This window comes from Halopseudomonas sp. Lyrl_26 (assembly GCF_051948695.1).
Lineage (GTDB): Bacteria > Pseudomonadota > Gammaproteobacteria > Pseudomonadales > Pseudomonadaceae > Halopseudomonas > Halopseudomonas formosensis.
In genome coordinates this window covers 1-57,671 of sequence record NZ_JAYJLH010000005.1, presented here as the reverse complement: position 1 = coordinate 57,671, position 57,671 = coordinate 1, and the positions used below count along the sequence as shown (strand labels likewise).

The following is a 57,671-nucleotide window of genomic DNA, read 5'->3' as shown; positions in this document are numbered from 1 at the left end:
AAATAGTTGCGATAGAGCGAGAAGCGGGTCATCTCGTCGTCGTAGCGCAGGCTGTTGTATCCGGCAGTGCAGGTGCCGGGCCTGGCCATCTGTTCATGCAGCAGGTGCATGAACCGGGCTTCCGGCAAACCGCGCTGGACCCGCGCCGGATCAATGCCGGTCACCAGGCAGGCCATGGGATGGGGCAGAACATCTTCAGCAAGACGGCAATCGATACACAGCGGCTCGTCTATCTCTTCCAGCTGCTCGTTGGTTCGCACCCCTGCTACCTGCAGCGGTCGATCCCGGCGCGGGTCGATGCCCGTTGCCTCGAAGTCATACCAGAAAATACTGTTACCCATGGTGTTTCCCCGTTCCGGTGGCAGAAGCGGGATTGCCGAGCTGCCGTGAAGCAAGGCAGGGTACCTCAGCGAAGCCGTTCAGGCATCCGGTTGGTGGGTAAATGTGAAATAGCGCTGCAGTGCAATGGACAGACCGGCGAACACCTGCGGGTCGCTGATCAGGGCGAACCCGGCATCATAATGCCCCGGCGTGAGATCCGGTCGGCACCAGCGGCTGTTGGCGCGAAACGGCAGCACGAACTCACCCTCGCCGCCCAGCGCCGGCAGATGCAGCTGCATGTCGTAGTCTTCGTCCAGCATCACCGGATAGGGGCTGATCAGCATGAACCCCTTGCAGGAGACGTTGGCCATGATTCCCATGAACTGGCCATCGAAACTGTTGAACACGCTCAGATAGGCATGCAATTGATGCCGCGGTATACCGCGCTCCAGCCGCTTGACGGCGTCCTGCGCCGTTCCCTGGAAGGTCATCCCGGACATAGCCCTTGCTCCGCAGAAATATGAACACACAGAATTGGCAGGGGCGTGGCGTCGGGCGTGACTGCGTGCTGGCGGCTCGTTCCCTGAACATCTGCATCAGGATAGCCCACCGCCCGTGCCAGTCCAATAAACGGTGGTCGGAAGATGGACGGCAGCTCGCCGGTTATTGATCTGGGTCAGCGCCGGTACCGAGGCAATTGACCTAGGCTGTCCTAATATCACTAGTGGACCAACAAGGGGCAGCGGGCATGAACATCCAGCACATCATGGTGGTTATCGATCCAACCAGTGAAAACGAGCAACCCTGCATGCGTCGGGCCGAGCAGCTGGCCGGCCACTATCGGCAGGCGCGCTTCACGTTGTTTGTCTGCGACTATATTCCAGAACTCGAGGGGGGGCTGCTGTTCAGCAACGACCTGCTGACCGAAGCGCGCAACAAGCTGCTCGGACACCGAGAGGAATATCTGGACCGGCTTGCCGCCCCCCTGCGCGCCCGCGGCCATATCGTCAATACCACTGCGGTGTGGGGCAAAAGGTTCGAGCGACATATCCTGCGCGCCGTGCATGAACAGCAGCCGGATATAGTGCTCAAGACCGGACAGCGTCACAGCCTGCTCAAGCGTCTGGTACTGAGCAACAGTGACTGGTTCCTGATCCGCTACTGTCCCGTACCGCTGTGGCTGGTCAAGCAGCCGGACGCCCCGCTGCAACACATTTGCGCCAGCGTCGACCCACTGCATGAGGCGGACAAGCCGGCGGCGCTGGATCACAAGATCCTCGACACCGCCCGCAAGCTCGCCGCTGAAGTCGGCGCCCGGCTGAGCGCGGCGCACTGCTACAACCCGCTGCCACACACCCTGGCCTTCGATACCGGCCTGGTAGCCGACTACGACGGCTATGCCGAGGATGTACGCCGCCAGCACGCCGATGCCTTCAACGCCTTTGCCAGTGCCAGCGCCCTGTCCGAGGAGCAGCAGCACCTGCTGACAGGCTACCCGGAGCAGGCGATTCCGCAATTTGCCGCCGATAAGGGAGTGAACCTGCTTGTCATGGGCGCCATATCCCGCTCACGTATCGAAAGTGCGCTGATCGGACACACCGCCGAGCGACTGCTGGAGGACGTGCCCTGCGACATGCTGATCATCAAGCCGGACGGCTTCGAGGATCCCTCACGCCCGGCCTGAGGCCGGGATCACCTGCGCCGGGGAACCTGCCGACACAGTCGGGTGATGGCCTGCCAGTCACCAGACTCGATCAGGTCCCGGGGCGCCATCCAGCTGCCACCGACGGCAACCACATTGTCCAGGGCCAGATAGTCCGGCAGGCGCTCCGGGCCTATGCCGCCGGTGGGACAGAAGCGAACATCATGGAAGGGGCCCGCCAGGGCCTTCAGCAGTTTTACGCCGCCACAGATCTCCGCCGGGAACAGCTTGAAGCAGCGATAGCCCAGACGGTAACCGCGCATGATCTCCGAAGCGGTGGCGACCCCCGGCAACAGCGGTACCGGACTGTCCAGCCCCAGCGCCAGCAGCTCATCCGTGGTCCCGGGGGTGACGATGAACCTCGCCCCGGCATCCAGCACCGACTGGAACTGCCTGGCATCCAGTACGGTGCCGGCCCCCACGCACAGCTGAGGGCGTTCGCTGGCCAGCAGACGAATGGCGCCCAGCCCGAGGGGGGTACGCAGGGTGACCTCCAGATTGGTGATGCCAGCGGCGGCCAGGGCGTCGGCCATGGGCAGGATGTCGCTTTCCCTGGTAATGCTCAGCACCGGCAGTATCGGCTGGCCGGCAAGGATGTCGTCCAGGACCCTGCTGTTTTCCAACAGTCTCATCAGTTTTCCAGAGCCCCGTCGGGGCTGTAGTAGATATCCATGGGCGGTTTGAGAAAGGCCTTGATCGGCATCCGCAGGGGGTCCTGCTCCTGCCAGGCGCTGACCAGGGTCCGCCGCTTTTCCTCTCCGGCGAGCACCAGCAACCGGGTTCCGGCGCTGTCGATGGCCCGTGCGGTCATGCTCAGCCGCGGTAGACGCCCACCCTCCGGCGGCACCGCCACACAGAGACGTTCCTGCGCCGGGTCAAGATACCCTGCCAGCTCGGGCAGGAAGGGGAACAGCGACGCGGTATGGCCGTCCTTGCCCATACCCAGCACCAGTACATCCAGCGGCAGCAGCGCGCGCAACATGCGGTCCATGGTGTCGGCATCCGCCTGCAGGCCTTCACCACGGTACATGGGGATCCAGCGAGCCTGCTGCAGGGCTCCCGGCATGCAGCGCAGCAACAGGCCGGCGTTGCTCTGTTCATCCTCGGCCGGTACCCAGCGTTCATCCACCAGCATGATGGTTACCTTCGACCAGTCCAGACCCGACTGTTCCAGCTGGCGCAGAAACAACTCGGGGCCCCGGCCGCCGGATAATGCCAGACTGGCCTCGCCCCGCTCCTCGATGGCCTGCTGCAACTCCCCGGCGATGCGCTCGGCCACCATCACTGCCTGAGTCCGCGCGCTATCCGCCTGGTACCAACCCAGCCCATGGTCCTGCAACAGCTGTTCGATCACAGCTCACCTCCGTCAGCCAGAATCAGACTGTCAGTAAAGCAGCTCGCCCCCTGCTCTGCCGGGCTGACCTGGCGCCTGGCGAAGCCGAACAGCTCGCGCCCCCAGCCGCGACGCACGCCATCCCCCACCGGGACCGGCGAGCGGGCATCCCACTCGGCGCTGTCCATCTGCACATCCAGCACGCCGGCACCGGCATCCAGCGCCAGTACGTCGCCGTCGCGCAACCGCGCCAGGGGGCCGCCGGCTTCGGCTTCCGGCGTCAGGTGGATGACCGCCGGCACCTTGCCCGAAGCCCCGGACATGCGCCCGTCGGTAACCAGCGCCACCCGCAATCCGCGATCCTGCAGCACACCGAGATAGGGCGTCAGCTTGTGCAGCTCAGGCATGCCATTGGCCGCCGGTCCCTGAAAACGCACCACGGCGATCATATCCTGGCGGAACTCGTTGTTCTCGAAGGCGGCAACAAAGGCCTGCTGGCTGTCGAAGATCCGGCACGGCGCCGTCACCTGCCAGTGTTCCGGCTGCACCGCCGAGAGCTTGATCACCCCACACCCCAGGTTGCCCCGGATCACCCGCAGCCCGCCATCGGCCCGGAACGGATCGCGCCAGCCGCGCAGCACAGTCCGGTCCAGACTCGCCGCCGGGCCATCGCGCCAGTGCAGCTGCCCCTGCTGCAACGCGGGTTCTCGTGCATAGCGCTCCAGTCCCGGACCGGCTACGGTCTCGACCTCGCTGTGCAGCAGACCGGCCTCCAGCAGCTGGGCGAACAGCCAGGCGCTGCCGCCGGCGGCCTGAAAATGATTCACGTCCGCCTGGCCATTGGGATAGATACGCGCCAGGGTAGGCACCACTTCCGACAGCAGGCCCATGTCATCCCAGTTCAGCTGCAGACCGGCACATTGCCCGATGGCGATCAGATGCAGGGTCAGGTTGGTGGAGCCGCCGGTGGCCAGCAGCATGACCAGCGCATTGACCAGCGCACGCTCATCGACGATACGGGCCAGGCTGCCCTGCCCGGTGCGCGCCAGCCGCGCAGCCTGTTCGGTTACCGCCACCGTCAGCGCCTCGCGCAGGGGAGTGCCGGGATTGACGAAGGAAGCCCCCGGCAACTGCAGCCCCATGGCCTCCAGCAGCAGCTGGTTGGTGTTGGCAGTGCCGTAGAAGGTACAGGTGCCCGGCGCGTGGTAGGCCTGGCTTTCGGCCTCCAGCAGCTCTTCCCGGCTGGCCAGTCCCTCGGCATAACGCTGGCGGACCTGCGCCTTGCGGTCATTGGGCAACCCGGAGGGCATGGGGCCGGCGGGGACAAACAGCACCGGCAGATGGCCGAAGCGCAGCGCGCCCATCAGCAGCCCCGGCACAATCTTGTCGCAGATCCCCAGGCACAGCGCAGCGTCATACATGTTGTGCGACAGGGCCACGGCGGTGGCCATCGCGATGACATCCCGACTGACCAGCGACAGCTCCATCCCCGGCTCGCCCTGGGTGATCCCGTCACACATCGCCGGCACCCCGCCGGCCACCTGGCCGGTCGCCCCCATACGTCGCAATATGCCGCGGATCTGCTCGGGGTAGCTTTCATAGGGCTGATGGGCCGAGAGCATGTCGTTATAGGCAGTGACGATGCCGATGTTGACCTCATCCGGCAGGCGCAGGCGCTGCTTGTCCTCCGCCGGACAGGCGGCCATGCCGTGGGCGAAATTGCTGCAGGACAGCGCCCGGCGCCCCCGCGGCAGCGCGGCAGCCTCGTCCATCTGCTGCAGATAGGCCGCACGGGACCTGCTGCTGCGCTGGCGCAGCCGCTCGGTTACCTCTATCACCCGGGGGTGCATAAGCCTCCTCCTGAAAACCAGATACTGACCCGGCGGTCTCCCGCCTGTCATCAACAACGGATATCATCTATTGTAAGCCATTGATATATCACTGAAGGGAAAACCAAGATGACCCTGCGTCGTACCAAGATCGTCGCCACCCTCGGCCCCGCCAGCAGCTCAGCGGAACGCATCGAGGCCCTGATCCGGGCAGGCATGAACGTAGCCCGGCTCAATTTCTCCCACGGCACCCATGACGAGCATCGGGAGCGAGCGCGCCTGGTAAGGGAGATTGCCGCCAATCTGGGTGTGCACGTGGCACTGCTGGGCGACCTGCAGGGACCCAAGATCCGCATCGCCCGCTTCAAGGAAGGCAAGATCCATCTCGAGGTCGGCGACCGCTTCCGCCTCTCCACCACCCACCCGCTGGATGAAGGCACCCAGGAAGTGGTCGGCATCGACTACCCTGCCCTGGTGACCGACTGCCGCCCGGGGGACGAGCTGCTGCTCGATGACGGCCGCATCGTGCTGGTGATCGACGCCATCGCCCGGGGCGAGGCCATCTGCACCGTTACCGCCGGCGGCTACCTGTCCAACCACAAGGGCATCAACCGCCGTGGCGGCGGTCTCTCCGCCTCAGCGCTGACCGACAAGGATCGTGCCGACATAGTGCTGGCCGCCGAGCTGGAGATGGAATACGTGGCGGTGTCCTTCCCCCGGGATGCCCGGGATATGGACCTGGCGCGCAAGCTGCTGCGCGACGCCGAGTCCCAGGCCTGGCTGGTGGCCAAGATCGAACGCGCCGAGGCCGTGGCCGATGAAGCGGCTCTCGATGGCCTGATCGATGCCAGCGATGCCGTCATGGTCGCCCGCGGCGATCTGGGTGTGGAGATTGGTGATGCGGAGCTGGTCGGCATCCAGAAAACCATCATTGCCCACGCCCGGCGCAAGAACAAGACGGTGATCACCGCCACCCAGATGATGGAGTCGATGATCAACAGTCCGCTGCCGACCCGTGCCGAGGTCTCCGACGTCGCCAACGCGGCGCTGGATAATACCGACGCAGTGATGCTGTCCGGTGAAACTGCCGCCGGGGACTTCCCGGTGGAAGCGGTGGCCGCCATGCACCGGGTATGTCTGGGCGCGGAAAAGCACCCGACCAGCCAGCGCTCCGGTCACCGTCTGCACATGTCCTTCGAGCGCTGCGACGAGACCATAGCGCTGTCGGCGATGTACGCGGCGAACCACTTCCCCGGGGTAACGGCGGTGATCTCCCTGACCGAAAGCGGTTACACCCCGCTGATCATGTCCCGCATCCGCTCGCACCTGCCGATCTTCGCCCTGTCGCCCAACCGGCAGACACTCGGCCGGGTGTCACTGATGCGCGGCGTGCACAGCATCGAGTTCAACCCCGCCCACCTGCCCTCGAGCGACGTCAACCAGCGTGCCGTAGAAGCGCTTCTGCAGCGGGGCCACGTCAAGCCGGGAGACTGGGTGATCATCACCAAGGGCGACGTGTACAACTCCCGTGGGGGCACCAACTCGATGAAGCTGCTGCAGGTGAGTGAACAGATAGTCTGATAACTCGAGATTGCTGGATGCGTGCTTGCGTGTTATGTGCACTCACATACCGAATTGCAGCAACAGAAAACCCGGCACAAGGCCGGGTTTTCTGTTGCTGGCTACAGCGGTTTACTGCACTTCCACCGCCAGACTTTCGGCAATCTTCTTCTGCCAGATCTGCGGACCGGTGATGTGTACCGACTCACCACTGCTGTCCACCGCAACGGTGACCGGCATGTCCTGAACCTCGAACTCGTAGATCGCTTCCATACCCAGATCCGCAAAGGCAACCACCTCGGCCTTCTTCACCGCCTGGGCGACGAGGTAGGCAGCGCCGCCCACGGCCATCAGGTAGACCGCCTTGTGATCACGGATGGCATCGATGGCAATCGGGCCACGCTCGGACTTGCCGATCATGCCCAGCAGACCGGTCTGCTCCAGGATCTGGCGGGTGAACTTGTCCATGCGGGTCGCGGTGGTCGGACCGGCCGGACCTACCGCCTCGTCACGCACCGGATCAACCGGACCCACGTAGTAGATGACCCGGCCCTTCAGATCCACCGGCAGCTGCTCGCCCTTGTTCAGCATGTCGACCATGCGCTTGTGCGCCGCGTCACGGCCGGTCAGCATCTTGCCCGACAGCAGCACGGTCTCGCCGGTCTTCCAGGTCTGCACTTCCTCGGGGGTCAGGGTGTCCAGGTTGACACGGCGAACGCCACTGCCCACTTCCCAGGTGATATCCGGGTAGGCATCCATGGGCGGCGGAGTCAGCGCGGCCGGGCCACTGCCATCCAGCACGAAGTGGGCGTGGCGGGTAGCGGCGCAGTTGGGGATCATGCACACCGGCAGACTGGCAGCATGGGTCGGGTAATCCTTGATCTTGATGTCCAGCACCGTGGTCAGACCACCCAGGCCCTGGGCGCCGATACCCAGTGCGTTGACCTTGTCCATGATCTCCAGACGCAGTTCCTCGACCCGATTCTGCGGGCCGCGCTGGCGCAGCTCGTGGATATCGATCGGATCCATCAGGGATTCCTTGGCCAGCACAGCCGCCTTCTCGGCGGTACCGCCGATACCTATCCCCAGCATGCCCGGCGGGCACCAGCCGGCACCCATGGTCGGAACGGTCTGTACCACCCAGTCGACAATGGAGTCGGAGGGGTTGAGCATGACCATCTTCGACTTGTTCTCCGAACCGCCGCCCTTGGCCGCAACGTGGAACTCGATGGTGTTGCCCGGTACCACCTGGTAGTGGATCACCGCCGGGGTATTGTCCTTGGTGTTGGTACGCTTGCCCGCCGGATCGGCCAGGATGGAGGCACGCAGCACGTTTTCCGGAAGCTGGTAGGCACGGCGCACCCCTTCGTTGATCATGTCGTCCAGGCTCATGGTGGCGCCATCCCAGCGCACATCCATACCCACCTTGGCGAAGACGGTGACGATACCGGTGTCCTGACAGATGGGGCGGTGGCCGGTAGCGCACATGCGCGAGTTGATCAGAATCTGGGCCATGGCATCCCGTGCCGCCGGGGATTCTTCCCGCAAATAGGCCTGGTGCACCGCCTGAATGAAATCAACCGGATGGTAGTAGGAGATATATTGCAGCGCATCGGCGACGCTCTGGATCACATCATCTTGCTTGATAACCGCCATTCTCGGACAGGCTCCTCTATAGACTGACTGACCGCAGGACTACCGGTACCACAGGCGGGGGCGGCCAGATTCACGGAATGCTCGGGTCGAGGCACGGGTGCCGACCCATGAAAGCAGGCGACAGAGTATACCTGAGCGGACGGGCCAGCGAGAGCAATACGACCAATTGAGTGGCACTATCGTGCTATAAGGGACTGGGCAAGCGGCAACATAAAGATTAGAGTGATATCAACGAGCCATCATACAAGGACAACAAGGTGAATGATTCGGAGCGCAAACAGCAGGACCGCTTCCAGGCCCTTCGCCTGCAACGCTTCTATCTAGCCCAATCGACCTACATGATCGCCTACGTGGTGATCGCCGTGACCTGGGCCACCGGGCATTACCTGGGCAGCAATGCCATGGCGCTGAGTCACTATGCGCTGGGCTTCATCACCCAGTTCACCTTCTTTCTGATATTCAAGACCGGCCTCAACCTGCGCTTTCGCGACCCCAGCCTGACCAGCCCGCAGATCATAGTGGCACTGCTGCTGCAGACCTATCTGCTGGCCCTGGTCGGCGAGATCCGCGGCACCATCATGGTCGCCTACTGCCTGATCCTGCTGTTCGGCGTGTTCCAGATGAGCCGCACCGCCTACCTGATCCACGCTGCGCTGGCGCTGGTCTGCTATGCCAGCCTGATCGTCATCAACCAGTATCTGGGCATCTACCCCCAGAGCCTTACCGTGGCCCTGCTGGAATGGTTCATCCTGGCCTGCTTCCTGCTCTGGCTGATCATCCTCGGCAGCTATATCCGCGCCCTGCGCGAGCGGCTGCAGCAGCGCCACAGCACGCTCCAGCAGCACCAGCAGACGCTGCGCAGCATGATGGATCAGCTGCAGAACCTGGCCACCACCGATGCCCTCACCGACCTGCCCAACCGCCGTTACTTCATCGAGGAAGCCCAGCGGCGCAACACCCTGCTCAGCCGCGGCCAGACCCTGGGGCTGGCTCTGATCGACCTGGATCACTTCAAGCGCATCAACGATCTCTACGGCCATGCCGCCGGAGATCAGGTGCTGCAGGAGTTCGCCCGCATAGCCCGCTCCAATCTGCGGGGCAACGACATAGTCGCCCGCTTCGGTGGGGAGGAATTCGTGCTGTTGCTGGACAATTGCGACCTGGCGACCCTGCATCACTGCGTCGAGCGCATACGCCAGGGGCTGGCTACCCATCCCTTCAGCGCCCTGCCCGAGGGCGTGCGCTGCACCATGTCCGCCGGCATCTGCCTGATCCATCCCGAGGACGATCTGGAGTGGCGCATCAGCCAGGCGGACGAGGCGCTTTATCAGGCCAAGGCCGAAGGACGCAACCGTACCTGCGCCCATGAGCAAGCCTACGCCTGAGGATCAGCGTATCCCCAGCCAGACCATGGCGCTGCGGCTGATGCCGCCCCACAGGCGGATCTTGAGCCTGTGGGCCCAGCTCAGCTCTCGCCAGTCCTGCAGCGTCCATTCCCGGGACTCGGCGAAATCGGTTGCAAAGCTCTCCTCGACGGTGCGGGTCATGCCACTGTCGATGATGTTCTGATTGGCTTCCAGGTTCCAGTGCAGGGTCCAGCGGTCGAAGTTGGCAGAGCCCAGACTGACCCAGTCATCCACCAGCACCGTTTTGAGATGCAGAAAGCGCGGCTGATACTCGAAGATTCGCACGCCCGCCATCAGCAGTCGTCGATAATAGCGTTGGCCGGCATAGCGTACCGGGGGATGGTCGGTGATCTCCCCGCACAGCAGCAGCCGGACATCCACCCCACGCCGGGCGGCCCGCATCAGTGATCGGCGTATGCGCCAGCCGGGCACGAAATAGGGTGTGGCCAGCCAGACCTTGTGCTCGGCCCGGGCGATGCTGCTCAGCAGTGCCTGCACCAGTTCCCGGTGGGTGCGGCCATCGGTCAGGGAGACCCGCGCGAGCCCCTCGGAGCCTTCGGGACGGGGCGGTATGCGCACCCTGTGCAGCTGCGCCGGAGGTCGTCCCCGTCGCCGGTGGGTGGCATCCCACTGGTGCTGGAACACCGTAACCCAGTCAGCCACCACAGGCCCCTCCACGCGGAGCATCTGCTCATGCCAGAGACAGTGGCCGGCCTCATCCGGAATGCAGAAATCATCGGTGAAGCCGGTACCACCGATGAACGCGACCTGATCGTCAACGAGGATGAGCTTGCGGTGATCGCGGTGCAGATTGGCCCGCCCGCCCCAGAGGTTGAGCGGGTTGTAGAAACGCAGCTCGACCCCGCTCTCGCGCAAGCGCTGGCGGTCCTCCTCACCCAGGTCCCGGCTGCCCGCCCCATCGAACAGACAGCGTACCCGCACGCCCCTGGCCGCCGCTGCGGCGAGGATCGCGAAGACCCGGTTGAAGCTCTGCCCCGACTCCACCAGATAGAGTTCGATATCGATGGTCTGCTGCGCCTGCTCCATGGCCTGGATCAACTGCGGAAAGAAACAGTGGCCATCCACCATGAGTTCGAAGCGGTTGTTTTCCCGCCAGGGGTAATAGGGGGCTGCCGCCATGCATACCTCGGGAAGCCGGTCATCATCTTGGGTGTACAGCGGACCGGTCGCCGAACGGTTCACTGCGTCTTGAGCATAGCAGGCGCTGCGCCGGGCCTTCGGGGCCGGTGCCCGCCTGCGGGCGACAAGCGCCGCTCTTCAGAAGACCGGCCCCGGGGGTCTCGGTTCCTTCTACGCAGGCGTTATCAGGCCGCGAGACTCGGCCGTGGCGAAGGTGATCACCTCCGGCATGAACTGCAGGAAGTCCTGCTCAAAGCTCCGGTAATCGCCCTCAAGCTCCTCCACCGCCCCCACCAGCGGGTTGCCGGGACGCAGACGCCGGGCCATATTGTTCAGCGCCAGGTGCAGGTTATCCAGCCGGGCATAGCTGCCCAGCCAGTCCTCTGTCGCCATGCGCACCAGAACCTGCCGAGCCCGGTCGGGCATCAGCGTCTGCTGGTCCAGCACCGCCTGATACATTCGTGCGGTGAAACTGGCCAGGGACTGATCGGAGAAGCGCTCCCAGTGCAGCACCAGCAGGTGGTCGTAGAACATGTCGACCATGATGCCGGCGTAGCGCCGGCGCTGGTCGCTGACCCGGGCCTTGCTGCGCAGCACCAACGGATGGCGATCGGTGAAGGCGTCGATGCGACGGTGCAGCCAGATGCCCTGACGCACCGGCTCGGGCAAGGTCATGGACGCCACCGGCCCCTTGATGAAATCACCGAGCAGCCCGCCCAGCGCCAGCTGGGGATGATCCGGCCCCAGCCGCAGGTGCGCGAGATAGTTCATCAGCGCTGGTTGATCTGCTGCTGCAGACCGGCAAGCTGGTCACGCACCGTGGAAATGGTGCGATTGGTCTGCAGGCGGAAACTGTCGATGGACTGCAGCGCCTCCTCCATGGCCATCAGCCGGTTATCCAGCTCGCTGCGCAGCACCAGCAGCTCCTGCTCCATGCCCGGAGCGGACGCGGCCTGGCGCAACGCCTGCAGCTCCCCCTGCTGGCGGGCAAGCTGGGTTTGAGCTTCAGCCAGCTGCTGCTCGAGGCGGGCCAAACCCTGGACCGGCTCGCTGAGCGCAGTCAACTCGGCGCGCAGCTTCTGTTGATCCCGGGCGGCGCTCTCGAGCTGGCCGGAGGCGTCGTTCAGCGTCTGTTGCTGCTGGGCAAGCTGCTGCTCCAGCTGCCCCAGCTGCTCGGCAAGGTCGGCAAGCTGACGTGCCTGGCTTTCACCGGACTGCTGCAGGGGCGCCAGCCGGCTGCGCAGCCCCTCGAGTCCCTGCCCATGCTGCTGAAGGGTCTGCTGCTGCTCCTGCTGGCGGGTGGCCAGCTGCTCCATCCGCTGCTCCAGCTGGTTGATCTGCCGCAGACGCTCCTGCTCGGTCTGACTCAGGGTGGATTCGGTGGCGATGACCTTGCCGCTGATATCCTGCAGCCGGCCTGCCGCGTCCTCGCTGATCCGGGCAAAACTTTCCTGGGTGGCTACCAGCTGTCGCTGCAGCCGGCTCTGCTGCTCATGGCTCCAGTAACCGAGTCCGATAAAGGCCAGCAGCAGGCTGATGCACACCGCCCACAGCAACCCGTTACCGGAGCGCCGCGGCGCCGGCTCCCGCACTGCCCTGACCAATGGCGGCTCTACCGCCTCGGCCGGACGCCCCGTACCCGGAGCAGCGACCCGATCGTCATCCGTGGCACGGATGTCCGGCAGCTTGCCATCGAAATCATCACGCATGAGTACCATCTACCTCCGTTTTCGCAGCCCGTATTCTGCGCGCTGAACCTGACCCTGGCCAGCCCCGGCCTCAACCGTCAATCGGGCCCAGCCAGCGCGGCGCCTGTTCAAGCAGTTGCCGGGTCAGCAGCTCCAGCAGCTGCCCGCCGTTGCGCCAGTAGTGCCAATGCAAAGGCACATCCACATGGCAACCGGGGATCAGCTCGCGCAACTGCCCCGCCGCCAGGGCGTCCCGCGCCTGCAATGCCGGCACCATGCCCCAGCCCATACCCGCGCCTATCATTCTCACGAAACCCTCGGACGAGGGGCACAGGTGGTGGGGAAAATCGACCGCGAGCCCGGCAAGGGCCAGGAAGCGATGCTGCAGCTGATCATCGGGACCGAATACCACCGCCGGGGCCCTCGCCAAGGCCCGGGCGGACACGCCCTCGGCAAAGTGCCGACGAATGAAACCATCACTGGCGACCGCCAGGTAGCGCATGGCCCCGAGTGGCACCGAGCGGGCACCGGCCACCGGACGCTCGGCGGCGCAGACACAACCGATCACCTCCCCGGCGCGCATGCGGCGCAGCCCCACATCCTGATCCTCCACCAGAAGCTCCAGCAGCAGTGCCTGCTGGCGGCACAGATCGGCCACCGCCGGCGCCCACCAGGTGGCCAGACTGTCAGCATTGAGCGCAAGGCGCAGTCGGGGCAGCGGCGCTTCCCCTTCCTGCATGGGCACCTCGCGCTGCAGCTCACGCTCGAGCATCCTCACCTGCTGCACATGGTTGAGCAACCGCTTCCCGGTATCGGTCGGCGTAGGCGGGGTTGCCCGCAGCAGTACCGGAGCGCCGACCCGCGCCTCGAGCAATTTGACACGCTGGGATACCGCCGATTGGGACAGGCCAAGCGCTCGGGCCGCTCGCTCGAACCCGCCCTGCTCCACCACGGCCGCCAGGGCCTGCAGCAATTTGTAGTCCAGCATCAGATTACCTTATACCCCATTAGCAATATCGACTTTCCTTATACCGGTGCCAGGGCCAGACTACCAGCCCACCCCTTCGGAGTTCTCGCCTTGTCGTACTACACCAGTTTTTTCAATGGACTGCTGGTCGCTGCCGGATTGATCATGGCCATAGGCGCGCAAAACGCCTTCGTGCTGGGCCAGAGTCTGAAACGCGAACACCATCTGAGCGTGGCCCTGATCTGCATGCTGTGTGATGCCATTCTGATCACCGCCGGGGTCTTCGGGCTGGCCACGCTGATCGAGCAGCATCCGCTGGTCATGGAAATTGCCCGCTGGGGTGGCATCCTGTTTCTGCTCGGCTACGCCCTGCTGGCGATCCGCCGGGCCCTCGGCGAGCAGACGCTCCAGAGCGAGGCTGCGGTCCAGCCCCGACGCACCCGGCAAGCCGTCATTCTGGCGACCCTTGCCATCACCCTGCTCAATCCCCATGTCTATCTGGATACCGTGATACTGATCGGCTCGGTGGGCGCCCAGCAGTCCTGGCCGATCTGGTTCGCCGCCGGCGCCGCCAGTGCCTCGATGCTGTGGTTCTTCAGTCTGGCGATCGGCGGCGCCCGGCTCGCACCACTGCTGAGCCGACCTGTCACCTGGCGGGTAATAGATCTGCTGGTCGCCGCCATGATGCTGAGAGTGGCCTGGACGCTGGCCGCCCCTGTCTGGAGCTGATGCGCACTCGCCAGAATAGAGCGCCCGGCTTGGTCAGTTGCGGTACGGAATGCTATGATCTTCCAGCTAATAAACAGGGGCTGGCCAGCACCACGGCCGCACCAGCAGGCGCACGATCCGGCCTGTCTCGATCGCCCCATAACCCTGAAATGGAGAGAGACCATGCCTTTCGAACTTCCCCCGCTTCCCTACGCTCAGGACGCCCTGCAGCCGCACATCTCCGCTGAGACCCTGGAGTACCACTACGGCAAGCACCACAACACCTACGTGGTCAACCTGAACAACCTGATCGCAGGCACCGAGTACGAAGGCAAGAGCCTGGAAGAGATCATCAAGACCTCCAGCGGCGGCCTGTTCAACAACGCTGCCCAGGTGTGGAACCACACCTTCTACTGGAACTGCCTGAGCCCCAACGGCGGCGGCGAGCCCACCGGCGAGCTGGCCGAAGCCATCAACAAGGCCTTCGGTTCCTTCGAAGCCTTCAAGGAAGAGTTCAGCAAGGTTTCCATCGGCACCTTCGGTTCCGGCTGGGGCTGGCTGGTGAAAAAGGCTGACGGCTCCCTGGCCCTGGCCAGCACCATCGGTGCCGGCAACCCGATCACCTCCGGTGACACCCCGCTGCTGACCTGCGACGTCTGGGAACACGCCTACTACATCGACTACCGCAACGCCCGTCCGAAATACGTCGAGGCGTTCTGGAATCTGGTCAACTGGGACTTCGTGGCGAAGAACTTCGCTGCCTGATCCCCGCGTTGCAAGACAGACACCCCGCCTCGGCGGGGTGTCTGCATATTGGGGGTAGAACTTTTCACCGGCAGGCAGTTGCGCACGATCCGACGCGAATGCATGATGGCAAGAAAAAGAGCAAAGGATAGGCCGCATTGAAAGTCGAAACACGGCACAGCCTTTCAGTCAAACTGCTCCGACTGGTGCTGTTGTGGGCACTGTTGGCGGGAATGCTGTTGAGCCTGGCGCAGATCTTCGTCGACCTGCGGGCAGTCCGCGCCAATCTGGTGCGGGACGCCAACCAGATTCTTGCCATGTTCCACGATCCGGCCAGCCAGGCCATATTCAGTCTCGACCGCGAAACCGCCAGCCAGGTCATCGAGGGTCTCTTCGCCCATCCAGCGGTTCAGCAGGCCACCATCGGCCATCCCGACGAAGCACCACTGGCCAGCCGCACCCGTCCGCGTCAACCCGTTTTCTACCAGTATCTGACCGACCCGCTGTTCGGTGTGCAGCAGAGTTTCAGCATCCCGCTCCATGGCCGTGCGCCCTATGACAACTACTACGGCGAGCTGCAGCTCTCCCTGGACACCACCCATTACGGCGAACGCTTCCTGCGCAACGCCCTGATCATTCTGGTTACCGGTCTGCTGCGGGCCCTGGTCATGGCCGCGGTGGTCTATCTGCTGTACCACATACTGTTGACCCGCCCACTGGGGCGGATCATCGAACACATCGGCTTCATAAACCCGGACCGGCCCGGCAAGATGATGGTGCCCATGCTCCCCGGTCAGGAGAAGAACGAGCTGGGACTGCTGACCCGCAAGATCAACCAGCTGCTGGACTCCATCGAGCGCAACCGCAGCGGCCGGCGGGAAGCCGAGGCCAGCCTGCTGCATCTGTCACGTCACGATCAGCTGACCGGCCTGCCGAACCGCAGCCTGATGCTCGAACAACTGTCCCGTGTGCTCAGTGACGCCCACCGGCGCCAGTGCAACGCCGCCGTGCTGTGCTGCGGCCTGGATGACTTCAAGACCATCAACGAGAAATTCAGCTATCAGGCGGGCGACCAGCTGCTGATTGCCGTCGCCGAGCGTCTCCAGGCACACAGCGGTCGGCTGTCCAGCGTGGCGCGCCTGGGCGGCGACCAGTTTGCCCTGATCGTGGCCGATGTCGAACCCTGGGAAGTTGCCGAGCTGGCCCAGCAGATTCTCAACGAGCTGAGCCTGCCGCTGATGCTGGATGGTCACAGCATCACCCTGCAGGCCACTATCGGTATCACCCTGTTCCCCGACGATGGCATGGACCCGGGCAAGCTGCTGCAGAAGGCCGAGCAGACCATGATGCTGGCCAAAGCCCGTTCACGTAACCGCTTCCAGTTCTACATCGCCAGCGTGGATACCGAGATGCGCATGCGCCGCGAACTGGCCGCCGGTCTGCGCGAAGCCCTGGCAAACAATCAGTTCCACCTGGTGTACCAGCCGCAGATCAATCTGCGCGACAAGCGGGTGACCGGCGTCGAGGCGCTGCTGCGCTGGCACCACCCCGAGCGCGGCATGGTGCCGCCGGACCTGTTCATTCCCCTGGCCGAGCAGAGCGGCGCCATCATCGCGATAGGTGAATGGGTTCTGGACCAGGCTTGCCGGCAGCTGCGCGAATGGCAGCACAAGGGGCGGCCCGATCTGCGCATGTCGGTCAACCTGTCCACGGTCCAGCTGCACCACCCGGACCTCTGCGACATGGTTACCCGTACCCTGGACCGCTACGCCCTGGCACGCCACTCCCTGGTTCTGGAGGTGACCGAGACCGGACTGATGGAGGACATCGACGCGGCGGCCCGGCATCTGCACCAGCTCAAGGCCACCGGCGTACGCATCGCTCTGGACGACTTCGGCACCGGCTACTCATCGCTCAGTTATCTGCGCCGGCTGCCGCTGGACAAGATCAAGATCGACAAGAGCTTCACCGGCGACCTGCCGGCGGATGAGGATGACCGCAACATAGTACGCGTGATCATCCAGCTGGGCCGCAACCTGAAGATGGAGGTCATCGCCGAGGGGGTGGAGTCCGCCGAGCAGGAAGCCTACCTGCAGGACGAAGGTTGCGACGAGGTGCAGGGCTATTTCTACAGCCGCCCCCTCGCCGCGCCGGCGCTATGGGTATGGATGCGCAACTACCAGCAGGCACTGGCCTCAGAGACGCAGTAGACCCAGCCACAACCAGCCGGCCGCCATCCCTGCCAGCAGCATGCCCAGCAGGCTCCCTGCCGATTGACGGCGCAGCTTGCGGCTGAGCTGCTCCTCGTGGTGATCCGACAATACGAAGGGCAGCCCCCGATACGGGGGTTTGCCCAGGCTGTGAACCACCGGCTGCAGCGCGGCCTGGTTGCTGCGGCGCTGCGCCTCGCTGGCCGCGGCCGCCTGTACCTGCTGCCACTCCTGCTGGTCCAGCTGACCATCCCGATTGCGGTCGAAGCGTGCCAGCAGATTCGGATAATCCGCCTTCCAGTCGCTGATGATCTGCCGGGCCACCCGCTGGGTGTCGAAGGTCTCGCGCCCGCCACCGCGACTCTCGAACCAGCCCAGCGCGTACAGCGGATCCCCCTCACGCAGCCATTCCTCGGTGTAGCGGTAGCGCTGGCCGATCAGAGCACCCAGCAGCCGGGTCTGACTGGTCGGCGACAGCGGCCAGCGGCGGTTGCCCTCCCAGCGCCGGCGCAACCGCGGATGCACCTCGGCGCCCCGGGGCACTATCCAGCATTCCCCGGTAGCGTCGCGCAGCAGAAACGGCCGGTCCGACTGCCCTTTTTCCACCGTGCGCCACTCCCGGTGCTTGCCACTGCGCCGGTACTCCTCCACCGTGAAGCGGTACCAGAGACAGGGCTCGCCAGCCAGCGGGGAAATCAGCGGTTCATGGCCGCCGGCCTCTACCCACCCCTGCAGTTCCACCAGGCCCTGGGCCGCGGAACGGACCAGCGAGGTGGGCGTATCCTCGACCCAGCGGGCGCGGCGCAGCCGGCTGAAGGTGCGGTACAGCAGCCATAGCGTCAGCAGCGAGCTGAACGCCAGGGCGAAGTAGAAGAACGGGACCGACAGGACCGGCCCGCCGGGCAGCTGGATCATGAAAACAGCTGGCGCAGGTTCACGTCCGCTTTCTCGGCTTCGGAGAAGCGCAGCAGCTCGGCCTCACGGAAGTTGAACAGGCGCGCGATGAGCACATCGGGAAACTGTTCGATACGCACGTTGTTGATATTGACGGCGGCGTTGTACAGCTCACGGCGATCGGCGATGCCGGTCTCCAGACCGGAGATTCGCTGCTGCAGATGCTGGAATGAACTGTTGGCCTGTAGCTGCGGATAGTTCTCCGCCAGGGCGAAGAGCTGCCCCAGACCGCTGCGTAATGCGGTCTCGGCTTCGCCGAGGGAGCGGATATCCGAGCGATCCCGGGCCTGACCGACGGCGTTGCGGGCACTGATCACCCGCTCCAGGGTTGCCTGTTCGTACTGCATGTACTGGCGGCAGGCCTCCACCAGCTTGGGCAGTTCCTCATGCCGCTGGCGCAGCAGAACGTCGATATTGGACCAGGCCTGGGTTACCCCATGCTTGACGCTGACCAGCTGGTTGTACAGCGTGATGGCATATACCAGCAGCACCACCAGCCCTGCCCCGATGACCAGCCACCACAGATTGCCCCATTCCATCCCTGTGCTCCTTATACCGACCCATTCACGATAGCCGCGGCGCTGGCCAGTGCGCGCAAAAGATGCCCATAAAACTTTGTTTAGCCGCCGTGACCCGTTAATCTTCGCACATAATTTCCAACAAGTGTCGGCAAGCGGATACTGCCGACGTCGAGCCGGGATCGCCCACCATGCTGCGAAGACTCATCGTCCTGCTTATCCTCTTCATTGCCGTAGTGGCGGCACTCGGCGCCTGGAAGTATTACTCCATCCGCCAGCAGATCGCCTTCTTCACCGCCCCCAAGCCACCGATCCAGGTCAGCGCCACCGAGGCGCAGAGCATCGACTGGCAGAGTCGGCTGCCCGCCATCGGCACCCTCACCGCACGCCAGGGGGTGGAGCTGACGGCGGAGATTGCCGGCACCGTGGAGCGCGTCCTCGCCGAATCCGGCCAGCTTGTGGAAGCCGGCCAGACCCTGCTGGTGATGAACAATCAGGTCGAGCAGGCCAGCCTGGAGACTGCCGAAGCCCAGGTGGAACTGGCCCGACTGGACTTCGACCGTCAGCAGAATCTGCTGCGGCGCCAGAGCATTTCCCAGGCCCAGTTCGACCAGGCCAGCTCAACCCTGCGCCAGGCCCGAGCCAAAGCTGCCGAGCTGCGCGCCATTCTGCAGAAGAAGACCATTACGGCACCCTTCCCGGGCCGACTGGGTATCGTTCAGGTCGACCCGGGTGACTACCTGTCCCCCGGGACCCTGATTGCGACCCTGCAGGATCTGTCCAGCCTCAATGTCGACTTCAGTCTGGCAGAGCAGTACTTTCCCCTGCTCAGTGTGGGCCAGCACGTTGAGCTCAGCGTCGCGGCCTTCCCTGATCAGCGGTTCTCCGGAGAGATAACCGCGATCAACCCGCGGGTGGACGCCAGTTCCCGTACCCTGCTGGTGCGCGCCAGGGTCAGCAATCCGGAGGAGCAGTTGCTGCCCGGCATGTTCGCCGAGCTGAACGTCCTGCTGCCTGACACTCAACCCCGGGTGGTGGTACCGGAGACGGCCGTCACCTTCAGCCTCTACGGCCAGTCGGTGTATGTCGTCGAGCCTGCCGACCGCGAAGCGGCGCAGGATGGGGAGAACGACGAGGCCGGCCTGGTGGTTCGCCGCCGCTTCGTCACCACCGGCGAGCGCCGTGAAGGACAGGTCGTGGTGCTGAAGGGTCTGGAGGCCGGCGAGCAGGTGGTTACCGGCGGACAGCTGAAGCTCGACGACGGCGCAGCCGTGGTCATCAACAACAGCAATCCGCTGTAGGATCCCGCGCATGGCTTTTACCGATATCTTCATCCGTCGCCCGGTGCTGGCGACCGTGGTCAGTCTGCTGATCATTCTGCTCGGCATGCAGGCCCTCAACAGCCTGACCATCCGCCAGTACCCCGAGATGGAAAACGTGCTGATCACGGTGACCACGGCCTACCCCGGGGCCAACGCGGAAGTGATCCAGGGCTATATCACCCAGCCGCTGCAGCAGAGTCTGGCCAGCGCCGAAGGGGTGGACTACATCAGCTCGGTGAGCCGGCAGAACTTCTCGGTGATCCAGGTCCGTGCACGACTCGGGGTGAATACGGACCGGCTGTTCACCGACGTGATGTCCAAAGCCGCCGAAGTGCGCAGCCAGCTACCGGCCGAGGCGGAGGATCCGGTGATCAGCCGTGAGGCGGCGGATGCCACGGCACTGATGTACATCAGCTTCAGCAGCGAGACCCTGAGCAACCCGCAGATCACCGACTATCTGTCCCGGGTGGTGCAGCCGCGTCTGGCGACCCTGCCCGGGGTTGCCGATGCCGCCATCCTCGGTCGGCAGAACTTCGCCATGCGTCTGTGGCTGGACCCGGTGCGCATGGCCGCCATGGGGGTCACCGCCAGCGACGTCAATCAGGCAGTGCGCCGCTACAACTTCCTGGCTGCCGCCGGCGAGACCAAGGGCGAATATGTGGTCACCAGCGTCAACGCCGCCACCGACCTGCAGGAACCCGAGCAGTTTGCCGCCATCCCGGTGCGTACCGACGGCGACACCCGGGTACTGATCGGGGACATCGCCCGGGTCGAGCTGGGCGCCGAATCCCTGAATGCGATGAGCTTCTTCAATGGCATTCCGGCGGTCTACATCGGCGTCGAGGCCACCACCACCGCCAACCCGCTGGATGTGATTGCCGAGGTGCGCAAGGCGCTGCCGCAGATCGATGCGCAGCTGCCGCCGGAACTGGAGATGACGGTGGCCTACGATGCCACCCTGTTCATCCAGGAGTCGATCGACGAGGTGATCAAGACGCTGGCCGAAGCGGTCGTGATCGTCATCGTGGTGGTATTCCTGTTCCTCGGCTCGGTACGCTCGGTGATCATTCCGGTGGTGACCATCCCCCTGTCAATGATCGGCGTGCTGTTTTTCATGCAGCTGATGGGTTATTCGATCAACCTGCTGACCCTGCTGGCCCTGGTACTGGCCATCGGCCTGGTGGTCGACGACGCCATCGTCGTGGTGGAGAACATCCATCGGCATATCGAGGAAGGCCGGTCACCGGTGGACGCTGCCCTGCTCGGCGCCCGGGAGATCGCCATGCCGGTGGTGGCCATGACCATCACCCTGGCGGCGGTCTACGCACCCATCGGATTTCTGGAAGGCATCACCGGGGCCCTGTTCAAGGAGTTCGCCTTCACCCTGGCCGGCTCGGTCGTCATTTCCGGGGTAGTGGCATTGACCCTGTCACCGATGATGTGCTCGCGCCTTCTGCGCCCTGCCGACACTACCCGCGGCCTGGCTGCGCGACTCGATCGCCTGTTCCACGGCATGCAGGTGCGCTACCAGCGCCTGCTGCACAGCAGCATGGAGACCCGGGGAGTGACCCTCACCTTCGGCGTGCTGGTCCTGCTGCTGATTCCGGCACTGCTGATGTTCACCCGCAGCGAGCTGGCGCCATCCGAGGACCAGAGCTTCGTATTCATGCTCACCAATGCACCACAGACCGCCAACCTCGAGTACCTCACCCACTACACCAACGAGGTCAATCAACGGCTGAGGGAGTTCGAGGAGTACGAGGCGCACTTCCATATCAACGGCATGGATGGCGTGAACAGTGGTCTGGGCGGCTTCATCCTCAAGCCCTGGGATCAGCGCGAGCGCAGCGAAGCGGAAATGGTGCCGCTGATCCAGAACAGCCTGAACGAAGTCGCCGGGCTGCAGATCTTCGCCATGAGCGTACCGGCCCTGCCCGGCGCCAGCGACGGTCTGCCCCTGCAGTTCGTGATCACCAGTCTCGGCGATTATCAGACCCTGTTGCAGGTCACTGAACGGGTCGCCGCGCGCGCCCGGGAAAGTGGCAAGTTCGCCGTAATCAACGTGGATCTGGCCTTCGACAAACCCGAGCTGGGGGTGGAGATCTCCCGGGAAAAGGCGGCCCAGATGAATGTGTCCATGGAGGATATCGGACTCACCCTGGCATCCCTGCTCGGCGAGGGCGAAATCAACCGCTTCACGGTGGAAGGGCGCAGCTACAAGGTCATCGCCCAGGTGGAGCGCGAATATCGCGACAACCCCAACTGGCTGGCCCAGTACCATGTACGCAACCGGGACGGCCAGATGATCCCCCTCGGCTCGCTGATCAGTTATCGCGAACAGGCCCGGCCGCGTCAGCTCAACCAGTTCCAGCAGCTCAATGCAGCGCGCATCCAGGGCGTTCCGCTGGTCAGTATGGGTGACGCCCTGGCACTGCTGGAGGAGATCGCCGAGGAAGAGCTGCCACAGGGCTTTTCCGTGGACTATGGTGGCTCATCCCGCCAGTTCAAGCAGGAGGGCTCGGCGCTCTATGTCACCTTCGCCCTGGCGCTGGCGATGATCTATCTGGTGCTGGCCGCCCAGTTCGAGAGTTTCCGCGACCCGCTGGTCATTCTGGTGACAGTCCCGCTGTCGATCTGCGGCGCGCTGATTCCCCTGTTCTTGGGCGTTTCCAGCATGAATATCTATACCCAGGTAGGATTGGTGACCCTGATCGGGGTGATCAGCAAGCACGGGATTCTCATCGTCGAGTTCGCCAATCAGCTGCGACGGCAGGAAGGTCTGGGAATGCGCGAGGCGGTGGAACAGGCGGCTGCCATCCGCCTGCGACCGGTGCTGATGACCACCGCCGCCATGGTGTTCGCGATGATTCCGCTGCTGATCGCCCAGGGTGCCGGCGCGGTAAGCCGATTCGATATCGGTGTGGTGATTGCCAGCGGACTGACCGTGGGCACGCTATTCACCCTGTTCGTGCTGCCGGCGGTGTACGTCACCTTCAGCGAGCGCGAGCGGACTGCCTGAGCGGAATCCGGAGCCGGTCGGCCCGCCATCAAGGCGGGACCCGGCCGGTATCAGCGGAACAGGGAGTCGGCGCTCAGCCCGTGCTGCTCGAAGATATCCCGAAGGCGCTTGAGAGCTTCGACCTGAATCTGTCGAACCCGCTCGCGGGTCAGGCCGATCTCGCGACCGACCTCCTCCAGGGTACTGCTCTCGTGCCCGCGCAAGCCGAAGCGGCGGGTCACCACTTCGCGCTGCTTCTCGCTCAATTCCGACAGCCAGTTGTCGATGCTGGCGTTGAGGTCCTCTTCCTGAAGCAGGTCGCCGGGATCGCCGGCCATATCGTCAGGCAGGGTATCCAGCAGGGTCTTGTCGGAATCGGCGCCCAGGGGTACGTCGACCGAGGCTACGCGCTCATTGAGCCCCAGCATGCGCTTGACGTCCTCCACCGGGCGGTCGAGCAGCTGGGCGATCTCCTCGGGTGAGGGCTCGTGATCCAGCTTCTGGGTCAGCTCGCGGGCAGCGCGAAGGTAGATGTTGAGTTCCTTGACCACATGAATGGGCAGGCGGATGGTGCGGGTCTGGTTCATGATCGCCCGCTCGATGGTCTGGCGGATCCACCAGGTGGCGTAGGTCGAGAAGCGGAAACCGCGCTCGGGATCGAATTTCTCCACTGCCCGGATCAGTCCGAGGTTACCCTCCTCGATCAGATCCAGCAGCGCCAGCCCGCGGTTGACATAGCGGCGGGCTATCTTGACTACCAGGCGCAGGTTGCTCTCGATCATGCGCTTGCGTCCGGCAGGATCCCCCTTCTGCGCCAGGCGGGCGAAATGCACTTCCTCCTCCGGCGTCAGCAGGGGAGAAAAACCGATTTCGTTGAGATACATCTGGGTTGGGTCGAGCTGGCGGGAAAATTCGAAGGAGTCCTCGCGCTGGTGGTTGCGCGGTGTGGTGACCCTGGGTTTGCCAGAGCCCCCGGGACTGTCATCCACTTCGAATCTGACCTGGTCCATGAGCTCTTCATCGCCGCTGTACCGATCAGGTGCATTATTATTATTTACCATGTGCATGCCCCACCTTCAGTCGAAACACTGGACAAACTGCCCATTCAGTTCCCGCAGAGACGAACCTTGCGTTCGCCCGGCCTGACGGAAAACCCCCTGATGCAATTCGGTGCGCGTCAGTCTCCGCTGACTACTTCGGGACCATCGTGTGGCAATGGACTCTGCCCCGGCGCCTCCTGCAGTGTGCACCAGAACTATGACAGTGCAGATACAGGTTTGTTTTGCACTACTTCACAGTTTTGGTAAATAACCGAGCGGGTCAACGGGCTGCCCCCGACGTCGGATCTCGAAATGCAGCTTCACCCGGTCGGTGCCGGTATTGCCCATTTCCGCGATCGTCTGTCCTGTACGTACCTGTTCCCCCTCTTTCACCAGCAGGCGGCTGTTATGGGCATAGGCACTGAGATAGGTCTCATCGTGCTTGATGATGATCATGTCCCCATAACCGAGCAATCCACGACCCGCGTAAACTACTGTTCCGTTAGCCGCAGCTTTTACAGGCTGACCCAATTGACCGGCAATATCAATCCCTTTATTCAAACTGCCGTTCGACTGGAATCGGGCGATGATCTGGCCCTGCGCAGGCCATTGCCAGCCGGACACTGACGTTGCCGCCGGTGCCGGTGTCGAGGCCGGCGGCTGCCGGCTGGCTGCGGGGGCGGTAGCCGTTGGGGTACGCGCAGGGGTGGTTGTCGCGGTTGCCGCGGGCGCAGTGGCCGCACCGGTTCGCGGCGGTGTCGTGGCAGCGGCTGCAGGGCGGGTAGCGGAGGCCGGCGCGCTGCGCGCCGGCGCCGGGGAGGGACGACTGGCCGTTGCGGTACTGCGGCTGCCGGTGTCCAGGCTCAGCCGCTGACCGGGATAGATGGTATAGGGTTCACGCAGGCCGTTGTGCGCGGCCAGAGCCTTCCAGTCCCAGCCATAGCGGAAGGCGATGGAATACAGGGTATCGCCGCGCTGAACCACGTGATGACCACTGGTCACCTGCTGGGCGCGATAGCCGCCCCGGCTGCGATCGTCCACTGGTACAGTGCCGGCGGGACCGGCGCAGGCAGATATCAGCAGGGCCATGAGCATGAGCCCGGGTACGCCGGCAGTGCTGATACTCCATCGCCTCACAATGATCCCCCGCTTGAAAAGGTTTCCGCCCGACCGCTCCGATATCAGCCGCGACTGATCCGCTGGCCGATCCATTCCAGTGTCAGTACCAGTGCAACGGCCAGCATCATGAGCAGCAGACCGGCAATCCACCAGGAAGGTTCGCCGGTCAGTGCTTCATAGGTGGCCGGCATGACATTGTCCTGCAGCATGGGCTCCATCACACCCTTGCTGTTTTCCCGCCAGCTGATGGTCTGCTTCCAGGGCCAGACCTTGTTCAGCGATCCGATCAACAGCCCGGTGGCGACCGCCATAGTGGCACTGCGCGCGTGCTCCAGCAACCAGGACACCAGTCGCGCGAAGCTCAGCAACCCCACTGCGCACCCGGCAGCAAAGACGGCCAGGGTAAACAGATCGGCACTGCGCACCGCCCCCAGAATGGTGGCGTACAGGCCCAGCAGGACGAGAACGAAGCTGCCGGAGATACCCGGCAGGATCATTGCACAGATGGCGATGGAGCCGGCCAGGAAAATGAACAGCGGTGCCGAGGACCACTGCATCGGCGCCGCCACCGTGATCACGTAGGCAAACGCAGCACCCAGGGCGGTCAGCAACAGGGTCCATAGATTCCAGCGCCGGACTTCCCGCCCGACGATATATACCGACACCAGAATCAGACCGAAGAAGAATGACCAGGTCAGCTCGCCGTGGGTATGGAGCAGATACCCCAGCAGGTTGGCAAAGGCAGCGATACTGGTGAGGATGCCCCCAATCAGCGCCACCAGAAAGGTGCCGTCGATAGCCCGCCAGGTCTCCCCGAACCGACCGCGCGCCAGCCACAGCAACTTGTCCGGGGTACAGGAACCCAGCGCCCTGAGCAGGCGTTCATAAACGCCGACGATCAGCGCTATGGTGCCACCGGAGACGCCGGGCACGACATCCGCTGCGCCCATGGCCATGCCCTTGAAGTAGATCAGCAGATAATCCAGAAAGCGGCGATTCAAGAGTTCATTACTCCGGACAAGAGCGGCACGAAACGTACCGGTTCGACCTGATGGCGGATGAACTGATCCCCTTCACGGATCACCAGGGTCAGAAACTGCTCATGCTCGCCCACCGGAATGACCATGCGTCCGCCGTCCGCCAGCTGGGTGAGCAGCTCGGCAGGCACCTCCGCCGGTGCGGCGGTGACCAGAATGGCGTCATAGGGTCCGTACTGGGGCCAGCCCCAGTTGCCATCGGCGTGGCGGAAGACCACATTGCGGATATCGATGTCCCTGAGCACGGCCTTGGCCCGCTCCTGCAGAGGCAGGATGCGCTCGACACTGAACACCCGCTCGACCACCTGGGCCAGAATGGCGGTCTGGTAGCCCGAACCGGTGCCGACCTCGAGCACCTTGTCCAGCTCCCGCCCGCCGAGTAGCAGCTCGGTCATGCGCGCCACTATATAGGGCTGTGAAAGGGTCTGGTTGTGGCCGATGGGCAGGGCCGTGTCCTCATAGGCACGATGCGCCAGCGCCTCGTCGACGAACAGGTGCCGCGGCGTGCGACGAATGGCTTCCAGTACCTTGAGGTCGCGGATGCCCTCCTCGAACAGACGCTCCAGCAGCCGTTCGCGGGTCCGCTGAGAGGTCATGCCGATACCGCTCTTCAACAGATCATCACGCACCTTGCTGTATCCTCAGATCGCCCAGCCAGCCATTGAGTCGATCAAACACTTCATAGTAGGTCTTGTCGATGCGCAACGGGGTGATGGAAACGTAACCGTGCATCACCGCATTGAAGTCCGTACCTTCCCCCCCATCCTCGGCGTCACCGGCCACCGAGATCCAATAGCCCTCCTTGCCCCGGGGATCGGTCCACTTCACCGGCCTGGCGGCACGCTGGCGATGGCCGAGACGGGTCAGCACCATACCCTGGATACGGTCCAGCGGCAGGTTGGGAATGTTCACGTTGAGTATGGTGCGCGGTGGCAGATCCAGCTGCTCATGGGCCTCGACCAGCGTCCGGGCGATCGCCGCGGCCGCCGGCAGGTTGTCGGTCTGGCGACTGACCAGGGAGAAGGCCATGGCCGGTCGGGACAGGAAGCGGCCCTCAAGCGCGGCAGCTACCGTGCCCGAGTAGAGTACGTCATCGCCCAGGTTCGCGCCGAGGTTGATGCCGGACACCACCATGTCCACGCTGTCGGGGAACAGCGAATTCACTCCGAGGTGGACACAGTCGGTAGGTGTGCCATTGAGGCCGACAAAGCCGTTCTCCAGATAGAACGGCCGCAGCGGCTTGTCCAGGGTGAGGGCGCTGCTGGCACCGCTGCGGTCCTCGTGGGGTGCCACCACCACACAGTCGGCATAATCGTCCAGCGCACCGTGCAGGGCCTTGAGGCCCGGCGCCAGCACACCATCGTCGTTGGCAATGAGAATACGCATCAGGTTTCGCTTTCCAGTCCGCCGCCCGGCTCGTCATCCAGCAGTACCAGCTCATGCAGTACTGCCGTCGCAAAGCAACCGGTGGGCAGGGTGAATTCAATTTCCAGGATATCCGCTGCAGGATAATGCCACGTCAGGCCGATCAAGGGGAGACGTAGAATACGGCGCTGCTGCTCCAGCCCGGCATTTTCCAGCCACTGGCACAACTGCGGCTCGGCCGCCGCCAGCTGCTGCTCCATTTCCTGCACGGTACTGGCAACCGGAGCCTGCCCCGCACCCCACAGGGGGCCGGTCACATGGACGTCCAGTTGTGCAAAGCGCGGGTCATCGGCGGCCAGACGTTCGGCGGCAAAATGGCTGCGACTGTCGGTGAAGGCCAGGCAGTCGCCGGGCAATATGCGGTCCCAGCTGCCATCGGCCACCCGCTGCCCCAGCAGACGGTTGAACAGCAGGCTGCGGGCGGTGGACAGCAGACGTGAACGCGTGCCCCGCGCCGGTGGCAGTGCGCCCCGCTCGGCCCACTGCCGGGCCTGCTGCAGGTTACCGCCGTCACGGCCGAAGCGCTGGGGCCCGAAGTAGTTCGGCACGCCCTGCTCGGCGATGCGCTGCAGACGCTCGTCCAGCTGTGCGGGATCAGCCTGAAGTTCGGTAAGACGAATGACGAAGTGGTTGGCGCGGTGCGCTCCGCGCTGCAATTTGCGGCTGTGCCGGCGGCTGGTCAGACAGCGCAGCTGGTCATTCCACAGGGGCGAGAAGTCCGGATCGTCCCTGCCCGGCAACTGCAGGCTGAACCACTGGCTGGTGATGGCACGCCGATCCTTGATCCCGGCATAGCTGACATCCCTGAGCTTGAGACCGGCGACCCGCGCCAGCTGCCTAGCCGCATCCTCGGTATTCAGATCGCGCTTTTCGATCAGCAGCCACAGATGCTCGCCCTGCCCGCTCAGCTCGATATCGAGGATCTCGGTGACCCGGAAGTGCTCCGGCTGCGCCTTGAGCACCGCCCGGCCACAGGGCTCGCCGTGGGCCCGCGGCCCCAGCCACTGGCTGTGGGCGCTGCTCACAGGGGCAGCAACAGGGCTACCGCGTCGACGGCGATCCCCTCCCTGCGCCCGACAAAACCGAGCTTCTCGGTGGTGGTGGCCTTGATATTGACCTGATCCAGTTCGACCTGCAGATCCTCGGCCACCAGTACCCGCATGCTGTCGATGTGCGGGGCCAGTTTCGGTGCCTGGGCGGCAATGGTCACATCCACATTGCCCACCTTCCAGCCCTTGGCGTGCACCAGCGTCAGCGCATGGCGCAGCAGCACGCGGCTGTCAGCGCCCTTGAACTGCGGATCGGTATCGGGAAAGTGCTGGCCGATATCCCCCAGCGCGGCCGCGCCGAGAATCGCATCGGTCAGGGCATGCAGCACCACGTCCCCATCGGAGTGGGCAACCAGGCCGCGGTCATGAGGGATACGCACCCCGCCCAGAATAATGAAGTCGCCCCCACCGAAGCGGTGAACGTCATAGCCGTGACCAATGCGCATGGAATACCTGCTCTGCGGAAAAAATCAAAGGAGGGATCTTACCGTGTCCCGGGGATGGGCAGAAGGCCTGGGAGGGACGAGCACCAGCTCGTCCAGCCGTGCCTGCCGACAGCATCCATGTTATCGGCAGGTACGCCTCATCGAGCTGGTGCTCGACGTTCCCCGAGCAGCTCGACGTTGCGAGAGACCACCTTACAACCGCCCCAGCGCCCTGGCATGGTGCCGCAGGTGGTCGTCGATAAAGCTGGCGATGAAGAAGTAGCTGTGGTCATAGCCAGCCTGCCGCCGCAGGGTCAGCGGATGACCCGCTGCGGCCGCGGCCGCTTCCAGCGCCTCGGGTTTGAGCTGCTCGGCGAGGAAGTTGTCCGCCTCGCCCTGATCCACCAGCAGCGGCAAGCGCTCCTCGGCGGTGGCGATCAGCTCGCAGGCATCCCACTGCTTCCACCGTTCCCGATCATCGCCCAGATAATTGCCGAAGGCCTTGTGACCCCAGGGGCAGTTGACCGGGTTGATGATGGGCGCGAAGGCCGAGACCGACTGGTAGCGACCGGGATTCTTCAGCGCACAGATCAGCGCTCCATGGCCGCCCATGGAGTGACCGCTGATGGAACGCCGGTCGGACACCGGGAAGTTGCCCTCGATCAGCGCCGGCAGCTCCGTTACCACGTAATCGTACATCTGGTAGTGCCGCGCCCAGGGCTGCTGGGTGGCGTTGACGTAGAAGCCCGCACCCAGCCCGAAGTCCCAGGCGCCCTGCGGATCGTCCGCCACGCCCTCGCCGCGTGGACTGGTATCCGGCGCGACTACGACCATGCCGAGTTCTGCGGCCAGGCGCTGGGCGCCGGCCTTCTGCACGAAGTTCTCATCGGTGCAGGTCAGACCCGACAACCAGTAGAGTACCGGCAGCGGCTCGCCCTGATCCGCCTGGGGCGGCAGGAAGATGGCAAAGATCATGTCGCAGCCGAGCACACTGGAGCGGTGCCGATAACGTTTCTGCCAACCACCGAAGCACTTGTTGGCGGAAACCAGTTCAATCGCAGAGTCCATGAGTCAACTCCCTTTCAAACCTTGAGTAAACGGGGGGGTGCTCCCGCAGGAGCGCAGGCAGCCGGCCGGGGCCGGCTGCGATGACGGGTCAGAAGTGGATGACCGAGCGGATGCTCTTGCCTTCTTCCATCAGTTCGAAGGCCTTGTTGATGTCTTCCAGACCCATGGTGTGGGTGATGAAGGTGCTGAGCGGAATGTCGCCCTTCTGCGCCTTCTCCACATAGCCGGGCAGCTGGCTGCGACCCTTCACGCCACCAAAGGCACTGCCGCGCCAGACCCGGCCGGTGACCAGCTGGAACGGACGGGTACTGATTTCCTGACCGGCGCCGGCCACACCAATGATGGTCGACTCGCCCCAGCCCCGGTGGCAGCATTCCAGTGCCGCACGCATCAGCTCGACGTTGCCGACACACTCGAAGGAGTAGTCCACACCACCGTCGGTCATGTCGATGATCACCTGCTGGATCGGCTGGTCGTGATCCCTGGGATTGACGAAATCGGTGGCACCCAGCTCCCGGGCCTTGTCGAACTTGGCCGGGTTGATATCCACGCCGATGATGCGGCTGGCACCGGCCATCCTGGCACCGATGATCGCCGCCAGACCGATGCCGCCCAGACCGAAGATGGCCACCGTGGAGCCGGCTTCCACCTTGGCGGTATTGAGCACCGCGCCGATACCGGTGGTAACCCCGCAACCGAGCAGGCAAACCTCTTCCAGCGGCGCATCTTTCTGGATCTTGGCCAGCGACACTTCCGGTACCACCGTGTATTCGGAGAAGGTGGAGCAGCCCATGTAGTGGTAGATCGGTTGCCCCTTGTAGGAGAAGCGCGTGGTGCCATCGGGCATCAGGCCCTTGCCCTGGGTAGCCCGGACGGCGGTGCAGAGGTTGGTCTTGCCCGACTTGCACGACTTGCACTGGCCGCACTCGGCGGTATACAGCGGAATCACATGATCGCCGACCTGTACCGAGGTCACACCCTCGCCCACCGCCTCGACGATACCGCCACCCTCGTGGCCCAGAATCGCCGGGAACACACCCTCGGGGTCGGCACCGGACAGGGTAAAGGCATCGGTATGACAGACGCCGGTCGCCACGATGCGCACCAGCACCTCACCCGCCTTTGGCGGAGCCACATCCACTTCGACGATTTCCAGCGGCTTGCCGGCTTCAAATGCCACCGCAGCACGGGACTTGATCATGGGAACCCCTCCATATCCTGAATAGTTGAACAGAGCCAGTGTAGTTAACCTGCAGGATATGGATAATACCCCCAATAACAAAACATTATTGCCATACAGGGATAATCGCGTGGATAACTGGAGCGGAATCGACGAATTCGTCTGCGTCGCCGAGCTGGGCCATTTCAGCGGTGCGGCCAAGCGCCTGGGCGTCTCCTCCTCCCATATCAGCCGGCAGATCGCCCGGCTGGAGGACCGCCTGCAGACCCGCCTGTTCTACCGCAGCACCCGCAAGGTCACCCTGACCGAAGCCGGACACACCTTCCTGCAACACTGCCAGCGCCTGCAGGATGCCCGGGACGAAGCCGTACAGGCGGTCACCGACCTGTCCAGCGAACCTAAGGGCCTGCTGCGCATGACCTGCTCGGTGGCCTACGGCGAGGAATTCATCATGCCGCTGGTCAACGAGTTCATGGAGCAGTATCCGCAACTGCGCGTCGAGATGGCCCTGACCAACCAGACGCTGGATCTGCTTCACGGCCAGTTCGATCTGGCCATCCGCCTGGGTCGCCTGCAAGACTCCCGCCTGGTCGCCACCCGCCTGGCCCCCCGGCGCATGTACCTGTGCGCCTCGCCCGCCTACCTTGAACGCCACGGCGCTCCCCACAGTCTGTCCGAGCTGCCGCGCCACAACTGCCTGATCGGCAGTAGTGATACCTGGGATTTTGCCGAGTCCGGGCGGGAGTTGCCGGTGCGCGTTCAGGGCAACTGGCGCTGCAACAGCGGCCGCGCCGTACTGGACGCCGCCCTGCGCGGTTTCGGCCTGTGTCAGCTACCCGATTATTACGTTCACGAACACCTGCGCAGCGGCGCCCTGCGCGCCCTGCTCACCCAACACCAGCCACCCCACACCGCCGTCTGGGCCCTGTACCCCCAGCAACGCCATCTCTCACCCAAGGTACGCAAACTCGTGGATCACCTTAAACAGCGCCTCATGCAGCGGGTGGAGTATCAGGGGCAGGCGTAGTTTGCAGCTCTCCGGGGGGGGCTGTTCAGACAAGCAGCTGTTCTGGCCTGCGACCTTTGCGTCGTTACTTGTATGTTTGAAGATCGAGCAGGGCTTGCTGGGGTGCAGGGCCGTGCCGACACGCTGCAAGTACCCGCAAGCGGGGCCGGCCCGGCAATCACAGATTGCCGGGCGTTCGGCTGCGCGCGAAGCAACGCTTCGCAAACGCTTGCCTCACCCATGTAGGCTCGCGGTTTTCATCCCTGAAAACCGACGGTCGGCACAACCCTGCACCCCAGACCGCCGCGTAACCTCTGAGCCGCTGCAAGAAAAACCATCAGCAACTCCCAAGTCTCTGCCGTTGCGCTGGGACGCCCCTGAAACGACCGTTTGATGTCAGGGATGACATCAACGAGCCCCCAGGGATGGGTTCACGGCGTGTCGTGGCAGGGACGTACCGGCGCAACGGCCTGCACAGACGCACCCCAGCAAGCCAAGCTCGGACTTACACCCCGGCTCAGAAGGTCTGCACAAACAACATCGAAAATAGAAACAAAAAAGGGAGCCATTCGGCTCCCCTTCTCAGTCCAGCGCCAACTATCAGCGGTGGCTTTCAGCGCGCTGCTGCAGCTCGGGATCGGTCTGCATGCGGGTGGCGATCTCGTTGTAGGTTGCTACGTCCAGATCAGCATCCTGAACGGCCTCAACCATTTTCTCCTGGGCTTCCAGCTGCAGCTTCTGAGCATCCTCCTGGTTCTCGGCCTTGCTCAGCTTCTCGGAGAATTCGTCACGGATTTCCGCAACTTCCTTATCAGCCTCGACAAACTTCTTCAGATTGTCATCGCTGATCGGCGCAGCGGCAGGCTGACCCTGCTCGTACTGCTGTTGCGCAGCACCTCCAGCCTGGGCCATGACAGCGGGAGCGCCCATACCGAAGGTGGCAAGGGCAATGGCGGCGGTCAGAGTCTTGAGGTGTTTCATGGTCTTTCTCCTTACTGTTGAAAGTCACCAGGATCTATCCATGTAGCGTGCCAACTCTTCGAAAACCAGTATATCTGATTGTTTTAATTGAGTTTTTTAAAAAACCGTCAAAATCCAGCGGAATCCCTGAGCCGGGCCGCAGTCGGACAATGTGTATAGAAAATGCACATGAGCAAAAAAGTCCCGGTCAAAATGAATACAGATTCCAGTCTGCTGAAACGCCTAGCCGGCAATGGCCTGCAACGCTCCCTGCTGCTGTTCGTGGTACTGCCCATAGTACTGCTCACCGCCCTGGGCATCCGCTTCGGACTTGGCCAGGCCAGCCAGTTTCAGGAACAGCGCCTGAAGAATGATCTCGAGCTGATCGGCCGCGCCATCAGCCTGCCGGTGGGCAATGCGCTGAACAAGGGCGACATGCACGCGGTGGAGCTGGCGCTGGGCTCGGTATTCGTGCTCGGCGAGGTCTACGGCGCCTCGGTGTTCGACTCGGCGGGCAATCGCATCGCCTCGGCCGGCATCACCGAAAGCGACCTGAGCGGCACCACCATCCCCGATCGCATCCGCCGCACCGGCGAGGGCCAGGAGGCGTTCAGCCGGGTGGCCGGCCGTCATCTGTTTTCCCATTTCCTGCCCCTGTTCGATACCGCCGGCCAGATTCAGGGACTGATCCAGATAACCCGCCGCGCCAGCGACTTCGGCCATGCCTTCCGTCAGCTGGCGATCATCGCCTGGCTGGTCTGGGGGCTGTTCAGCCTGGTGATCCTGGCGGGTGTGTTGCTGGGCCACTGGGGTGGTGTCGGGCGCCACGTGGATCGGCTGCTGCAGCACATGCAGCGGGTGGCCGCCGGCGATCTGTCGCACCGCGCCGCGCTGGACGGACCGGCCGAGGTAGCCAGTCTGGCTGCCGGGCTGAACCGGATGCTCGATGCCATTGCCGAAGCCAATCGGGAGCTGGACGCCCACCGCCGGGCGGAAACCCAGCTGCTGGCCCGGATCAAGGACAACGAGAAGATGGTCGCCATCGGCAGCATGGCTCGGGGCATCGCCCATGAACTGGGCGCTCCGCTCAGCGTCATCGATGGCCGTGCCCGGCGCCTGCAGCTGTGCGACGCGCTGGATGAACAGCAATTGCGCCAGCTTGAGGGTATCCGCGCCCAGGTGGGTCGGCTGACCCGTACGGTCAATCAGCTGCTGGATTACTGCCGACCGGCTGCGGTGCAGCCCCGGCTGCTGACCCCGGCTGCACTGATCAGTACCGCCACCGAGGCCATGCGGCCGGAACTGGAAGCAGCCGGGCGGCGGCTGCAGCTGGACATGCCGGCTGAGCTGCCGGCCATGAAGGGCGATGCCGGCCGCCTGGAGCTGGCCCTGCTCAACCTGCTGCGCAATGCACTGCAGGCCTCGCGCTCGACCGTCATCACCCATATCAGCGCTGATACCGAGCACCTGCATATCCGCATCCTGGATGACGGTCCGGGCCTGCCGGATGCGGAGCTGGCCACCCTGCTCGAGCCCTTCTTCACCACCAAGTCGCCGGGCGAAGGTACCGGCCTGGGACTGGCCATTGTCCAGGCCGTCGCCGAGGAGCACGGCGGCCATCTGAATCTGTCGAACCGGGCCGAGGGCGGTTGCGAGGCGCACCTGCAGCTGCCGCTGGCCCGCACAGGGGAAGCCAAGTAATGAGTCACAACGAACATATCCTGCTGGTCGAGGATGATCGCGGCCTGCGTGAACTGCTGCAGGAGGAGCTGGAAGCGGAGGATTACCGGGTAACTGCCTGCGGCGATGCCGAGCGCGCCCTGCAGATCCTGGCAACGGACACACCCAGCCTGCTCATCAGTGATCTGCGCCTGCCCGGCGCCGATGGCCTCAGCCTGCTGCCGGCCCTGCAGCAGTGCGAGGCGCCACCGGCGGTGCTGATCATCACCGCCTTCGGTTCGGTGCAGCAGGCCGTGAAGGCGCTGCAGAGCGGTGCCGATGACTTCCTGACCAAGCCGCTGGAGATGGACCACTTTCTGCTGACGGTCAGGCGCCTGCTGGAGCACCGCCGACTGCGCCGGGAGGTTCAGCATTATCGCAACCTGCTGGCGGTGGAGCAGTTCAACGGCATCGTCGGCCAGAGCCCGGCCATGCAGCAGCTGTTCCATCAGATCCGCCAGATCGCCAGGGCAGATGGCCCGGTGCTGGTCCAGGGTGAGAGCGGCACCGGCAAGGAACTGGTTGCCCGTGCCCTGCACGACCAGAGCAGCCGCAGCGACGGTCCCTACCTGGTCGTCAACTGTGGCGGCATCCCCGGCGAGCTGATGGAAAGCGAGTTCTTCGGCCATGCCGCCGGAGCCTTCACCGGGGCACGCACACAGCGTGCCGGCCTGTTCCAGCAGGCCGATGGCGGCACCCTGATGCTGGACGAGCTGGGCGAGATGCCGCTGCCGCTGCAGGCCAAGCTGCTGCGCGTGCTGCAGGACGGCCGCCTGCGCCCAGTGGGCACCGACCACGAACTGCAGGTGGATGTACGCATCATCGCCGCGACCAATCGCAACCTCACCGAAGCCGTGGCCGACGGCAGCTTTCGCGAGGACCTGTTCTACCGGCTGGAGACCTTTGCCATCCAGGTGCCGCCGCTGCGCGCCCGGGGGGATGATGTGCTGCGCCTGGCGCAGTTCTTCCTCGCCCGCCTCAATGCCCGACAGCAGACGCGAATCAAGGGTTTCAGCGACGAGGCACTCGGAGTGCTGCAGGCCTATCCCTTCCCCGGCAACGTACGTGAGCTGCAGAACGCCGTGGAACGGGCGGCAACCTTCTGCGACTCCAGTCTGATCGAGCCACGCCATCTGCCCCAGCGTATCTGCGACCAGTTGACCGATCCCGACATGCCCATCTCGCCGGTTCTCGAGGGCCCCACCACCCTGCCCCGCACCGGCGATCCCGAGGGCATGCCCTCGCTGGAAACGGTGCAACGCCACTATATCCACCAGGTGCTGCATGCCACCGGAGGCAACAAGCGGCGGGCGGCGGAGATTCTCGGCATCACCCGGCGGACCCTGTATCGCTGGCTGGAGTAGCGTGCCGTCTCCGGGGTGCAGCGCACCTGACAACCCGGCGAGGCAGCTCTTTACAGATTCTTTACCCTGATCGGGCCCCTGTTGACACTGGCGCTGAGTAAACTTGGCGCCAACTACTGATCCGCCTGAGAAGGAATTTCATCTATGACACTTAACCGGCGTTTCCTCGGGACAGTCGCCGTGCTGGCAGTCATCGCCGGTCTTGCCTGGTATTTTCTGCTGGGCCAGCAGCGCGGGGGTCCCGAGCTGGTCACTGCCCCCGTGGAACGTACCGACATCGAAGACAGCGTGACCGCACTGGGTACCCTCGAGCCGCTCAACTACGTGGATGTGGGTACCCAGGTGTCCGGTCAGCTGAAGGTGCTGCATGTGATCGAAGGCCAGCAGGTCGAGGAAGGCCAGCTCCTGGCCGAAATAGATCCGACCATCTACCTGGCCAAGGTCGAGGCCACCGAAGCCCAGCTGGAAAACCTCAAGGCGCAACTGGCCGACCGCGAGGCCACCCAGGTACTGGCCCGGTTGCAGGCCGAACGGCAGCACAATCTGATCAAGCTCAACGCCACCAGCCAGGAATCGGTCGAACAGGCCGACGCCAGCCTGCGCTCGGCCAACGCCCAGATCACCGCCCTGAAGGCCCAGATCCGCCAGCTCGAATCCCAGCTCAAGGAAGCCCAGGCGGATCTGGGCTATACCCGCATCCACGCCCCCATGAGCGGCACCGTGGTCGATCAGCTGGCCAACCAGGGTCAGACCCTGAACGCCAACCAGACGGCGCCAGTGATAGTGCAGATTGCCGATCTGAGTACCATGACGGTCCGTACCCAGGTGTCCGAAGCCGACATTACCCAGCTCGAGGAAGGCATGCCGGTCTGGTTCACCACCCTCGGTCAGCCTGACGTGCGCCGCGAAGGTGTGCTGCGCCAGATACTGCCGACCCCTGAGGTGGTCAACAACGTGGTGCTGTTCAATGCCCTGTTCGATGTACCCAATCCGGACGGCAAACTGCTGCCGCAGATGAGTGCCCAGGTCTTCTTCGTCAAGGCCTCGGCCAGAAACGCCCTGAGCATTCCGGTATCGGCCCTGCAGCCGGCCGGGCGCCCCGCCCCCGGTGAAGCCCGGGGCACCGACGCCGACGGCAAACGCTATCGGGTCCGGGTGCTGGTCAACGGCCAGCCGGAGGAGCGCATCATTACCGTGGGTGTGATGACCCGCGTCAGTGCCGAGGTGCTCGATGGTCTGGAGGAAGGTGACCAGGTGGTGATCGGCGGCGGTCGCCCCGCTGGCGGCGCCTCGGCGGCACGGCCCATGCAACCGCGCCCGAGGTTCTGAGCATGAGTACTCCCCTGATCCGCCTCGAGGGCATCGGCAAGACCTACCGCAATGGCGAGCTGGCCACCACGGTGCTGCGGGACGTGGACCTGGAAATTCACGACGGCGAGTTCGTTGCCATCATGGGTGCCTCCGGCTCCGGCAAATCCACCCTGATGCACCTGCTCGGCTGCCTCGACCAGCCCACCACCGGCCGCTATCTGTTCGAGGGGCAGGACATCGCCCGGCTCGACAGCGACGAGCTGGCCAGCCTGCGCAGCCGCACCTTCGGCTTCATCTTCCAGAGCTATCACCTGATCTCCTCGGCCACCGCCACCGAGAACGTGGAGGTGCCGGCTATCTATGCGGGTCTGCCCCGCGACCTGCGCCATGCCCGCGCCGAGGAGCTGCTTACCGGCCTGGGCCTGGGCGAACGCCTGGGCAACCGACCCAACCAGCTGTCCGGTGGCCAGCAGCAACGGGTATCCATCGCCCGGGCGCTGATGAATGACGCCCGCATACTGCTGGCCGACGAACCCACCGGCGCCCTGGACAGCAAGAGCGGGCAGGACGTGCTGCAGCTGCTCAAGGACCTCCACGCCCGGGGCAAGACGGTGATAGTGATCACCCACGACCGGGATGTGGCCAACCATGCCGATCGACTGATCGAGATCCGCGACGGACGCATCATCCATGACAGCGGCCCGAAACAGACCACGCCGGCTGCTGCCCCAACCCCCGCACCGGCCTCGGCGGCGCCGCGCAGCCAGGGCCTGGCGCCCCTCGGCGACACCAACGAGGCGATCCGCATGGCTCTGCGGGCACTGCGCGCCAACCTGTTCCGCACCGTGCTGACCCTGCTGGGTATCGTCATCGGTGTGGCTTCGGTGGTGGTGATGCTGGCGGTGGGCAATGGCGCCCGCCAGGATGTGGTCGAACGTATCAGCGACATGGGCACCAACCTGCTGATAGTACGACCGGGGGCGCCCAACACCCGGCGTTCGGCCGACGGCAGTACCAACACCCTGACCGCCGAGGACGCCGAGGTGGCCGCCACCATAGACAACGTGGTGGCAGCGGTACCCGAGGTGGAAACCCGCGCCACCGTACGCGCCGGCAACACCGACGCGCAGACCAGCATTACCGGGACCACGGCGGATTACGTGACCGCCAAGAGCTGGCCGCTGGAGCGGGGCGTGTTCCTCAACGACGACGACAACCGCCGTTACGCCGCCGTGGCGGTGATCGGCCGCACCGTTGCCGGCAACCTGTTCCCCGGCCAGGACCCGCTGGGCCAGTATCTGCTGATCCGCAACGTGCCCTTTCTGATCATCGGCGTGATGCAGGAAAAGGGCGCGACGCCCTGGGGTCAGGACCAGGACGATGTCGTCATAGTCCCACTCAACACCGCCAATAATCGGCTGATCGGCTCCCGCCACCTGAGCAGCATCAGCGTGCTGATCGATGACCTGCGGCTGTCAGACGCCACCCAGGAGGCGGTGCGGCAGGCGATACTGGCCAACCACGCCGGGGTCGAGGACTTCCAGATCCGCAACATGGCCTCGCTGCTGGAAAGCGTGGCCAGCACCCAGAACACCTTCACCGTGCTGCTGGGTTCGATCGCCGCCATCTCCCTGCTGGTGGGCGGTATCGGGGTGATGAACATCATGCTGGTGAACGTCTCCGAACGCACCCGCGAGATCGGTATCCGCATGGCTACCGGCGCACGCACCCGCAACATCCTCCAGCAATTCATCGTCGAGGCCGTCGTGGTCTCAGCCATCGGCGGCGCCATAGGGGTGGTCAGCGGACTGGGCTTTGCCAGCCTGCTGCAGTACTTCGGCACTCCGATCCAGTTCACTCCCGGCCCGGTGCTGCTGGCCTTCGGCTGCGCCTTCGCGACCGGTCTGATCTTCGGCTTCATGCCTGCCCACAAGGCAGCGCATCTTGATCCAGTGGTGGCCCTCAGTGCGGACTAGATACAGCCTTTCCCTTGCCATCGGCCTGGCCCTGCTGGCCGGCTGCAGCCTCTCCACGCCGGTACCGCAAAGCGCGATACAGGCCCCGGCACAATGGAACACCAGCATCGAGGCCAGCGTCTGGCCCAGCCCCGAGTGGTGGCAGGAATACCAGCAGCCACAACTGGCGGACCTGATCGACCGGGCGCGCACCGGCAACCTCGATCTGGCCAGTGCCGCCACCCGCCTGCTGCAGGCCGACGCGCAGCTGCGCCAGAGCGGTGCCAGCCTGCTGCCGAGCCTGGATGGCAATGCCAGCGGCCGGCGCAGCGGCGGAGACGGCCAGAGCACCGGCAACAGCTTCGGCGCCACCCTCAACGCCAGCTACGAGGTGGATTTCTGGGGCCGCAATCGGGCCGCTGTGCAGGCGGCCTCCGCCAACCTGAACGCCACCCGCCATGACCTGGCGGCACTGGCCATCAGTACCGAGGCAGCGGTGGCCAGTGCCTGGTTCCAGCTGGTCGAGAATCGGGCGCGGCTTGAGCTGGCCCGGGACAATCTGGCTGCGGCCGAGCAGGTCCTGGAGATTGTCGAGGCGCGCTACCGCTATGGCGCTGACGACAGCCTGGCGGTCAGCCAGCAGCGGGCGCTGGTCGCCCAGCTGCGGGCCAATCTGCCGTCGCTGGAGCAGCAGACGCTGCAGCTGCGCAACAGCCTGGCGCTGCTGCTGGGCCAGGGCCCGGAATTCGATCCGGGCGTACTGCCCGAGATGGACGGTATCCGGGTACCCGAGCCCGGTGCAGGCCTGCCCTCGGAGCTGCTCGCCCGCCGGCCGGACATCCGCGCCAGCGAAGAGCGCCTGCTGGCCGCCAATGCCAACCTCTCCGTTGCCCGGGCGGCGCTCTACCCGAGCATCCAGCTGACCGGCAACTACGGCGCCCAGAGCAGCTCGCTGTCGGATCTGCTCAGCAACCCGCTGAACACCTGGGGACTGGCAGCCGGGCTGACCCAGCCGATCTTCAATGCCGGGCGCATCCGTGCGCAGATCGATATCAGCGAAGCGGTTCAGCAGGATGCGCTGATCAGCTACCAGCGCGCCATTCTGGATGCCCTGATCGACGCCGACACCGCCCTCGGCGCCCTGCAGCAGGCACGCCAGCAGTACCAGCTGCAGCAGGAGGCAACGGCAGAGTCGGAGCTGGCCTTCGAACTGGCCCGGGCCCGCTACCGGGCCGGCGCCATCACCCTGCAGAACCTGCTGGATACCCAGCGCTCGTTCTTCCAGAGCCAGGACAGCCTGGTGCAGCAGCGGGCCGCCTGGCTGCAGGCCACGGTCAACCTGTACCGGGCTCTCGGCGGTGGCTGGCACGAGACATCGGATCAGGTCCGCCAGCCCGGTTAGCCAAGCAGGGTGCGAGCAAGTACCATAGGCGCTGTCCCATCGTCTGCCCATGGAGAGCCACTTGTCCGCCCTGCGACTCGCCACGCTGGAACAGCGTCATTTCCAGTTGCACAGCACTGCACTGGAGCAGCTTACCGAACATCTGAACGGTCTGGACGCACTGTGCCGCACCCTGGGCGTCACCCCTCTGAGTCGCTTTGTCGATCCCACGGCGCTGGAGTTTGCCGAGGCCAGCCGACTGCTGCCGGCGGAGGAACGCGGCCCGCTGATTCCCGACGGTGAAACCGGGCTGGCCTGGGGTATCGAGGATATGGCCTGGTTTCCGGCCAGCACCGGCATGACCACCCTGGAGGCGCTGAGCGCTTATCTGCAGCGCAACCGCCCGCGGGAGCTGACCGGGGCCAGACACCCGCAACTGCTTGCCGATCTGGCCTTCTGCGAATCCTGCCTGGGGCCGCTGGAGGCCGAAGGCGGCCAGTTTCACCTGGCTGCCGGCCACTGATACTCAACCGTCCTGCAGCGCCCTCGCCTGCCGCAGCTCTTCCAGATACCCCGGCACATCGACCTCATCCAGCTGCTCCGGATGCAGATACTTGTGCGCGTACGTCAGGTAGACACCGGATGACAGGAACAGGGCCAGCAGCTCGGCGTCGATGTGCTGCTCGCGGGCCATGCGCACCATGATCCGGATGGATTCCGACAGTGTCTTGGGCGCCTTGTAGGGGCGATCGGCGGCGGTCAGCGCCTCGAAGATATCGGCGATGGCCATGATGCGCGCCGGCACACTCAGCTGCTCTGCGGCAAGACGCCGGGGGTAGCCTCCCCCGTTGAGCTTCTCGTGGTGGTTGGCCGCGATATCCGGCACCTGCTGCAGGGACCGGGGGAACGGCAGGGTACTGAGCATCACCAGGGTATGGACTATGTGCTCGTTGACCTTGAACCTTTCCTCCGGCGTCAGCGTGCCCCTGCGCACCGTCAGGTTGTGCAGTTCGCCGAAGTGATGGGCGTACTCCGGCAGTGTCATGTCGAAGCCCCAGCGGTTGCGCGGGTCATCCGCTTCGACCGGCGGGCGGCGCTCGCCCCAGGGAATCCGATGTTCGGGGCGGTCCGCCAGCAGTTGTTCGGTGGCCGGAAGCGGACGCTCGGGCACCGATTCCAGACGCGCCAGCTCCTCCGCCGACAGGCCCAGCCGGTCATCGAAGTGCCGCTTCCAGGTCTGCCGGGCAATCTCTTCCAGTTTCTGAACATAGTCCTCGGACATGGCCTCGGAGCCGATATTGGCGGTGGCTACCAGTTCGAAATCGCGCTGCAGCTGGGCCAGGCGTTCATTCAGCGCTGCGGCCAGCGCAGCCTCATCCTCCCCGGCGCAGCGACCCTGCCAGTAGGCCAGCTGGGCATCCCGGTGCAGTACCTCGAAGCGGGTGCGGATCTCGTGGATGCGGTTGTACAGGGTTTCCAGCTTGGTTGCCTTGTCCACCACATATTCGGGGCTGGTGATCTTGCCGCAATCATGCAACCAGGCCGCGATACGGAAGGCGTAGCGCTCCTCCTCGTCCGGCTGGTAATCACGCAACGGGCCACTACTGACCGTCGCCGCCTGCTGCAACAGCATCTCCGCCAGCTCCGGCACCCGCTCGCAGTGGCCGCCGGTGTAGGGTGATTTGGCGTCCACCGCGTGGGCCAGCACCTTGATGATTGCCTCCAGCAGGGCCTGCTGCTGTTCGAACAGCTGACGGGTCTCGATGGCCACCGCCAGGGTTCCGGACAGGCTCTGCAGGAAGCGTTGCAGGTACGGCTGCACATTGGCATCGGTCTGCTCCGCCCGCTTGATCGCCAGCACCCCGAGCAGGGTGCTTTTGCGATCATGCAAGGGCAACAGCTCGAACCCGGGGTAACGCTCCCGTACCGCGTCCAGTGCCGCATAGACCTCCCCAGGCAGGGACTCGGACAAGGTGAACCGCTTGCGATACCGCTCGTCTCCATAGACGGCAGCCAGCTCCAGCAGATCGTTATCCTCATCACACAGGTAGACCACACCACCCTCGCCATCCACCGCCTTGACCAGATGCTCCAGCACCACCGGCAGCATGCGTTCCAATTGCATCTCGTGACTGAGACAGGAAGTAATCGCCTGAAAATGCGTGATCGCCCTGAGCATGTGGGAAGTCGCCAGCTGCAGTTCATTGACTTCCCGAACATAGGAACGCATCGGCGGTGTGGCGGAGAATCGGAAATCCGCCAACGCCTCGACCCAGCCGGCCAACTGGCGGATCGACCGTCCCAGCCGCAGTCCCAGCACCCATCCGAGCATCAGCACTGCCAGCACAAGGCCAGCGGCCCATACGATCTGATGCCGCAGCAGCGCCCGGGCCTCGCGCAGCAGCTCCCAGGCCGGAATGGCAATCAGGATGCGCGCGTCGGTCTGTTCGAATCCGCGCAGCGGCAGGTTGAGGCCGTACCAGATCTCCCCATTCACCGAAAACGGCGTCGGCCTGCTGTCGGACGACCAGTGCTGCAGTTCCAGCAGAGGTGCCACACCCAGTTCTTCCAGGCTGGCCAGACGGAAGCCGGCCCCCTCCCCCCTGATCAGCCGCTCCGGGTCGGGATAGGCGATGACGCCCACCTCGGCATCCACGATCGCCAGTTCAGTACTGCTGGTCAGACGCAGATCGCGCATTTCCGCCGCCAGATCATCCACCGCCGCGTCCATGCCGATCACCGCATCACCTGCCTGGCTGCGCACCGCCAGGCTGACCCCTACCTCGCCGGTGGTGAAGAATACATAGGGGTGAGTCATGACGACGCGCCCCGACTCTTCAGCCTCCTGATACCAGGGGCGCTGGCGCGGATCGAACCAGTAATCGGGGGTACTGCGCTCGCCGACCATCTGCAGATCCTCGCCCAGAAACAGCCAGCGCCCGCGCAGCGAGCCGCGCTCATCGAAGGCAACACTCTGCAGCAGGTAGGTCGCATCATCCGGCGCTGCGGCAATCCGGGGCGTGCCCGATTTAAGGGGACGCAGCAGGAGGAACTCGCCCGTGTCGTAACCGACATACACGGCGCTGAGCATGGGGTTGCCGCTGAGTGTCTCGGCCAGAGCCGGCAACTGGGCAAAACGCTCCTCCAGGCTGTCGGCGGCGGCGATGCGGTCATGGGCCAGAACCCGGATCACACTCTGGGCCGGCAGGGTCAGACGCCGCGCCCGCTCGTTGAGCACCATGGCCAACTGGCGCGCCGAGTCGTTTGCCGCCGCAACCAGTGCTGCCGTGCCGCCCCGGTAGCCTTGCACCATCACTATCGACAACATGGCCAGCACACACACGACAATGGCCCCAGCGATCAGCCATTGAATAGGTAATCCCTTGCGCTGCTTTCGCATCGTTCCCCCAGACACCCTGCCCGTCCCCATCAGGGCAATGTGCTATCAGCATAGTGCAGATCAGTCAGGCTTCCACAGAAAATGGCGTGATAAGTCGCGGCGGTCGCCGGGTATCCATACGGTCAATGGGGCAAGCCAGAACGGTGCCGATTTGTCATAGTAGGCAAAACTACAAGGGGCACTTCTCATGCTACGAAGCGAACAGCACATTCTGGATGTGAACGATATCCAGCTCAGCGTACATGTCGCAGGACCCGAGGATGGCCAGCCGGTCTGGCTGCTGCACGGTTTTCCCGAGTGCTGGTATTCCTGGCGACACCAGATGCAGGCGCTGGCCGATGCGGGCTACCGCGCCTTCGCACCGGAAATGCGTGGGTATGGGCGCAGCAGCGCTCCTGCCGCCATTGAGGCCTATGACATCCTCACCATCTGCGCCGACATCCAGCGCGCCATGGATCACTTCGGCCATCAGCAGGTCGCCATGGTGGGACATGACTGGGGCGCCAACATCGCCTGGTATCTGGCGCTGCTGGAACCCGAACGGGTCAAGGTGGTCAGCGGCATGTCGGTTCCCTTCGGCGGGCGGCCCAAGCGGCCGATCATCGACATGATGCGCGAGCGCTTCAAGGACAAGTTCCTGTACATCCTCTACTTTCAGGAACCGGGGCCGGCCGAGGCCGAGCTGGAAGCGGATATCCCCCGCACCCTACGCATCCTGATGCACGGCCGCCCCAACTCCGGCAACGGCCTGATATCCGAAAAACCGGCTGACTCGCGCTGGCTGGATGACTACACCGACCCCGGCGAGCCGCCGGCCTGGTGCCCGCCGGAGGCCTTTGACGTGTATGTGGAAACCTACCTCGACAACGGCTTCCACGGGCCGATCAACTGGTATCGCAACTATGAGCGCAACTGGGAGCGCACCGCCGATCTGGCTGGCAAACAGGTGCTGCAACCGGCCCAGTTCATCATCGGCGACCGCGACCCGGTCGGCAAACTGGAGAGCTTCACCATCGAACGCATGCCCCAGGTGGTCCCCCGGGTCGAGCAGCACATCATCGAGCGTTGCGGCCACTGGGTGCAGAGCCAGAAGCCCGAGGAGGTGAATGCCCGGCTGCTGGCTTTCCTGCGCCGGCATTACTGAATATGCGACGCCGGCGAGGAACACTCGCCGGCCCCAATCCGGAAGGAGGATCACCAGCCCGTCCAGCTCCCACCATTCGTTGACCAACTCGTTGACCAACCGTACTGGCCTCACTCACCTCAAAACGGTATAGTACGCGCCGTCGCCAATCCCGGCGGCATGGGTTCCCTAACCCCATCCATCAAAAAGGTGATACATGACTGCAACTTCCCCCGCGCGCCTGCGCCATGCCCTGGCGTGGCTGATCGGCTTCCACGTTCTCATCATCATCGCCAGCAACTATCTGGTTCAGCTGCCCTTTACCCTGTTCGGCTTCCATACCACCTGGGGTGCCTTCAGCTTTCCCTTTATCTTTCTGGCCAGCGACCTGACCGTACGCCTGCTCGGCAAACAGACCGCTCGCCGGGTCATCGCCCGGGTGATGCTGCCGGCACTGCTGGTATCCTATGTGGTATCGGTACTCTTCCAGCAGGGCACCTTCCGCGGTTTTGAAGCCCTCGGCGAGTTCAACAGCTTCGTGCTGCGCATTTCCCTGGCCAGCTTCATGGCCTACGTCTGCGGCCAGCTGCTGGACATCCAGGTATTCGACCGCCTGCGTCGACTGAAACACTGGTGGGTAGCACCCAGCGCCTCGATGATCCTCGGCAACCTGCTGGATACCTTCGTGTTCTTCTCGGTGGCCTTCTGGCGCAGCAACGACGAATTCATGGCCGCCAACTGGGTGGAAATCGCCAGCGTCGATTACGCCACCAAGGTAGTGGTCTGCATCATGCTGTTCGTGCCCCTGTACGGCATAGTGCTCAACGCCATACTGCGGCTGCTGGCCGGACGGCAACCCGCGACGGCCTGAGCCAGACCGCAGGCGTAGCGCAGGTGCGCTACACCCCGGGGTGCGCCCTCCCCGGGAATGTCGAGCCCCCCTGGGAACGTCGAGCCCACGGGCCGCGATCGGACTCGATGGAGGGACTCGCCGGCAGCACAGCGGACGAGCTGGTGCTCGTCCCTCCCAGCACAGCGCCCCCACACTCCTGCCCGCCCGGAAACGCCGTCCTCCCGGGAACGTCGAGCACCAGCTCGATGACAGTCCCCGGCAACTCCCGGACGAGCCGATGCCCGTCCCTCCCGGATCCAGTTCACATCCTGCCTCCGCCATCTGCCACCTGCGCCACAGTTCCGGTCTCGGCCACTTGCCCGGCCTTCCCCTGCTGACCACAGTGCCCGCTGACCTCAAGCAGGGAGGCTGCAGCATGCGCCCATGGATCCTCATCACGCTGTGCCTGGCTACTGCGATGGCCCGCGCCAGCTGCCCCGAAACCGAAACAGGCACCCACACGGAAATGACCCGCCTCGCCGATCAGATCCGGCAGTGGGACCAGGCCTATCACGAACGGGGCGAGTCCCCGGTCAGCGACGACATCTACGATCAGGCGCGGCTGCGCCTGCAGCGCTGGCAGCAGTGCCATTCCGTTACTGTGAGCGAATACCGACCGACTGGCGGCACCCTGCCGCACCCCGTTGCCCAGACCGGGCTGAACAAGATCCACACCGCAGATCAGGCGCGGCAATGGATACAGGCACGCCGGCAGCAGCAACTATGGATCCAGCCCAAGGTGGATGGGGTTGCCATTACCCTGCACTACCGCGATGGGCGGCTGCAGCGGGCCATCAGTCGCGGTGACGGAGTCTCGGGGCAGGACTGGACCGCCCACGCCCGGCGCATACCCGCCGTCCCGCAACGCTGGCCGTCAGCGCAGCAGGTGGTGCTCCAGGGTGAGCTTTACTGGCGGCTGGAGCAGCATGTCCAGGCCCGGGACGGCGGTGCGGGTGCCCGGGCGCGGATTGCCGGATTGATGAACCGCCAGCGGATCGACGATCGGGACCTGCCCGGTATCGGTCTCTTCGTCTGGGACTGGCCTGACGGCCCCGCCACCATGCAGGAGCGTCTTGCGCAGATGAGCGCCGCCGGTCTGGATACCGCGACCTACACACTGGCGTTCGACAACCTTGCCAGCGCCGAGACCCAGCGCCAGCGCTGGTACACCCAGCCTCTGCCCTTCGCCACCGATGGTGTGGTGTTGCGCCAGAGCAGTCGCCCCGCCGCCAACCAGTGGCGCGCCGCGCCGCCGCACTGGGCCACCGCCTGGAAACACCCCGCTCGCTCGGCGCTGACCCGGGTCGAGGCGGTCAGCTTCAGCATCGGTCGCAGCGGGCGCATCACACCGGTACTCGAACTGGAGCCGATTCAATTGGATGACCGCCGCATCAGTCGCGCCAGCCTCGGTTCCCTGCGGCGCTGGCAGGATCTGGATGTGCTGCCGGGGGATCTGGTGTCCATCCGGTTATCCAGTCAGGCCATCCCGCAGTTGCAGCAGGTAATCAGCCGCAGCGACAGTCGCACGCCACCGACCACCCCGGACCCGGCACGCTACCACCCCCTCAGTTGCTGGACGCTGAGCGAAGGCTGCCGTGAGCAGTTTCTCGCCCGGCTGAGCTGGCTGAGCGACGCTCGCGGACTGGATCTGCCCGGTGTCGGCCCGGGCAGCTGGGCTTGCCTGGTCGATGCGGGTGCGCTGGACGGGCTGCTGGACTGGCTGGAAGCCAAGAGGCTGCCGAGCGACTGCGGCAGTCGGCTGGCGGAACAGCTGAAACCCGCGCACCAGCGCAGTTTCAGCCGCTGGCTGCAGGCGCTGGGCATGCCCGCCACCGGCGGAGCCGGGTTGCCCCGGGACTGGGATAGGCTGGCGGCGCGCAGTGTCGACCAATGGCAAGAGCAACCCGGCATAGGCCCGACCCGGGCGCGGCAGCTGGTGGCCTTCTTCGGGCATCCGGAGGTGAACCGACTGCGCCGGCAACTTGCGGACGCGGGAGTGGAGGGGTTCTGAGCGGGCGCTGTGGACGAGCTGGTGCTCGTCCCTCCCGGGGCCGAATCGGCAAGTATCACGGGTTGGCGAGCACCCCGGGCCGCGATCGGACTCGCCAACATGCTTTGCACGATCAGCCAACAAAGGCGTAGCGCAGGTGCGCTACACCCCGGAGGCCGCGCCCCCCTGGGAACGTCGAGCACTAGCTCGATGGACGGACTTGCCGGTAACGCAGCGGACGAGCTGGTGCTCGTCCCTCCCGGGACCGGCGAGCGCCTCGGGTCGGCGCTACACCCCGGTTACTCGGCGGTCAGGTAGGACGATCGGGTCAGACCCAGGCGCAGCATGTCCAGGTACCTGGCCCGCTCAGCCGGGCTCAGGCGCGCGCCGGCGACCTTGTCCCGGTAGCGGGCGACCAGCTCGTCCGGCTCGAAGTGGACATAGCGCAGCATGTCCTCGATGGTGTCGTGGGTCTCCACCCCGCCGTGCACGACCCGGCCATCGTCCAGCTGGTATACGTTGACCGAGTCGGTATCGCCGAACAGGTTGTGCATGTCACCGAGGATTTCCTGGTAGGCGCCGACCATGAAGATGCCCAGCAGATAATCCTCGCCCTCGCGCAGTTCGTGCACCGGCAGGCTGCTCTCGATGCTCTGCTCGTCGACGTAATGGCGGATCTTGCCGTCCGAGTCACAGGTCAGGTCCTGCAATACGGCCCGGCGCAGGGGTTCCTCGTCCAGCCGGTTCAGCGGCACTATCGGCAGCACCTGATCGATGGCCCAGGTATCGGGCAGGCTCTGGAACACCGAGAAGTTGCAGATGTACTTGTCCGCCATCTTGTCATTCAGCTCGTCGAGCACCTGGCGGTGGGAGCGCTGACGCGCCTTGAGCAGGGAATACAGACGGTTGCACAGGGCGAAATAGCACTGCTCGGCCAGCGCCTTCTCCGACAGACTCAGCTTGCCGGCCGCATACTGGCCCGCAACGTCGGTCATGTAGTGGGTTGCGCGCCAGTATGTCTCGGTGACCATCTCGATGTCGGTCTGCCCGAGCAGCCCGACCAGAGCCTGCAGCGCCTGGGGCAGTTCCTCCACATTGTCGATCAGCGGGATGGCCGCATTGTGCCGCTCCACGTCGGTTACCTGAACCACCAGCACCGCGTGATGCGCAGTCAGTGCCCGCCCGCTCTCGGAAAAGATGTGCGGATGCGGCAGCCCCTGTTCCTCGCAGAATTCCTTGAGCATCAGCACCACGGTACGGGCATATTCGCCGATGTCGTAGTTGATGGAGCTGGCGTTGCGCGAGTGAGTGCCGTCGTAGTCCACCCCCAGGCCGCCGCCGACATCGATATGGTCGACCGGCAGGCCGAGGGCACGCAGCTCGCCGAAATAGCGGATGGCCTCACGGAAGCCGTGCTGGTAGTCCGCCAGGTTGGCGATCTGCGAGCCCATGTGAAAATGCAGCAGCCGTACCCCGGCCTCCAGGCCGGCCTGACGGAACTGATCGACCACCCGCAGCAGCTGTGCGGCGGACAGGCCGAACTTGGACTTCTCGCCGCCGGTATCGGCCCATTTGCTCGACGCCAGCGACGACAGCCGCACCCGCAGGCCGACCTGCGGCGTCAGCTGCAGGCTGGCAGCCTCCTCGATCACCAGATCGACCTCGGACTCCTTTTCGATCACGATGAAAACGTTATGCCCGAGCTTCTGCCCCAGCAGTGCCAGGCGAATGAACTCCCTGTCCTTGTAGCCGTTGCAGACGATGGTGCCGCCCTTGGGGGCCAGTGCCAGCACCGCCATCAACTCCGGCTTGGAGCCGGCTTCCAGACCGATGGCCACGTCCTCGGTGGCAATGATGTTCTTGACCACTGCCTCCTGCTGATTGACCTTGATCGGATACAGCGCGGTGTAACGACTCTGGTAGTCCAGTTCGGCAATGCTGCGATCGAAGGCCGAGGTCAGCTGGCGCACCCGGTCCTGCAGTATGTCGGGAAAGCGCAGCAGCAACGGCAGGTCAAGACCACTCTCGCGCAGCTGGCCGACCAGTTCGTGCAGATCGATGCTTGGCGCCAGGTCCGACCGTGGCCGCACCTCGACATTGCCCTGCTCGTTCACGTTGAAGTAACCCGCCCCCCAGTGCCGGATGCCATAGACGCTGCGGCTGTCCCCCACCGTCCAGGCTGATGCGTCCTCCTTGCGGGAGCGTCGCGATATCACCATGTATGAACCCTCGGCCCTGCCTGTTTGACCTCCAGCATAAACCAGTTTGCCGGGCCGAACCGCCCGGAAGGCGGGCCGATGGAAAAATATTTTTTTGTCGAATCATTCCAGTTTCCCGCAGTCACAAAAAAGGTCTAGGCACCTCCCACAACCCATGCAGGGCAAGGGTCACAGCAAACTCAACGACGAATACTTAACAGCTGTAAATATGTGAACACGAGAGGAACAGGGTCACAAGTCACAACAATCAAGGGTTGTGATCGTTTTTCAGATGTGTTTACCATAAAAATGAATTTACAAGTAAACATTAATTTCATGTCTTCCAAGTCTTATTCGCTACGCAGGCCGCGTGCGACCGATGGATACGCTCTGAACCAGCTGGTCAAGCGCTGCCCGCCTCTGGATACCAATTCCGTCTACTGCAACCTCCTCCAATGCTCCGACTTTTCGGCCACCGGTATCGCTGCCGAAGACAGCCAAGGTGAGCTGGTCGGCTTCATTTCCGGCTACCGACCACCCTCGCGTCCCGACACCCTGTTTGTCTGGCAGGTCGCCGTTGACAGCCGCATGCGCGGTCAGGGCCTGGCACTGAACATGCTGCTTGCACTGATCAGGCGCTGCGCCGCCGATGGCGTGCGCTGGCTGGAGACTACCATCTCCCCCGGCAATACCGCCTCCGAGGCGCTGTTCGCCAGGGCCTTCAGCACCCTCGATGTTCAAGCCGAGACCCGGGTGCTCTTCAGCCGCGCCGAGCATTTCGATGGCCAGCACGATGACGAGGTGCTGTACCGCGCCGGCCCCTTTTCCCCCTCTGCACTTTCCACACTTTCCGATAAAACCCAGGAGTCTGCATGAACACCTTCGAACAGTTTGAACAACACGAGTCCGGTATTCGCAGCTACTGCCGTTCCTTCCCGGTGATATTCAAGCAGGCGCGTGGCGCCGAGCTGGTCACCACCGAAGGCAAGACCTATATCGACTTCCTCGCCGGTGCCGGCACCCTCAACTACGGGCACAACCACCCGATCATCAAGCAGGCGCTGATCGAGTATCTGCACAGCGATGGCCTGACCCATGGTCTGGACATGTACTCCGAAGCCAAGGAGCGCTTTCTCGAGACCTTCCATCGGGTGATCCTGGAGCCACGCGGGCTGGGCAATCATGTGGTGCAGTTCACCGGCCCGACCGGTGCCAACTCGGTGGAAGCGGCGCTGAAACTGGCGCGCAAGGTCACCGGGCGCAGCAATATCATCAGCTTCACCAACGGGTTCCACGGCTGCTCCATCGGCGCCCTGGCGGCCACCGGCAACCAGCATCACCGTGGTGCCGCCGGCGTGCCCCTGACCGACGTCAGCCGTATGCCCTATGCCAACTACTTCGGCGACAAGGTCAACACCATCTCGATGATGGACAAGCTGCTCAGCGACCCGAGCAGCGGCGTGGACAAGCCCGCCGCGGTCATCGTAGAAGTCGTCCAGGGCGAAGGCGGCCTGAACACCGCTTCCGCTGACTGGATGCGCAAGCTGGAGAAGCTGTGCCGCAAGCACGACATGCTGCTGATCGTCGATGACATCCAGGCCGGCTGCGGCCGTACCGGCACTTTCTTCAGCTTCGAGGAAATGGGCATCAAGCCCGACATCATCACCCTTTCCAAGTCCCTCAGCGGCTTCGGTCTGCCCTTTGCCGTGGTGGTCCTGCGCCGGGAGCTGGACCAGTGGGAACCGGGTGAACACAACGGCACATTCCGTGGCAACAACCACGCCTTTGTCACCGCTACCGCCGCGCTGGAACATTTCTGGACCAGCAGCGAATTCGCCGACAGCGTCAAGGCCAAGGGCGCGCTGATCCGCGAGCGCATGCAGAAGATCGTCCGCCGCCATGGTCCCGACTCCCTGTTCGTCAAGGGTCGCGGAATGATGGTAGGCATCAGCTGCCCGGACGGTGACACCGCCGCCGCCATCTGCGCCGAGGCCTTCGAGCGCGGTCTGGTCATCGAGACCAGCGGCAACCACAGCCAGGTGGTCAAGTGCCTGTGCCCGCTGATCATCAGCGAGGAGCAGATCCACAAGGCCATGGACATTCTCGACGCCGCCTTCGCCAAGGTCATGGCGGCCGAAGTTCAGAACAAAGCATCCTGAGGAAAAGACAGAACATGATCGTACGTACCCTGAAAGACTGCGAAGCATCCGAGCGCAAGGTTGTAACCGAAACCTGGGACAGCACCCGGATGATCCTGAAGGAGGACCGCATGGGCTTCTCCTTCAACATCACCACCATCTACGCGGGCACCGAGACCCACATCCACTACCAGAACCATCTGGAGTCGGTGTACTGCATGAGTGGCAACGGCGAGATCGAGACCATTGCCGACGGCAAGGTCTACAAGATCGAGCCCGGTACCCTGTACATCCTCGACCAGCACGACGAGCACCTGCTGCGGGGCGGTACCGAGGACATGAAGATGGCCTGCGTATTCAACCCGCCGCTCACCGGTCGTGAAGTCCACGACGAGAACGGCGTCTACCCCGCCGACCTGAGCGCCGAACCGGCATAGGAGAAGCAATGTCTGTCGTGCAAGCTGACCTTTATCCGTCACGCCAGCACAACCATCCCCGCTGGCAGGACCGACTGGACCGCATCGCCTGGCGCAAGGATGCCCCAGATTCACCCCTGACCGAGCAGCAGCTGTCGCGCTTCGAGCGCGACGGCTTCCTGGTCATCGAGAACCTGTTCAGTGCCGAGGAGGTCGCCGTGTTCAAGGCCGAACTCCAGCGCATGAGCAAGGACCCGAAGGTGCTCGAAGCCCCCACCGCCATCCGCGAACCGGACAGTGGTGCCCTGCGCTCGGTATTCGCCATCCACCGGGACAACCCGCTGTTCGCTCGGGTCGCCCGGGATGAGCGCACCGCCGGACTGGTACGCCACCTGCTGGATGGCGATATCTATGTGCACCAGTCCCGCCTCAACCTGAAACCGGGCTTCAAGGGCAAGGAGTTCTACTGGCACTCCGACTTCGAGACCTGGCACACCGAGGACGGACTGCCGCGCATGCGCACCATCAGCTGCTCCATCCTGCTGACCGACAACCACCCCTGGAACGGGCCGCTGATGCTGATTCCCGGGTCGCACCGACACTTCATCAGCTGCGTCGGGCAGACCCCGGAGAACCACTATCAGCAATCCCTGCGCCGTCAGGAGTTCGGCATACCCGACGAGGACAGTCTGACCCGGCTGGTCGAGCGCTACGGCATAGAGCAGGCGACAGGGCCGGCCGGGAGCGTAGTGCTGTTCGACTGCAACACCCTCCACGGCTCGGGCAGCAATATCGCCCCCAGCCCCCGGAGCAATCTGTTCTTCGTCTACAACCACATCGACAACCGGCCAGAGGCACCCTTCGATGGCATGCCGCCGAGACCGGACTTCGTCGCCGAACGCGGCCCCGTCGAGCCCCTGGACATCGGCCCGCAGCACTACCGCGAGTCGCCATGAATTCACCGGATGAAAGAAAGGCAATCATGCATACAGTAGAGAAAATCGGCGGCACTTCCATGAGCCGCTTCGATGAAGTACTGAACACCATCTTCACCGGACAGCGCCGAGGCAGCGAGCTGTACAACCGCATTTTCGTGGTTTCCGCCTACGGCGGCATGACCAACCTGTTGCTGGAGCACAAGAAGAGCGGCGAGCCGGGCGTCTATGCCCGCTTCGCCGACGCCGAGAACGAGGACGCCTGGCTGGAGGCGCTGGAGCGGGTGCGTGCGGCCATGCTGGCCAAGAACGCCGAACTGTTCAGCGCCGAATATGAGCGTCACGCCGCGGACCGCTTTATCGGCGGGCGCATTGACGATGCCGCCGAGTGCATGCGCAACCTGCGCAAACTGTGCTCCTACGGCCACTTCCAGCTGGACGAGCACCTGCTCAAGGTGCGCGAGATGCTCGCCTCCCTGGGCGAGGCGCACAGCGCCTTCAACACCGTGCTGGCGCTCAAGCAGGCCGGTGTCAATGCCCGTCTGGTCGACCTGACCGGCTGGGATCTGCAGGAGCCCAAGAGCTTCCGCGACATGATCAGCGACAGCTTCGCCGGTATCGACTTTTCCCGGGAGCTGGTGGTCAGCACCGGCTACACCCACTGCAGCGAAGGCCAGATGAAGACCTTCGACCGCGGCTACAGCGAGATCACCTTCGCCCAGATCGCTGCCAGCACCGGCGCGCGGGAGGCCATCATCCACAAGGAGTACCATCTGTCCAGTGCCGACCCGAATCAGGTCGGGGTGGACAAGGTGGTCACCATAGGCCGCACCAACTACGATGTGGCCGACCAGCTGTCCAACCTGGGGATGGAAGCCATCCACCCCCGCGCCGCCCGCACCCTGCGCCGCGCCGGCATACAGTTGCGCATCAAGAACGCCTTCGAGCCGGATCATGCCGGCACCACCATCAGCCAGAACTACTGCAGCGAAAAACCCTGCGTGGAGATCATCGCCGGGCGCAAGGACGTTTACGGCCTGGAGGTCTTCGACCAGGAAATGCTCGGGGATGTCGGTTACGACATCGAGATCAGCAGCCTGCTCAAGCAACTCAAGCTGTATGTGGTGAACAAGGACTCCGATGCCAACAGCATCACCTGGTACACCGCCGGCTCACGCAAGGCCCTGACCCGGGCCGTGCGCCTGATCAAGGAACGCTACCCGATGGCCGAGGTGAACCTGCACAACATCGCCATCGTCTCGGCGATCGGTTCGGATCTGAAGGTCAAGGGCATCCTCGCCCGCACCGTCGCCGCCCTGGCCGAGGCCGGCATCAGCATCCAGGCCATCCACCAGTCGATCCGTCAGGTGGAGATGCAATGCATCATCGACGAAGCCGATTACGACGCGGCGGTGGTGGCACTGCACAGAGCGCTGATCGAACCGGAGAATCATGGGGATGTGATTGCGGTGGCTTCCTAGCTGAGCCCTTTCCCCTCTTCCCCCTCTCCCCCATCCCCTCTCCCGCGGAGGGGAAAGGGGAGCTATGCCAGCCAGTTCCGATGTTACCCTCTGACCCAGATTGCCCCTCTCCCCTGGCGGGAGAGGGCTGGGGAGAGGGGGCAAGTTGTGGCAATCAAACTCACCCCTCCAGCAAAAATGCCCTCACCCTTTCCGCCGCCAGCGCCGAGTTCTCCTGCATGAAGCAATGCCCGCCCGGCAGCGACTCGACCGTGACCATGGGATTACGTCCGGCCAGTTGCAGCGCGGACTGGCGGACGAAGGGGTAGGTCTGGTCGCCATGGATCAGCCGCACCGGAATAGCGATGCGCGACAGTGCGCGCCAGAGCCCATGGGGGGATGACTCGAAGATTTCCGCTTCCCGCTCCGGCAGGCATTTGAGGGTTACGCCCTGCCCCGGCTCCTCGCGCAGGGCGTGGAGGACATGCGCACGCATGGCCTCTTCCTCCCAGCCGCGGAAGATCCCCCGCCCGTTCAACCGGGCGTAGGCCTCTTCGGCGTCCTGCCAATGGGTACGCCGACGCCGGGCCGCATCGGCCATGGGGTTGCGCAGCAGCGGCCCGAGCAGATTGCGCAGCAGGATCAGACGACGGGGAAAGAGCACCGGGTCCAGCAGTACTGCGCGCTCGAACAGTTGCGGGTGGGCGGAGACGAACAGACTGGTCAAGACGCCGCCGAAGCTGTGCCCGCAGGCGTACCTGGGCACATTGCCGAAGCGCGGGCAGCCGGCCACGAAGGCTTCCACCGCCAGCTCGGCGTTCTGGTTCCAGCCCCTGAAGGCGCCCCCATGATCACTGTCGCCGTGGCCCTGCATATCGCACAGCCAGAGGTCGAAGTGGCCGGCCAGCTTTTCCAGCATGGGCTCGTAGGTGCGGGTACAGAACCCATTACCGTGGATGAAATGCAGCAGCGGCTTGCCGCTGGGCGGCGTATGCCAGCCGCGCAAGGTGAATCCGGCCGAACTCTCGTGCGACCAGGGTAACAACGTCATGCCTGAACTCCCCCGAAAACCAGCCCCCGAGTCTATTACCTGGGGGAACCGATGTCAGGTCGTTCACGGCGAAATCATTGCGCTGGATGATGGCGCTCCGCTTTCAGGCATGCCGGGAAGCCGCTGGGGCCTCAGCGCAGGATGTAGTCCACGCTGGTTACCACCCGTACCTTCTTGGTCTCGGGGGTGTACTGGTCCACATCCTCGATACTGAAATACCCTTGGCTGGCGCGGCGGATGCTGCCAACTTCGGCGCCGGCGTCCCGGGCGAACTGGTCGGCGGCGGCCCGGGCCTCGCGGGTGGCTTCAGCGATCATCTCCGGCTTGATGGCGTTGAGCTGGGTGAAGAGGAACTGCGGCTGGTGTTCATAGCTCTGGGTCAGCGCCACACCGGATTTGACCAGCTCACCGACGCTCTGCATGCCTTCCTTGACCCGCTGGATATCCCCGGTGCGCACCAGCACTGTCACTTCGGCGCGATAGCGCTGGGGCGGCAGGTTGTTGCCGTAGAGGTTGGCGTGCTGATCAGTGATCTTGGGCATGGACAGCTGCAGGTCCTGCTCGGCAAAGCCCTTGAGCAGCAGGTAGGAACGGATCAGATCCTGCTGCGCGTCGATATCACTCTGCAGCACATCGAGACTGTCCCCCAGTACCGTGAAGTTGATCGGCCACAGCGCCAGATCGGCCTCCACCGTGCGCTCGGCCAGCCCCTTGACGCTGACCACACGGTCGGAATCTCGGAACTGCAGCAGTCCGGTCTTGATGCTGACAGCCATGAAGGCCAGTGCCAGGGCCAGCAGCGCGGCGGCTATCACGGCAAACAGGGAAACGCGGGAGCTTTCGGTCATGCCTGAGGGTCCTTATTCTGACGAAGATCTGTACGTGCGAAAGTAGCACGATATTCTCCGGATGGGACGAGCACCAGCTCGACCACGGCGTGACGGCCAGCTCCGCTCATCGAGCCGGTGCTCGA

49 protein-coding genes (1 of these 49 running past the window's edge) are annotated in these 57,671 nt (G+C 64.2%); 23 read left to right on the top strand and 26 right to left on the bottom strand.

Going from position 1 to position 57,671, the window contains the following annotated elements; all coding sequences use genetic code 11:
- Together sbcB and VF673_RS08475 are read right to left on the bottom strand one after the other, a co-directional pair.
- Positions 1-341 carry the 5' end (the start) of an exodeoxyribonuclease I gene (gene sbcB, locus VF673_RS08480; RefSeq protein WP_440291602.1) on the bottom strand. It extends 1,111 nt beyond the left edge of the window, so 341 of the gene's 1,452 nt are visible here — the first part of the coding sequence; it begins with the start codon at positions 339-341; its stop codon lies off the left edge, out of view.
- Positions 342-419: 78 nt separating this feature from the next.
- The gene (locus VF673_RS08475; protein ID WP_440291601.1) at positions 420-821 is read right to left on the bottom strand and encodes a PilZ domain-containing protein; all 402 of its coding nucleotides are present in this window, start codon (positions 819-821) and stop codon (positions 420-422) included.
- Between the two features lie 248 nt (positions 822-1,069).
- Between VF673_RS08475 and VF673_RS08470 the strand changes: the two genes are divergently transcribed.
- Complete coding sequence (locus VF673_RS08470; RefSeq protein WP_440291600.1) at positions 1,070-2,005, top strand: universal stress protein; 936 nt, start codon at positions 1,070-1,072, stop codon at positions 2,003-2,005.
- 8 nt (positions 2,006-2,013) lie between these two features.
- Here VF673_RS08470 and VF673_RS08465 read toward each other — a convergent pair whose 3' ends face one another.
- The 3 genes from VF673_RS08465 to edd are packed head-to-tail and all read right to left on the bottom strand — an operon-like array spanning position 2,014 to position 5,206.
- Positions 2,014-2,658 carry a bifunctional 4-hydroxy-2-oxoglutarate aldolase/2-dehydro-3-deoxy-phosphogluconate aldolase gene (locus VF673_RS08465; protein ID WP_407046223.1) on the bottom strand — a complete coding sequence of 215 codons (645 nt, stop codon included), beginning with the start codon at positions 2,656-2,658 and terminating at the stop codon, positions 2,014-2,016.
- Positions 2,655-3,377 carry a 6-phosphogluconolactonase gene (gene pgl, locus VF673_RS08460; protein WP_440291599.1) on the bottom strand — a complete coding sequence of 241 codons (723 nt, stop codon included), beginning with the start codon at positions 3,375-3,377 and terminating at the stop codon, positions 2,655-2,657. Before pgl ends, VF673_RS08465 begins: the two co-directional genes overlap by 4 nt.
- A complete protein-coding gene (gene edd, locus VF673_RS08455) occupies positions 3,374-5,206 on the bottom strand; it encodes a phosphogluconate dehydratase (RefSeq protein WP_440291598.1) in 1,833 nt (610 codons plus the stop codon). Before edd ends, pgl begins: the two co-directional genes overlap by 4 nt.
- A gap of 108 nt (positions 5,207-5,314) precedes the next feature.
- Between edd and pyk the strand changes: the two genes are divergently transcribed.
- Entirely contained in the window at positions 5,315-6,766 is a 1,452-nt protein-coding gene (gene pyk, locus VF673_RS08450) for a pyruvate kinase (protein ID WP_090537652.1), read from the top strand.
- A 111-nt stretch (positions 6,767-6,877) separates the two neighbouring features.
- On the opposite strand, the gene VF673_RS08445 is transcribed toward pyk, so the two are convergent.
- The gene (locus VF673_RS08445; RefSeq protein WP_090537656.1) at positions 6,878-8,401 is read right to left on the bottom strand and encodes a fumarate hydratase; all 1,524 of its coding nucleotides are present in this window, start codon (positions 8,399-8,401) and stop codon (positions 6,878-6,880) included.
- Positions 8,402-8,658: 257 nt separating this feature from the next.
- Between VF673_RS08445 and VF673_RS08440 the strand changes: the two genes are divergently transcribed.
- The gene (locus VF673_RS08440) at positions 8,659-9,786 is read left to right on the top strand and encodes a GGDEF domain-containing protein (protein ID WP_090537658.1); all 1,128 of its coding nucleotides are present in this window, start codon (positions 8,659-8,661) and stop codon (positions 9,784-9,786) included.
- A gap of 3 nt (positions 9,787-9,789) precedes the next feature.
- Here VF673_RS08440 and VF673_RS08435 read toward each other — a convergent pair whose 3' ends face one another.
- The 4 genes from VF673_RS08435 to VF673_RS08420 form a co-directional block, all read right to left on the bottom strand.
- Complete coding sequence (locus tag VF673_RS08435) at positions 9,790-10,947, bottom strand: phospholipase D-like domain-containing protein (RefSeq protein ID WP_090537660.1); 1,158 nt, start codon at positions 10,945-10,947, stop codon at positions 9,790-9,792.
- A 171-nt stretch (positions 10,948-11,118) separates the two neighbouring features.
- Positions 11,119-11,718, bottom strand: a complete 600-nt coding sequence (locus VF673_RS08430; protein ID WP_440291597.1) for an ACP phosphodiesterase — start codon at positions 11,716-11,718, stop codon at positions 11,119-11,121.
- On the bottom strand, positions 11,718-12,665 hold the full coding sequence (locus tag VF673_RS08425) for an ATPase (protein WP_440291596.1): 948 nt from the start codon (positions 12,663-12,665) through the stop codon (positions 11,718-11,720). Before VF673_RS08425 ends, VF673_RS08430 begins: the two co-directional genes overlap by 1 nt.
- A 61-nt stretch (positions 12,666-12,726) precedes the next feature.
- Complete coding sequence (locus tag VF673_RS08420; protein WP_440291595.1) at positions 12,727-13,623, bottom strand: LysR family transcriptional regulator ArgP; 897 nt, start codon at positions 13,621-13,623, stop codon at positions 12,727-12,729.
- A gap of 144 nt (positions 13,624-13,767) precedes the next feature.
- Between VF673_RS08420 and VF673_RS08415 the strand changes: the two genes are divergently transcribed.
- The 3 genes from VF673_RS08415 (at position 13,768) to VF673_RS08405 (ending at position 17,264) form a co-directional block, all read left to right on the top strand.
- Positions 13,768-14,331 carry a LysE/ArgO family amino acid transporter gene (locus tag VF673_RS08415; protein WP_440291745.1) on the top strand — a complete coding sequence of 188 codons (564 nt, stop codon included), beginning with the start codon at positions 13,768-13,770 and terminating at the stop codon, positions 14,329-14,331.
- A gap of 162 nt (positions 14,332-14,493) precedes the next feature.
- Positions 14,494-15,075, top strand: a complete 582-nt coding sequence (sodB, locus tag VF673_RS08410; protein ID WP_090537668.1) for a superoxide dismutase [Fe] — start codon at positions 14,494-14,496, stop codon at positions 15,073-15,075.
- A gap of 137 nt (positions 15,076-15,212) precedes the next feature.
- Positions 15,213-17,264: a putative bifunctional diguanylate cyclase/phosphodiesterase gene (locus tag VF673_RS08405; protein ID WP_440291594.1), complete on the top strand. Its 2,052-nt coding sequence runs from the start codon at positions 15,213-15,215 to the stop codon at positions 17,262-17,264.
- Here the strand turns inward: VF673_RS08405 and VF673_RS08400 are convergent.
- Together VF673_RS08400 and VF673_RS08395 are read right to left on the bottom strand one after the other, a co-directional pair.
- Positions 17,250-18,179, bottom strand: a complete 930-nt coding sequence (locus VF673_RS08400; RefSeq protein WP_440291593.1) for a GIDE domain-containing protein — start codon at positions 18,177-18,179, stop codon at positions 17,250-17,252. The two genes, VF673_RS08405 and VF673_RS08400, sit on opposite strands and share 15 nt — an antisense overlap.
- Complete coding sequence (locus tag VF673_RS08395; protein WP_090537673.1) at positions 18,176-18,757, bottom strand: LemA family protein; 582 nt, start codon at positions 18,755-18,757, stop codon at positions 18,176-18,178. Before VF673_RS08395 ends, VF673_RS08400 begins: the two co-directional genes overlap by 4 nt.
- 170 nt (positions 18,758-18,927) lie before the next feature.
- Between VF673_RS08395 and VF673_RS08390 the strand changes: the two genes are divergently transcribed.
- Both VF673_RS08390 and VF673_RS08385 read left to right on the top strand, forming a co-directional pair.
- Positions 18,928-20,037, top strand: coding sequence for an efflux RND transporter periplasmic adaptor subunit (locus tag VF673_RS08390; protein WP_273122985.1), 1,110 nt, complete (start codon positions 18,928-18,930; stop codon positions 20,035-20,037).
- Positions 20,038-20,047: 10 nt separating this feature from the next.
- Positions 20,048-23,077 carry a multidrug efflux RND transporter permease subunit gene (locus VF673_RS08385; protein WP_440291592.1) on the top strand — a complete coding sequence of 1,010 codons (3,030 nt, stop codon included), beginning with the start codon at positions 20,048-20,050 and terminating at the stop codon, positions 23,075-23,077.
- A 50-nt stretch (positions 23,078-23,127) separates the two neighbouring features.
- Here the strand turns inward: VF673_RS08385 and rpoS are convergent, their stop codons facing one another.
- The 9 genes from rpoS to VF673_RS08340 form a co-directional block, all read right to left on the bottom strand.
- Positions 23,128-24,066, bottom strand: coding sequence for an RNA polymerase sigma factor RpoS (gene rpoS, locus VF673_RS08380; protein WP_328586343.1), 939 nt, complete (start codon positions 24,064-24,066; stop codon positions 23,128-23,130).
- 282 nt (positions 24,067-24,348) lie between these two features.
- A complete protein-coding gene (locus tag VF673_RS08375) occupies positions 24,349-25,191 on the bottom strand; it encodes a peptidoglycan DD-metalloendopeptidase family protein (RefSeq protein ID WP_440291744.1) in 843 nt (280 codons plus the stop codon).
- 86 nt (positions 25,192-25,277) lie between these two features.
- Positions 25,278-26,171: a DUF368 domain-containing protein gene (locus tag VF673_RS08370; RefSeq protein WP_320331376.1), complete on the bottom strand. Its 894-nt coding sequence runs from the start codon at positions 26,169-26,171 to the stop codon at positions 25,278-25,280.
- A gap of 41 nt (positions 26,172-26,212) precedes the next feature.
- The gene (locus VF673_RS08365) at positions 26,213-26,848 is read right to left on the bottom strand and encodes a protein-L-isoaspartate(D-aspartate) O-methyltransferase (RefSeq protein ID WP_320331375.1); all 636 of its coding nucleotides are present in this window, start codon (positions 26,846-26,848) and stop codon (positions 26,213-26,215) included.
- A 25-nt stretch (positions 26,849-26,873) separates the two neighbouring features.
- The gene (gene surE / locus VF673_RS08360) at positions 26,874-27,638 is read right to left on the bottom strand and encodes a 5'/3'-nucleotidase SurE (RefSeq protein WP_090537682.1); all 765 of its coding nucleotides are present in this window, start codon (positions 27,636-27,638) and stop codon (positions 26,874-26,876) included.
- Positions 27,638-28,702: a tRNA pseudouridine(13) synthase TruD gene (gene truD / locus VF673_RS08355; protein ID WP_440291591.1), complete on the bottom strand. Its 1,065-nt coding sequence runs from the start codon at positions 28,700-28,702 to the stop codon at positions 27,638-27,640. The genes surE and truD overlap by 1 nt, the downstream gene beginning before the upstream one ends.
- Positions 28,699-29,172, bottom strand: coding sequence for a 2-C-methyl-D-erythritol 2,4-cyclodiphosphate synthase (gene ispF / locus VF673_RS08350; protein WP_440291590.1), 474 nt, complete (start codon positions 29,170-29,172; stop codon positions 28,699-28,701). The genes truD and ispF overlap by 4 nt, the downstream gene beginning before the upstream one ends.
- Before the next feature lie 192 nt (positions 29,173-29,364).
- Positions 29,365-30,219, bottom strand: coding sequence for an S-formylglutathione hydrolase (gene fghA / locus VF673_RS08345; protein ID WP_440291589.1), 855 nt, complete (start codon positions 30,217-30,219; stop codon positions 29,365-29,367).
- Between the two features lie 88 nt (positions 30,220-30,307).
- Positions 30,308-31,420: an S-(hydroxymethyl)glutathione dehydrogenase/class III alcohol dehydrogenase gene (locus VF673_RS08340; RefSeq protein WP_440291588.1), complete on the bottom strand. Its 1,113-nt coding sequence runs from the start codon at positions 31,418-31,420 to the stop codon at positions 30,308-30,310.
- Positions 31,421-31,529: 109 nt separating this feature from the next.
- On the opposite strand from VF673_RS08340, the gene VF673_RS08335 reads away from it, so the two are divergent.
- Positions 31,530-32,426 carry a LysR substrate-binding domain-containing protein gene (locus VF673_RS08335; protein ID WP_440291587.1) on the top strand — a complete coding sequence of 299 codons (897 nt, stop codon included), beginning with the start codon at positions 31,530-31,532 and terminating at the stop codon, positions 32,424-32,426.
- A gap of 579 nt (positions 32,427-33,005) precedes the next feature.
- On the opposite strand, the gene VF673_RS08330 is transcribed toward VF673_RS08335, so the two are convergent.
- Positions 33,006-33,386, bottom strand: coding sequence for a DUF4168 domain-containing protein (locus VF673_RS08330; protein ID WP_273125960.1), 381 nt, complete (start codon positions 33,384-33,386; stop codon positions 33,006-33,008).
- A gap of 192 nt (positions 33,387-33,578) precedes the next feature.
- Between VF673_RS08330 and VF673_RS08325 the strand changes: the two genes are divergently transcribed.
- The 6 genes from VF673_RS08325 to VF673_RS08300 all read left to right on the top strand — a co-directional run bounded on the left by VF673_RS08325 (position 33,579) and on the right by VF673_RS08300 (position 41,618).
- The gene (locus tag VF673_RS08325; protein ID WP_440291586.1) at positions 33,579-35,066 is read left to right on the top strand and encodes a sensor histidine kinase; all 1,488 of its coding nucleotides are present in this window, start codon (positions 33,579-33,581) and stop codon (positions 35,064-35,066) included.
- Positions 35,066-36,448, top strand: a complete 1,383-nt coding sequence (locus VF673_RS08320; RefSeq protein WP_440291585.1) for a sigma-54-dependent transcriptional regulator — start codon at positions 35,066-35,068, stop codon at positions 36,446-36,448. The genes VF673_RS08325 and VF673_RS08320 overlap by 1 nt, the downstream gene beginning before the upstream one ends.
- Before the next feature lie 144 nt (positions 36,449-36,592).
- A complete protein-coding gene (locus tag VF673_RS08315; RefSeq protein WP_440291584.1) occupies positions 36,593-37,777 on the top strand; it encodes an efflux RND transporter periplasmic adaptor subunit in 1,185 nt (394 codons plus the stop codon).
- 2 nt (positions 37,778-37,779) lie between these two features.
- Positions 37,780-39,735: a MacB family efflux pump subunit gene (locus tag VF673_RS08310; RefSeq protein ID WP_440291583.1), complete on the top strand. Its 1,956-nt coding sequence runs from the start codon at positions 37,780-37,782 to the stop codon at positions 39,733-39,735.
- Positions 39,725-41,116, top strand: coding sequence for an efflux transporter outer membrane subunit (locus tag VF673_RS08305; RefSeq protein WP_440291582.1), 1,392 nt, complete (start codon positions 39,725-39,727; stop codon positions 41,114-41,116). The genes VF673_RS08310 and VF673_RS08305 overlap by 11 nt, the downstream gene beginning before the upstream one ends.
- A gap of 61 nt (positions 41,117-41,177) precedes the next feature.
- On the top strand, positions 41,178-41,618 hold the full coding sequence (locus VF673_RS08300) for a hypothetical protein (RefSeq protein ID WP_090537704.1): 441 nt from the start codon (positions 41,178-41,180) through the stop codon (positions 41,616-41,618).
- A 3-nt stretch (positions 41,619-41,621) separates the two neighbouring features.
- On the opposite strand, the gene VF673_RS08295 is transcribed toward VF673_RS08300, so the two are convergent.
- The gene (locus tag VF673_RS08295; protein WP_440291581.1) at positions 41,622-44,495 is read right to left on the bottom strand and encodes an HD domain-containing phosphohydrolase; all 2,874 of its coding nucleotides are present in this window, start codon (positions 44,493-44,495) and stop codon (positions 41,622-41,624) included.
- Between the two features lie 187 nt (positions 44,496-44,682).
- Here VF673_RS08295 and VF673_RS08290 point away from each other — a divergent pair, with 187 nt between their 5' ends.
- The 3 genes from VF673_RS08290 (at position 44,683) to ligB (ending at position 48,521) form a co-directional block, all read left to right on the top strand.
- A complete protein-coding gene (locus VF673_RS08290) occupies positions 44,683-45,639 on the top strand; it encodes an alpha/beta fold hydrolase (RefSeq protein ID WP_440291580.1) in 957 nt (318 codons plus the stop codon).
- Positions 45,640-45,835: 196 nt separating this feature from the next.
- Positions 45,836-46,489 carry a 7-cyano-7-deazaguanine/7-aminomethyl-7-deazaguanine transporter gene (locus VF673_RS08285; protein WP_440291579.1) on the top strand — a complete coding sequence of 218 codons (654 nt, stop codon included), beginning with the start codon at positions 45,836-45,838 and terminating at the stop codon, positions 46,487-46,489.
- Positions 46,490-46,886: 397 nt separating this feature from the next.
- Positions 46,887-48,521: an NAD-dependent DNA ligase LigB gene (gene ligB, locus VF673_RS08280; protein ID WP_440291578.1), complete on the top strand. Its 1,635-nt coding sequence runs from the start codon at positions 46,887-46,889 to the stop codon at positions 48,519-48,521.
- Between the two features lie 278 nt (positions 48,522-48,799).
- On the opposite strand, the gene speA is transcribed toward ligB, so the two are convergent.
- The gene (gene speA / locus VF673_RS08275; protein ID WP_440291743.1) at positions 48,800-50,716 is read right to left on the bottom strand and encodes an arginine decarboxylase; all 1,917 of its coding nucleotides are present in this window, start codon (positions 50,714-50,716) and stop codon (positions 48,800-48,802) included.
- 318 nt (positions 50,717-51,034) lie between these two features.
- On the opposite strand from speA, the gene ectA reads away from it, so the two are divergent.
- Genes ectA through VF673_RS08250 form a run of 5 tightly spaced genes read left to right on the top strand, consistent with a single transcriptional unit; the run spans position 51,035 to position 55,668 of the window.
- Positions 51,035-51,574 (top strand): diaminobutyrate acetyltransferase, encoded by a 540-nt coding sequence (gene ectA, locus VF673_RS08270; RefSeq protein WP_440291577.1) that lies wholly within the window; start codon positions 51,035-51,037, stop codon positions 51,572-51,574.
- Positions 51,571-52,857: a diaminobutyrate--2-oxoglutarate transaminase gene (gene ectB / locus VF673_RS08265; RefSeq protein WP_440291576.1), complete on the top strand. Its 1,287-nt coding sequence runs from the start codon at positions 51,571-51,573 to the stop codon at positions 52,855-52,857. Before ectA ends, ectB begins: the two co-directional genes overlap by 4 nt.
- A gap of 14 nt (positions 52,858-52,871) precedes the next feature.
- The gene (locus tag VF673_RS08260) at positions 52,872-53,273 is read left to right on the top strand and encodes an ectoine synthase (protein WP_090541179.1); all 402 of its coding nucleotides are present in this window, start codon (positions 52,872-52,874) and stop codon (positions 53,271-53,273) included.
- 8 nt (positions 53,274-53,281) lie between these two features.
- Positions 53,282-54,208, top strand: a complete 927-nt coding sequence (gene thpD, locus VF673_RS08255; protein WP_440291575.1) for an ectoine hydroxylase — start codon at positions 53,282-53,284, stop codon at positions 54,206-54,208.
- 26 nt (positions 54,209-54,234) lie between these two features.
- Positions 54,235-55,668 (top strand): aspartate kinase, encoded by a 1,434-nt coding sequence (locus VF673_RS08250; RefSeq protein ID WP_090541181.1) that lies wholly within the window; start codon positions 54,235-54,237, stop codon positions 55,666-55,668.
- A 160-nt stretch (positions 55,669-55,828) separates the two neighbouring features.
- Here the strand turns inward: VF673_RS08250 and VF673_RS08245 are convergent, their stop codons facing one another.
- Positions 55,829-56,698, bottom strand: coding sequence for an alpha/beta fold hydrolase (locus tag VF673_RS08245; protein ID WP_090541182.1), 870 nt, complete (start codon positions 56,696-56,698; stop codon positions 55,829-55,831).
- A 131-nt stretch (positions 56,699-56,829) separates the two neighbouring features.
- Positions 56,830-57,546 carry an SIMPL domain-containing protein gene (locus VF673_RS08240; protein WP_440291574.1) on the bottom strand — a complete coding sequence of 239 codons (717 nt, stop codon included), beginning with the start codon at positions 57,544-57,546 and terminating at the stop codon, positions 56,830-56,832.
- Positions 57,547-57,671 lie beyond the last annotated feature (125 nt).

Excerpts from the sequence above, each read along its gene's own strand:
- VF673_RS08250 (WP_090541181.1), top strand. The coding sequence starts at position 54,235 with ATGCATACAGTAGAGAAAATCGGCGGCACTTCCATGAGCCGCTTCGAT.
- edd (WP_440291598.1), bottom strand. The coding sequence starts at position 5,206 with ATGCACCCCCGGGTGATAGAGGTAACCGAGCGGCTGCGCCAGCGCAGC.
- VF673_RS08260 (WP_090541179.1), top strand. The coding sequence starts at position 52,872 with ATGATCGTACGTACCCTGAAAGACTGCGAAGCATCCGAGCGCAAGGTT.
- VF673_RS08385 (WP_440291592.1), top strand. The coding sequence starts at position 20,048 with ATGGCTTTTACCGATATCTTCATCCGTCGCCCGGTGCTGGCGACCGTG.
- sodB (WP_090537668.1), top strand. The coding sequence starts at position 14,494 with ATGCCTTTCGAACTTCCCCCGCTTCCCTACGCTCAGGACGCCCTGCAG.
- VF673_RS08375 (WP_440291744.1), bottom strand. The coding sequence starts at position 25,191 with ATGCTCATGGCCCTGCTGATATCTGCCTGCGCCGGTCCCGCCGGCACT.
- rpoS (WP_328586343.1), bottom strand. The coding sequence starts at position 24,066 with ATGGACCAGGTCAGATTCGAAGTGGATGACAGTCCCGGGGGCTCTGGC.
- VF673_RS08395 (WP_090537673.1), bottom strand. The coding sequence starts at position 18,757 with ATGGAATGGGGCAATCTGTGGTGGCTGGTCATCGGGGCAGGGCTGGTG.
- fghA (WP_440291589.1), bottom strand. The coding sequence starts at position 30,219 with ATGGACTCTGCGATTGAACTGGTTTCCGCCAACAAGTGCTTCGGTGGT.
- VF673_RS08415 (WP_440291745.1), top strand. The coding sequence starts at position 13,768 with ATGGCCATAGGCGCGCAAAACGCCTTCGTGCTGGGCCAGAGTCTGAAA.
- VF673_RS08470 (WP_440291600.1), top strand. The coding sequence starts at position 1,070 with ATGAACATCCAGCACATCATGGTGGTTATCGATCCAACCAGTGAAAAC.
- VF673_RS08435 (WP_090537660.1), bottom strand. The coding sequence starts at position 10,947 with ATGGCGGCAGCCCCCTATTACCCCTGGCGGGAAAACAACCGCTTCGAA.
- VF673_RS08315 (WP_440291584.1), top strand. The coding sequence starts at position 36,593 with ATGACACTTAACCGGCGTTTCCTCGGGACAGTCGCCGTGCTGGCAGTC.
- VF673_RS08295 (WP_440291581.1), bottom strand. The coding sequence starts at position 44,495 with ATGCGAAAGCAGCGCAAGGGATTACCTATTCAATGGCTGATCGCTGGG.
- VF673_RS08325 (WP_440291586.1), top strand. The coding sequence starts at position 33,579 with ATGAATACAGATTCCAGTCTGCTGAAACGCCTAGCCGGCAATGGCCTG.
- VF673_RS08475 (WP_440291601.1), bottom strand. The coding sequence starts at position 821 with ATGTCCGGGATGACCTTCCAGGGAACGGCGCAGGACGCCGTCAAGCGG.
- VF673_RS08330 (WP_273125960.1), bottom strand. The coding sequence starts at position 33,386 with ATGAAACACCTCAAGACTCTGACCGCCGCCATTGCCCTTGCCACCTTC.
- VF673_RS08400 (WP_440291593.1), bottom strand. The coding sequence starts at position 18,179 with ATGATCCAGCTGCCCGGCGGGCCGGTCCTGTCGGTCCCGTTCTTCTAC.
- ectA (WP_440291577.1), top strand. The coding sequence starts at position 51,035 with ATGTCTTCCAAGTCTTATTCGCTACGCAGGCCGCGTGCGACCGATGGA.
- VF673_RS08430 (WP_440291597.1), bottom strand. The coding sequence starts at position 11,718 with ATGAACTATCTCGCGCACCTGCGGCTGGGGCCGGATCATCCCCAGCTG.
- VF673_RS08240 (WP_440291574.1), bottom strand. The coding sequence starts at position 57,546 with ATGACCGAAAGCTCCCGCGTTTCCCTGTTTGCCGTGATAGCCGCCGCG.
- VF673_RS08365 (WP_320331375.1), bottom strand. The coding sequence starts at position 26,848 with ATGACCTCTCAGCGGACCCGCGAACGGCTGCTGGAGCGTCTGTTCGAG.
- VF673_RS08320 (WP_440291585.1), top strand. The coding sequence starts at position 35,066 with ATGAGTCACAACGAACATATCCTGCTGGTCGAGGATGATCGCGGCCTG.
- ectB (WP_440291576.1), top strand. The coding sequence starts at position 51,571 with ATGAACACCTTCGAACAGTTTGAACAACACGAGTCCGGTATTCGCAGC.
- VF673_RS08285 (WP_440291579.1), top strand. The coding sequence starts at position 45,836 with ATGACTGCAACTTCCCCCGCGCGCCTGCGCCATGCCCTGGCGTGGCTG.
- VF673_RS08245 (WP_090541182.1), bottom strand. The coding sequence starts at position 56,698 with ATGACGTTGTTACCCTGGTCGCACGAGAGTTCGGCCGGATTCACCTTG.
- VF673_RS08340 (WP_440291588.1), bottom strand. The coding sequence starts at position 31,420 with ATGATCAAGTCCCGTGCTGCGGTGGCATTTGAAGCCGGCAAGCCGCTG.
- pyk (WP_090537652.1), top strand. The coding sequence starts at position 5,315 with ATGACCCTGCGTCGTACCAAGATCGTCGCCACCCTCGGCCCCGCCAGC.
- VF673_RS08370 (WP_320331376.1), bottom strand. The coding sequence starts at position 26,171 with ATGGCCATGGGCGCAGCGGATGTCGTGCCCGGCGTCTCCGGTGGCACC.
- VF673_RS08390 (WP_273122985.1), top strand. The coding sequence starts at position 18,928 with ATGCTGCGAAGACTCATCGTCCTGCTTATCCTCTTCATTGCCGTAGTG.
- VF673_RS08420 (WP_440291595.1), bottom strand. The coding sequence starts at position 13,623 with ATGCTGGACTACAAATTGCTGCAGGCCCTGGCGGCCGTGGTGGAGCAG.
- surE (WP_090537682.1), bottom strand. The coding sequence starts at position 27,638 with ATGCGTATTCTCATTGCCAACGACGATGGTGTGCTGGCGCCGGGCCTC.
- ligB (WP_440291578.1), top strand. The coding sequence starts at position 46,887 with ATGCGCCCATGGATCCTCATCACGCTGTGCCTGGCTACTGCGATGGCC.
- thpD (WP_440291575.1), top strand. The coding sequence starts at position 53,282 with ATGTCTGTCGTGCAAGCTGACCTTTATCCGTCACGCCAGCACAACCAT.
- VF673_RS08310 (WP_440291583.1), top strand. The coding sequence starts at position 37,780 with ATGAGTACTCCCCTGATCCGCCTCGAGGGCATCGGCAAGACCTACCGC.
- ispF (WP_440291590.1), bottom strand. The coding sequence starts at position 29,172 with ATGCGCATTGGTCACGGCTATGACGTTCACCGCTTCGGTGGGGGCGAC.
- VF673_RS08290 (WP_440291580.1), top strand. The coding sequence starts at position 44,683 with ATGCTACGAAGCGAACAGCACATTCTGGATGTGAACGATATCCAGCTC.
- VF673_RS08445 (WP_090537656.1), bottom strand. The coding sequence starts at position 8,401 with ATGGCGGTTATCAAGCAAGATGATGTGATCCAGAGCGTCGCCGATGCG.
- VF673_RS08425 (WP_440291596.1), bottom strand. The coding sequence starts at position 12,665 with ATGGTACTCATGCGTGATGATTTCGATGGCAAGCTGCCGGACATCCGT.